The organism is Pseudarthrobacter sp. H2 (genome assembly GCF_050157045.1).
Classification (GTDB): Bacteria; Actinomycetota; Actinomycetes; order Actinomycetales; family Micrococcaceae; genus Arthrobacter.
In genome coordinates this window covers 2,721,963-2,777,438 of the sequence record NZ_CP189594.1, presented here as the reverse complement: position 1 = coordinate 2,777,438, position 55,476 = coordinate 2,721,963, and the positions used below count along the sequence as shown (strand labels likewise).

At 67.9% G+C, this 55,476-nt stretch carries 54 protein-coding genes, 1 pseudogene and 3 riboswitches (2 of these 58 running past the window's edge); of the genes and pseudogenes, 34 read left to right on the top strand and 21 right to left on the bottom strand.

Going from position 1 to position 55,476, the window contains the following annotated elements; genetic code table 11:
• The 6 genes from ACQCSZ_RS13165 to ACQCSZ_RS13140 form a co-directional block, all read left to right on the top strand.
• A protein-coding gene (locus tag ACQCSZ_RS13165) for a PP2C family protein-serine/threonine phosphatase (RefSeq protein WP_427004221.1) crosses the window boundary here: on the top strand, positions 1-216 show its 3' end. It extends 597 nt beyond the left edge of the window; 216 of the gene's 813 nt are visible here — the last part of the coding sequence; its start codon lies beyond the left edge, outside the window; it ends in the stop codon at positions 214-216.
• A 64-nt stretch (positions 217-280) separates the two neighbouring features.
• Positions 281-2,608 (top strand): NAD-dependent DNA ligase LigA, encoded by a 2,328-nt coding sequence (gene ligA / locus ACQCSZ_RS13160; protein ID WP_427004220.1) that lies wholly within the window; start codon positions 281-283, stop codon positions 2,606-2,608.
• Positions 2,605-3,435 carry an inositol monophosphatase family protein gene (locus ACQCSZ_RS13155; RefSeq protein ID WP_427004219.1) on the top strand — a complete coding sequence of 277 codons (831 nt, stop codon included), beginning with the start codon at positions 2,605-2,607 and terminating at the stop codon, positions 3,433-3,435. Before ligA ends, ACQCSZ_RS13155 begins: the two co-directional genes overlap by 4 nt.
• 58 nt (positions 3,436-3,493) lie before the next feature.
• Positions 3,494-3,997, top strand: a complete 504-nt coding sequence (locus ACQCSZ_RS13150; RefSeq protein WP_427004218.1) for a GNAT family N-acetyltransferase — start codon at positions 3,494-3,496, stop codon at positions 3,995-3,997.
• Positions 3,998-4,078: 81 nt separating this feature from the next.
• Positions 4,079-4,600 carry a hypothetical protein gene (locus tag ACQCSZ_RS13145; protein ID WP_427004217.1) on the top strand — a complete coding sequence of 174 codons (522 nt, stop codon included), beginning with the start codon at positions 4,079-4,081 and terminating at the stop codon, positions 4,598-4,600.
• 129 nt (positions 4,601-4,729) lie between these two features.
• Positions 4,730-5,113: a RidA family protein gene (locus tag ACQCSZ_RS13140; RefSeq protein ID WP_427004216.1), complete on the top strand. Its 384-nt coding sequence runs from the start codon at positions 4,730-4,732 to the stop codon at positions 5,111-5,113.
• A 79-nt stretch (positions 5,114-5,192) separates the two neighbouring features.
• On the opposite strand, the gene ACQCSZ_RS13135 is transcribed toward ACQCSZ_RS13140, so the two are convergent.
• Entirely contained in the window at positions 5,193-5,864 is a 672-nt protein-coding gene (locus ACQCSZ_RS13135) for a response regulator (protein WP_427004215.1), read from the bottom strand.
• Positions 5,857-7,551: an ATP-binding protein gene (locus tag ACQCSZ_RS13130; RefSeq protein WP_427008331.1), complete on the bottom strand. Its 1,695-nt coding sequence runs from the start codon at positions 7,549-7,551 to the stop codon at positions 5,857-5,859. The genes ACQCSZ_RS13135 and ACQCSZ_RS13130 overlap by 8 nt, the downstream gene beginning before the upstream one ends.
• A 210-nt stretch (positions 7,552-7,761) precedes the next feature.
• On the opposite strand from ACQCSZ_RS13130, the gene ACQCSZ_RS13125 reads away from it, so the two are divergent.
• The 4 genes from ACQCSZ_RS13125 (at position 7,762) to gatB (ending at position 12,749) form a co-directional block, all read left to right on the top strand.
• The gene (locus tag ACQCSZ_RS13125) at positions 7,762-9,222 is read left to right on the top strand and encodes a CitMHS family transporter (RefSeq protein WP_427004214.1); all 1,461 of its coding nucleotides are present in this window, start codon (positions 7,762-7,764) and stop codon (positions 9,220-9,222) included.
• 134 nt (positions 9,223-9,356) lie between these two features.
• Positions 9,357-9,653: an Asp-tRNA(Asn)/Glu-tRNA(Gln) amidotransferase subunit GatC gene (gene gatC, locus ACQCSZ_RS13120; RefSeq protein WP_211878051.1), complete on the top strand. Its 297-nt coding sequence runs from the start codon at positions 9,357-9,359 to the stop codon at positions 9,651-9,653.
• Positions 9,654-9,657: 4 nt separating this feature from the next.
• The gene (gene gatA / locus ACQCSZ_RS13115; RefSeq protein WP_427004213.1) at positions 9,658-11,241 is read left to right on the top strand and encodes an Asp-tRNA(Asn)/Glu-tRNA(Gln) amidotransferase subunit GatA; all 1,584 of its coding nucleotides are present in this window, start codon (positions 9,658-9,660) and stop codon (positions 11,239-11,241) included.
• Positions 11,241-12,749, top strand: coding sequence for an Asp-tRNA(Asn)/Glu-tRNA(Gln) amidotransferase subunit GatB (gene gatB, locus ACQCSZ_RS13110; protein WP_427004212.1), 1,509 nt, complete (start codon positions 11,241-11,243; stop codon positions 12,747-12,749). Before gatA ends, gatB begins: the two co-directional genes overlap by 1 nt.
• A gap of 94 nt (positions 12,750-12,843) precedes the next feature.
• Here the strand turns inward: gatB and ACQCSZ_RS13105 are convergent, their stop codons facing one another.
• A complete protein-coding gene (locus ACQCSZ_RS13105) occupies positions 12,844-14,136 on the bottom strand; it encodes an MFS transporter (RefSeq protein ID WP_427004211.1) in 1,293 nt (430 codons plus the stop codon).
• A 28-nt stretch (positions 14,137-14,164) separates the two neighbouring features.
• Positions 14,165-15,388 (bottom strand): M20 metallopeptidase family protein, encoded by a 1,224-nt coding sequence (locus ACQCSZ_RS13100; protein WP_427004210.1) that lies wholly within the window; start codon positions 15,386-15,388, stop codon positions 14,165-14,167.
• Between the two features lie 145 nt (positions 15,389-15,533).
• On the opposite strand from ACQCSZ_RS13100, the gene ACQCSZ_RS13095 reads away from it, so the two are divergent.
• Positions 15,534-16,568, top strand: coding sequence for an Lrp/AsnC family transcriptional regulator (locus tag ACQCSZ_RS13095; RefSeq protein ID WP_427004209.1), 1,035 nt, complete (start codon positions 15,534-15,536; stop codon positions 16,566-16,568).
• 86 nt (positions 16,569-16,654) lie between these two features.
• Here ACQCSZ_RS13095 and ACQCSZ_RS13090 read toward each other — a convergent pair whose 3' ends face one another.
• A complete protein-coding gene (locus ACQCSZ_RS13090) occupies positions 16,655-17,560 on the bottom strand; it encodes a LysR family transcriptional regulator (protein WP_427004208.1) in 906 nt (301 codons plus the stop codon).
• A 132-nt stretch (positions 17,561-17,692) separates the two neighbouring features.
• On the opposite strand from ACQCSZ_RS13090, the gene tdh reads away from it, so the two are divergent.
• A complete protein-coding gene (tdh, locus tag ACQCSZ_RS13085) occupies positions 17,693-18,739 on the top strand; it encodes an L-threonine 3-dehydrogenase (protein WP_427004207.1) in 1,047 nt (348 codons plus the stop codon).
• Positions 18,740-18,789: 50 nt separating this feature from the next.
• Positions 18,790-20,001 (top strand): glycine C-acetyltransferase, encoded by a 1,212-nt coding sequence (locus tag ACQCSZ_RS13080; RefSeq protein ID WP_427004206.1) that lies wholly within the window; start codon positions 18,790-18,792, stop codon positions 19,999-20,001.
• Here the strand turns inward: ACQCSZ_RS13080 and ACQCSZ_RS13075 are convergent.
• Together ACQCSZ_RS13075 and ACQCSZ_RS13070 are read right to left on the bottom strand one after the other, a co-directional pair.
• Positions 19,998-20,264 (bottom strand): hypothetical protein, encoded by a 267-nt coding sequence (locus tag ACQCSZ_RS13075; RefSeq protein ID WP_427004205.1) that lies wholly within the window; start codon positions 20,262-20,264, stop codon positions 19,998-20,000. The two genes, ACQCSZ_RS13080 and ACQCSZ_RS13075, sit on opposite strands and share 4 nt — an antisense overlap.
• 72 nt (positions 20,265-20,336) lie before the next feature.
• Positions 20,337-21,119 (bottom strand): DUF4386 domain-containing protein, encoded by a 783-nt coding sequence (locus ACQCSZ_RS13070; RefSeq protein ID WP_427004204.1) that lies wholly within the window; start codon positions 21,117-21,119, stop codon positions 20,337-20,339.
• Positions 21,120-21,247: 128 nt separating this feature from the next.
• Between ACQCSZ_RS13070 and ACQCSZ_RS13065 the strand changes: the two genes are divergently transcribed.
• Positions 21,248-21,922 (top strand): TetR/AcrR family transcriptional regulator, encoded by a 675-nt coding sequence (locus tag ACQCSZ_RS13065; RefSeq protein ID WP_427004203.1) that lies wholly within the window; start codon positions 21,248-21,250, stop codon positions 21,920-21,922.
• 5 nt (positions 21,923-21,927) lie between these two features.
• Here the strand turns inward: ACQCSZ_RS13065 and ACQCSZ_RS13060 are convergent, their stop codons facing one another.
• The 3 genes from ACQCSZ_RS13060 to ACQCSZ_RS13050 all read right to left on the bottom strand — a co-directional run bounded on the left by ACQCSZ_RS13060 (position 21,928) and on the right by ACQCSZ_RS13050 (position 24,241).
• Entirely contained in the window at positions 21,928-22,107 is a 180-nt protein-coding gene (locus ACQCSZ_RS13060) for a hypothetical protein (RefSeq protein WP_427004202.1), read from the bottom strand.
• A gap of 126 nt (positions 22,108-22,233) precedes the next feature.
• On the bottom strand, positions 22,234-22,674 hold the full coding sequence (locus tag ACQCSZ_RS13055; protein WP_427004201.1) for a VOC family protein: 441 nt from the start codon (positions 22,672-22,674) through the stop codon (positions 22,234-22,236).
• Between the two features lie 415 nt (positions 22,675-23,089).
• Positions 23,090-24,241 (bottom strand): ATP-binding protein, encoded by a 1,152-nt coding sequence (locus tag ACQCSZ_RS13050; protein WP_427004200.1) that lies wholly within the window; start codon positions 24,239-24,241, stop codon positions 23,090-23,092.
• A gap of 345 nt (positions 24,242-24,586) precedes the next feature.
• On the opposite strand from ACQCSZ_RS13050, the gene ACQCSZ_RS13045 reads away from it, so the two are divergent.
• Positions 24,587-24,919, top strand: coding sequence for a hypothetical protein (locus ACQCSZ_RS13045; protein ID WP_427004199.1), 333 nt, complete (start codon positions 24,587-24,589; stop codon positions 24,917-24,919).
• A gap of 94 nt (positions 24,920-25,013) precedes the next feature.
• Here ACQCSZ_RS13045 and ACQCSZ_RS13040 read toward each other — a convergent pair.
• Both ACQCSZ_RS13040 and ACQCSZ_RS13035 read right to left on the bottom strand, forming a co-directional pair.
• Positions 25,014-25,355: pseudogene (locus ACQCSZ_RS13040) on the bottom strand (recombinase family protein); the annotation flags it as partial.
• Positions 25,356-25,737: 382 nt separating this feature from the next.
• Complete coding sequence (locus tag ACQCSZ_RS13035; protein ID WP_427004198.1) at positions 25,738-26,334, bottom strand: CGNR zinc finger domain-containing protein; 597 nt, start codon at positions 26,332-26,334, stop codon at positions 25,738-25,740.
• Positions 26,335-26,414: 80 nt separating this feature from the next.
• On the opposite strand from ACQCSZ_RS13035, the gene ACQCSZ_RS13030 reads away from it, so the two are divergent.
• From ACQCSZ_RS13030 to ACQCSZ_RS12980, 11 genes are all read left to right on the top strand, one after another.
• The gene (locus tag ACQCSZ_RS13030; protein ID WP_427004197.1) at positions 26,415-27,509 is read left to right on the top strand and encodes an LLM class flavin-dependent oxidoreductase; all 1,095 of its coding nucleotides are present in this window, start codon (positions 26,415-26,417) and stop codon (positions 27,507-27,509) included.
• Between the two features lie 51 nt (positions 27,510-27,560).
• Positions 27,561-28,190: a cysteine hydrolase family protein gene (locus ACQCSZ_RS13025; RefSeq protein WP_427004196.1), complete on the top strand. Its 630-nt coding sequence runs from the start codon at positions 27,561-27,563 to the stop codon at positions 28,188-28,190.
• Between the two features lie 318 nt (positions 28,191-28,508).
• Positions 28,509-30,116 carry a hypothetical protein gene (locus tag ACQCSZ_RS13020; protein ID WP_427004195.1) on the top strand — a complete coding sequence of 536 codons (1,608 nt, stop codon included), beginning with the start codon at positions 28,509-28,511 and terminating at the stop codon, positions 30,114-30,116.
• Between the two features lie 215 nt (positions 30,117-30,331).
• On the top strand, positions 30,332-30,688 hold the full coding sequence (locus ACQCSZ_RS13015) for a DMT family transporter (protein ID WP_427004194.1): 357 nt from the start codon (positions 30,332-30,334) through the stop codon (positions 30,686-30,688).
• The gene (locus tag ACQCSZ_RS13010) at positions 30,688-31,005 is read left to right on the top strand and encodes a DMT family transporter (RefSeq protein ID WP_427004193.1); all 318 of its coding nucleotides are present in this window, start codon (positions 30,688-30,690) and stop codon (positions 31,003-31,005) included. The genes ACQCSZ_RS13015 and ACQCSZ_RS13010 overlap by 1 nt, the downstream gene beginning before the upstream one ends.
• A 188-nt stretch (positions 31,006-31,193) precedes the next feature.
• Complete coding sequence (locus ACQCSZ_RS13005; RefSeq protein ID WP_427004192.1) at positions 31,194-31,967, top strand: hypothetical protein; 774 nt, start codon at positions 31,194-31,196, stop codon at positions 31,965-31,967.
• Between the two features lie 572 nt (positions 31,968-32,539).
• Positions 32,540-33,712, top strand: coding sequence for an NAD(P)/FAD-dependent oxidoreductase (locus ACQCSZ_RS13000; protein WP_427004191.1), 1,173 nt, complete (start codon positions 32,540-32,542; stop codon positions 33,710-33,712).
• A gap of 11 nt (positions 33,713-33,723) precedes the next feature.
• The gene (locus tag ACQCSZ_RS12995) at positions 33,724-34,953 is read left to right on the top strand and encodes an imidazolonepropionase (RefSeq protein WP_427004190.1); all 1,230 of its coding nucleotides are present in this window, start codon (positions 33,724-33,726) and stop codon (positions 34,951-34,953) included.
• Between the two features lie 84 nt (positions 34,954-35,037).
• Positions 35,038-36,057: an LLM class flavin-dependent oxidoreductase gene (locus ACQCSZ_RS12990; RefSeq protein ID WP_427004189.1), complete on the top strand. Its 1,020-nt coding sequence runs from the start codon at positions 35,038-35,040 to the stop codon at positions 36,055-36,057.
• 79 nt (positions 36,058-36,136) lie between these two features.
• Entirely contained in the window at positions 36,137-37,462 is a 1,326-nt protein-coding gene (locus tag ACQCSZ_RS12985; RefSeq protein ID WP_427004188.1) for a hypothetical protein, read from the top strand.
• 105 nt (positions 37,463-37,567) lie between these two features.
• Positions 37,568-37,634: riboswitch (guanidine-III (ykkC-III) riboswitch) on the top strand.
• Positions 37,635-37,643: 9 nt separating this feature from the next.
• Positions 37,644-37,958 (top strand): DMT family transporter, encoded by a 315-nt coding sequence (locus ACQCSZ_RS12980; RefSeq protein ID WP_427004187.1) that lies wholly within the window; start codon positions 37,644-37,646, stop codon positions 37,956-37,958.
• Positions 37,959-38,026: 68 nt separating this feature from the next.
• On the opposite strand, the gene ACQCSZ_RS12975 is transcribed toward ACQCSZ_RS12980, so the two are convergent.
• Positions 38,027-39,427, bottom strand: coding sequence for a dihydrolipoyl dehydrogenase family protein (locus ACQCSZ_RS12975; protein WP_427004186.1), 1,401 nt, complete (start codon positions 39,425-39,427; stop codon positions 38,027-38,029).
• 89 nt (positions 39,428-39,516) lie between these two features.
• Positions 39,517-40,197 carry a histidine phosphatase family protein gene (locus ACQCSZ_RS12970; RefSeq protein WP_427004185.1) on the bottom strand — a complete coding sequence of 227 codons (681 nt, stop codon included), beginning with the start codon at positions 40,195-40,197 and terminating at the stop codon, positions 39,517-39,519.
• Between the two features lie 110 nt (positions 40,198-40,307).
• On the opposite strand from ACQCSZ_RS12970, the gene ACQCSZ_RS12965 reads away from it, so the two are divergent.
• A complete protein-coding gene (locus ACQCSZ_RS12965; protein WP_427004184.1) occupies positions 40,308-41,087 on the top strand; it encodes a CPBP family intramembrane glutamic endopeptidase in 780 nt (259 codons plus the stop codon).
• 127 nt (positions 41,088-41,214) lie between these two features.
• Here ACQCSZ_RS12965 and ACQCSZ_RS12960 read toward each other — a convergent pair whose 3' ends face one another.
• Complete coding sequence (locus ACQCSZ_RS12960) at positions 41,215-41,853, bottom strand: VOC family protein (RefSeq protein ID WP_211878004.1); 639 nt, start codon at positions 41,851-41,853, stop codon at positions 41,215-41,217.
• A 153-nt stretch (positions 41,854-42,006) separates the two neighbouring features.
• Positions 42,007-42,122, top strand: a riboswitch (SAM riboswitch).
• Positions 42,123-42,185: 63 nt separating this feature from the next.
• Here ACQCSZ_RS12960 and ACQCSZ_RS12955 point away from each other — a divergent pair.
• Entirely contained in the window at positions 42,186-43,502 is a 1,317-nt protein-coding gene (locus ACQCSZ_RS12955; RefSeq protein ID WP_427004183.1) for a bifunctional o-acetylhomoserine/o-acetylserine sulfhydrylase, read from the top strand.
• 101 nt (positions 43,503-43,603) lie between these two features.
• Positions 43,604-43,719, top strand: a riboswitch (SAM riboswitch).
• An 11-nt stretch (positions 43,720-43,730) separates the two neighbouring features.
• A complete protein-coding gene (gene metX, locus ACQCSZ_RS12950; RefSeq protein WP_427004182.1) occupies positions 43,731-44,996 on the top strand; it encodes a homoserine O-acetyltransferase MetX in 1,266 nt (421 codons plus the stop codon).
• A gap of 74 nt (positions 44,997-45,070) precedes the next feature.
• Here the strand turns inward: metX and ACQCSZ_RS12945 are convergent, their stop codons facing one another.
• Positions 45,071-45,646, bottom strand: coding sequence for a hypothetical protein (locus tag ACQCSZ_RS12945; RefSeq protein WP_427004181.1), 576 nt, complete (start codon positions 45,644-45,646; stop codon positions 45,071-45,073).
• A gap of 48 nt (positions 45,647-45,694) precedes the next feature.
• Positions 45,695-46,570 carry an SGNH/GDSL hydrolase family protein gene (locus ACQCSZ_RS12940; protein WP_427004180.1) on the bottom strand — a complete coding sequence of 292 codons (876 nt, stop codon included), beginning with the start codon at positions 46,568-46,570 and terminating at the stop codon, positions 45,695-45,697.
• A gap of 70 nt (positions 46,571-46,640) precedes the next feature.
• Between ACQCSZ_RS12940 and ACQCSZ_RS12935 the strand changes: the two genes are divergently transcribed.
• Positions 46,641-47,291 carry an alpha/beta hydrolase gene (locus tag ACQCSZ_RS12935; protein ID WP_427004179.1) on the top strand — a complete coding sequence of 217 codons (651 nt, stop codon included), beginning with the start codon at positions 46,641-46,643 and terminating at the stop codon, positions 47,289-47,291.
• A 198-nt stretch (positions 47,292-47,489) separates the two neighbouring features.
• Here the strand turns inward: ACQCSZ_RS12935 and ACQCSZ_RS12930 are convergent, their stop codons facing one another.
• Positions 47,490-47,726 (bottom strand): RNA-binding S4 domain-containing protein, encoded by a 237-nt coding sequence (locus ACQCSZ_RS12930; RefSeq protein WP_211877996.1) that lies wholly within the window; start codon positions 47,724-47,726, stop codon positions 47,490-47,492.
• Positions 47,727-47,758: 32 nt separating this feature from the next.
• On the opposite strand from ACQCSZ_RS12930, the gene ACQCSZ_RS12925 reads away from it, so the two are divergent.
• The 3 genes from ACQCSZ_RS12925 to ACQCSZ_RS12915 all read left to right on the top strand — a co-directional run bounded on the left by ACQCSZ_RS12925 (position 47,759) and on the right by ACQCSZ_RS12915 (position 51,309).
• A complete protein-coding gene (locus tag ACQCSZ_RS12925; RefSeq protein WP_427004178.1) occupies positions 47,759-48,754 on the top strand; it encodes a DMT family transporter in 996 nt (331 codons plus the stop codon).
• A gap of 171 nt (positions 48,755-48,925) precedes the next feature.
• Positions 48,926-50,311: a glycine--tRNA ligase gene (locus ACQCSZ_RS12920; RefSeq protein WP_427004177.1), complete on the top strand. Its 1,386-nt coding sequence runs from the start codon at positions 48,926-48,928 to the stop codon at positions 50,309-50,311.
• A 2-nt stretch (positions 50,312-50,313) separates the two neighbouring features.
• Positions 50,314-51,309, top strand: coding sequence for a GNAT family N-acetyltransferase (locus ACQCSZ_RS12915; protein ID WP_427004176.1), 996 nt, complete (start codon positions 50,314-50,316; stop codon positions 51,307-51,309).
• Positions 51,310-51,429: 120 nt separating this feature from the next.
• On the opposite strand, the gene ACQCSZ_RS12910 is transcribed toward ACQCSZ_RS12915, so the two are convergent.
• Genes ACQCSZ_RS12910 through ACQCSZ_RS12900 form a run of 3 tightly spaced genes read right to left on the bottom strand, consistent with a single transcriptional unit; the run spans position 51,430 to position 53,889 of the window.
• Positions 51,430-52,260: a lysophospholipid acyltransferase family protein gene (locus ACQCSZ_RS12910; protein ID WP_427004175.1), complete on the bottom strand. Its 831-nt coding sequence runs from the start codon at positions 52,258-52,260 to the stop codon at positions 51,430-51,432.
• A 56-nt stretch (positions 52,261-52,316) separates the two neighbouring features.
• Positions 52,317-53,117: a DUF1295 domain-containing protein gene (locus ACQCSZ_RS12905; protein WP_427008330.1), complete on the bottom strand. Its 801-nt coding sequence runs from the start codon at positions 53,115-53,117 to the stop codon at positions 52,317-52,319.
• 13 nt (positions 53,118-53,130) lie between these two features.
• Positions 53,131-53,889 (bottom strand): alpha/beta hydrolase, encoded by a 759-nt coding sequence (locus tag ACQCSZ_RS12900; protein ID WP_427004174.1) that lies wholly within the window; start codon positions 53,887-53,889, stop codon positions 53,131-53,133.
• A 311-nt stretch (positions 53,890-54,200) separates the two neighbouring features.
• On the opposite strand from ACQCSZ_RS12900, the gene ACQCSZ_RS12895 reads away from it, so the two are divergent.
• Positions 54,201-55,476: the 5' portion of a YibE/F family protein gene (locus ACQCSZ_RS12895; protein ID WP_427004173.1), read on the top strand. The gene runs 176 nt beyond the window's last position; the window shows 1,276 of its 1,452 coding nt (coding positions 1-1,276); the start codon lies at positions 54,201-54,203; its stop codon lies beyond the right edge, outside the window.

Sequence of the window (55,476 nt, the reverse complement as noted above, 5' to 3'; positions counted from 1 at the left end):
ATCCAGGACGGGGACCGGATCCTGGTCTGCTCCGACGGTCTCAACGGCGAACTGGACGATGACCAGATCGCCCGCATCCTGACGTCCGAGGCCGACCCGCAGGCCGCCGTCGACGAGCTGATCGAGGCCGCCCTGCGCAGCGGCGGCCGGGACAACGTCACCGCGATTGTGGTTGACGCGCAGACTCCCGGCGGCGAGGCGTCCGGCGTCGGCTGACCGGGCCCTGCTGACCGGACCCTGCTGACCGGACAACGCGCGCGATCTAGGGCAGGATAGGTCTGTGAGCATAGGGAAGACGTCAGCAGGCGCCGACACAGAGCGCGAAGCACAGCGCGAGGAACACAGCCCGGTCGGGGAAATGATCCCTTCCGGGGCCGTCCGCGAAGAGTACGAGGACCTCGTGGAGCAGGTCCGCAAGCACCGTTTCGCGTACTACCAGGAAGATGCGCCGACCATCTCCGACGCCGGGTTCGACGAACTCTTCCGGCGCCTCGAGACGCTCGAGGCCATGCACCCGGAACTGGTGTCCAACGATTCCCCCACCCAGGAGGTCGGCGGCGAGGTGTCCGCCGCGTTCGCCGCCGTCGAACACCTGCAGCGCATGTACAGCCTGGAGGATGTCTTCTCCCTCGAGGAGCTGGAGGCCTGGATCGCCAAGGCGGAAGCAAACGTCACCCGGCTCGGCAACGGGACGCCGTCGTGGCTGACCGAACTGAAGATCGACGGCCTGGCCGTCAACCTGCTCTACCGCGACGGCAAGCTGATCCGCGCCGCCACCCGCGGGGACGGCACCACGGGTGAGGACATCACCCACAACGTCCTGACCATCAAGGAAATCCCGCAGCAGCTCACCGGCGGCAACTTCCCGGCCGAGATGGAGGTCCGGGGCGAGGTTTTCATCCCGTCCCAGGCCTTCGCCGACTTCAACGAGGCCCTGATCGAGGCCGGCAAGGCGCCGCTGGCCAACCCCCGCAACGCCGCCGCCGGCTCGCTGCGGCAGAAGGATCCCGCGGAAACCGCCAAGCGGCCGCTGCGGATGTACGTGCACGGCATCGGCGCCCGCGAGGGACTGGAAACGGTCAGCCAGTCGGACACTTACCGCCAGCTTGCCGAGTGGGGGCTGCCCACCAGCCCGTACTTCGAGGTCCTTCCCGGGCTGAAGGAGGTGCTGGAATTCATCACCCGTTACGGGGACAAGCGGCACAGCCTGGCGCATGAAATCGACGGCATCGTGGTCAAGGTGGACGATTTCGCCACGCAGCGGGCGCTCGGCTACACCACCCGCGTGCCGCGCTGGGCCGTGGCCTACAAGTACCCGCCCGAGGAAGTGCACACCAAGCTGCTGGACATCGCGGTCAATGTGGGCCGCACCGGCCGCGTCACCCCTTACGGCGTGATGGAACCGGTCAAGGTGGCCGGGTCCACCGTGGAAATGGCCACCCTTCACAACCAGGAGGTCGTCAAGGCCAAGGGCGTGAAGATCGGCGACATCGTGGTGCTCCGCAAGGCCGGGGACGTCATCCCGGAGATCGTCGGGCCGGTCCTGGCCCTGAGGGACCAGCAGGTTCCGCCGGTGCGGGACTTCGTCATGCCCACCGAATGCCCTGCCTGCGGCACCCCCCTGGCGCCGGCCAAGGAGGGGGACGTGGACATCCGCTGCCCCAATTCCCGCTCCTGCCCTGCGCAGCTGCGCGAACGCGTCTTCCACCTGGCAGGGCGCGGCGCCTTCGACATCGAGGCCCTCGGCTGGGAGGCAGCCATCGCCCTGACCCAGCCGGCCGAGCCGGAAACTCCGCCGCTCACCACCGAGGCCACGCTCTTCCGGCTCAAATCCGAAGACCTCGCCAACGTCCGGATCCGGCGCGAAAAGCGGTCCAAGGGCGTGGCCACGGGCGAGTTTGAGCTTGTGCCGTACTTCTACAGCAAGGGCACGGCCAAGGCGCCGTCCAAGCCGACGGCGACCACGGACAAGCTGTTCCGTGAACTGGACAAGGCCAAGACCCAGCCCCTCTGGCGGGTCCTGGTGGCACTCTCCATCCGGCACGTCGGGCCGCGGGCTTCCCGTGCGCTGGCGACGGCGTTCGGCAGCATGGACGCCATCCGGCAGGCCTCCGAGGAGGAACTGGCCCATGTCGACGGCGTGGGCCCGGTGATCGCCGCCGCGCTGACGGAATGGTTTGCCGAGGACTGGCACCGCGAGATCGTGGACAGCTGGGCCGCCGACGGCGTGCGGATGGCCGACGAACGCGACGAGTCGATGCCGCGGACCCTGGCGGGGCTGACCATCGTGGTCACCGGCAGCCTCGAGGGCTTCAGCCGGGACGAGGCCAAGGAAGCCATCCTGATCCGCGGCGGCAAGGCGGCCGGGTCGGTCTCGAAGAACACGAGCTACGTGGTGGCGGGCGACAACGCCGGCACCAAGCTGGATAAGGCCGCGCAGCTGGGCGTCCCGGTCCTGGACGAGGACGGTTTCCGCGCCCTGCTCGCCGACGGCCCGGCCCCGGTGGCGTCCGCCGGCGGCGGGTCCGACGGCGGCCCGGCCGAGGATGACGCCGGCGCCGCCGGTCACGACGGCGGGGAAGGTCACCGCGAGGGGGTGGGCGAATGAGCGCCGATTCCGGCATCCGGCCCGATCCCGCGGTTTTCCTGGAACTGGCCAAGGCGGCTGCGGCGGCGGGGGCGGCGGTCCTGGCCACCCGCACCCCGGGCGCCCTGGACGTCAGCAACAAAGGCGATTCCGGGGACTGGGTGACCGCGTTCGACCTCGCCGCGGAAGCCGCCGTGCGGGACGTCATCACCGCCGCCCGGCCGCTGGACACCATCACGGGGGAGGAAGGCGGCACCGTCCTTCCGGCCACGCCGAGCGGCTACCGCTGGTCGATCGACCCGCTCGACGGCACCACGAACTTCATCCGGAACATCGTCTACTACGGCACCTCGGTGGCCGTGGCGGACCCCGACGGCGTCTGGCTGGCCGGCGTCGTCAACGCCCCGGCGCTGGGCCGGACCTACTACGCGACCCGCGGCCGCGGCGCGTGGCTCGAGGAGAACGGGCGGCGGACCCGGCTCAACGGTCCCGTCCCCGGACGCACCGGACAGATCCTGGCCACCGGGTTCAGCTACGATCCGGCCGTCCGGGCGGAACAGGCGGCCAGCCTCGCCGGCATCATGGAGGGCTTCGCCGACGTGCGCCGGCTCGGCTCCGCGGCGCTGGACCTGTGCCTCGTGGCCGACGGCACCCACGACGCGTACGGCGAACTCGGCCTCAACGAACACGACTTCGCCGCAGGCGCCCTGATCGCCGAAGAGGCGGGCTGCTGGGTGCGGCGCCCACGGCTGACGAGCCCGCTGGCCGGCGGGCCCTCGGACGAGGAACGGCTGGCCTCCTGGACCTGCGCGGGGACGCTGGAGCTCTCCGGCACATTCCCGCTCTGACCGGGTCCCCTCAGGCCCTGTCCGCTCAGGCCCTGGCGGCGGCCCGTACCATGGACAGGTGCATCCCCCGATCCTCATCCGTCCCGCTGTTCCGGGAGATTGCGCCGCCATTGCCCGCATCACCCGGGACGCCTACCTGGCCGCGGGCTACTTTGCCAGCGCCGACCACCCCTACATGCGGCAGATCCAGGACGTCGAGGCGCGGGCTGCGAGGGCCACCATCTGGGTGGCGGAACGCGCCGGCCAGATTGTAGCGTCCGTGACGCTCGCCGTGGCGGGGGAGCCCTACGCCGACATTGCGCAAAGCGACGAGCTGGAGTTCCGCATGCTCGTCATCGATCCGGCCGTCCAGCGCAGCGGTGCCGGCCAGGCCATGATCCATGCCATCCTCGAGCATGCCAGGTCGCTGCCCGGGATCACGGCCGTGGCACTGACCACCGGCGAGGGCTGGGACAGCGCCCACGGACTGTACCGGAAGACAGGCTTCCACCGTGTCCCGGAACGGGACTGGCTCGTGCCGGGCACCGCCATCAGGCTGCTCGTGTACCGGCAGGACGTTTAGCCGGGCTTCCGGGCACCGGGGCGCCCCTGTAGGGTTTTTCCCAACCGCAGCGCCCGGGCATCACGCACCTTGGAGGGTTTCATGGCACCGCACATCCCCGACTCGATCGACGCGAAGCTGCTGGGCCTCTACCTCTCGGACCACCTGACCGGCGCCACCGCCGGCGTCTCCCGGATCGGGCGCATGGCGGAGGCCTTCGCCGACACCCCGGTCGCCGCCGAGCTCGCACAGCTCAGCGCGGCACTCCGCCGTGAACGGGAGCTGCTCCGCGGCCTGATCCACGACCTCGGCGTGCGGCAGCGGCCGCACCGCCAGGCGGCCGCCTGGCTGGCCGAACGGGTCGGCCGGCTCAAACTGAACGGACGGATTGTGCGGCGTTCGCCGCTGACCATGGTCCTGGAGGCTGAACTGATGCGGTCCGCGGTGATGGGCAAACTCGGCGGCTGGGAGACCCTGCAGGAACTGGCGCCCGGGCTCGGGCTCGATCCGGCCACCTTCGCCACCCTCGCCGCGGACGCCCGGTCCCAGATCGAAACCCTCGGCCGGGTCCACGGGCACGCCCGCCGCAACGCCTTCAGGAAGCACGGGGACATCAGCACCTGACCTGGGTGCGCCTTGCCGGGTGCACCTGGCCGAGTGCGTCTGGCCGACACAAAGCCGGTGGTTTTACCGGCCGGACGTCCGGCCGACCTAAAGTGGTGCCGACTCCAAACGAACCGCGAAAGGCACACCATGCGCAAGACATTCGGCACCGGCTCCACCTGGGAAGAGACAGTCGGCTACTCCCGGGCCGTCCAGGTTGACAACACCCTCTACATCTCCGCCACCGCGGCCAGCGGCGAGGACGGCGTCGTCGGCGGGGACTTCTACACGCAGACCCGCTACATCCTGGAAAAGCTGGGCACCGTGCTGGCGGACGCCGGGTTCGACTTCGCCGACGTCGTGCAGTCCAAGCTGTACCTGACGGATATCAGCCAGTGGGAGGAAGCCGGACGCGCCCACGGCGAGGTCTTCGGCGCGATCCGCCCCGCGCTCGCCCTGGTCCACGTGCTGCCGTTCCTGGACCCCAAGATGCTGGTCGAGATCGAACTCGTCGCCCAGAAGAGCGTCAGCTAGCCACCAACGCGGGGTCACTTACGGCCCATCCCGCCGCGCCGGATGGGCCGTAAGTGACCCCGCGTTGCTTGGTGGGGGCTCAGCGGCCGGTCCGTGCCGGCAGCCCGTAGCGGTGTTCCGGCCGCCCGGTGGTGCCGTAGCGCAGCTGGATGTCGACGGCGCCGTCGTCCGCCAGCGAGGACAGGTACCGCTGCGCGGTGGCCCGGGAGACCCCGACCCGCGCGGCGACCTCCGCTGCCGAATACTGCTCGCCCGGCACGAGGGACTCCAGCACCGCGGCCTCGGTGGCGGACCGGGGCTTGGCCGACGCCGTGACGTCACCGGGGATCAGGGCACGCTTCGCGCGCTCCACCGTGTCCTGGTCCGCCGCCCCCGGCTGGGCGAGGATGCGTCGGTACCGGGCATAGGAGCGCAGCTGCTGGGAGAGGGCCTCCGCCGTGAAGGGCTTGAGCAGGTAGCCCAGCGCCCCGCGCCGGAACGCGGACCGGAGGGACGCCGTGTCCGAGGCCGCGCTGAGGATCACGGTGTCCACGTCCAGCTGGCCGAGCAGATCCAGCCCCGAGGCATCCGGCAGGTAGACATCCAGCAGCACCAGGTCCGGGCGGAGACTGTGGATGGCCTGCAGCGCCTGCGACGCCGAGCCGGCCGGCGGAAGGGCCAGGAATCCCGCCACCGAATCCACATAGGCCGCATGCAGCTTGGCGACGTGGAAGTCGTCATCCACAATCAGCACCCTGAAATCCTCAGGCATTGTCGTCCCTCCGCATTGAATCCGACGTCGTCCCCGGCAGTGTGGCGACGAACACCGCGCCCGGCCCGCCGGGGGAGCCCGGGTCCAGCAGCCGCACGTCGCCGCCGCGGCGGCGCGCGAGCTGGCGCGCGAGGGCGAGGCCCAGCCCCTGGCCGGCGCCGGCACGGACGGGCCGTTCCGACGTCGTGAATCCCTCCGCGAACACGGCGTCCTCTGCGGTCGCTGCGGCGGCGGGCAGCCCGTCGCCGGAATCGCCGACGACGATGTGCAAGGTTCCCTTTACAGTGCCAGTGCCGGCGTCGTCACCCGGTTCGTCGAGGATCTCGACCTCCACCCAGCGTTCTGCTGCCGAGCCGGCGACGGCGGCATTGACGGCATTGTCGATCAGGTTGCCCAGGACGGTGGTGACCTCCTGGGGTTCGGTAACGCGGCCGCGGACCAGGGTTTCGGGCCCGAGCCGCAGCGTGACACCGCGCTCGTCGGCTTCCACGCCCTTGGCCCCGAGGAAGGCCTGGAGGTAGGGGTCCTGGAGCAGCTCGGCCTGGTCCACGGGGAACTTCAGCGGGCCGGTGGCCACCAGCCCTGCCAGATAGTCCCGGGCCTGCTGGTGCTGCCCCATGCTCATGAAGCCGGCGATCGTGTGCAGCTGGTTGGCGAACTCGTGCCGCTGGGCGCGGAGGGCCGTGGACATGGTGCCGACGGCGTCGAGCTGGCGGGTCAGCTGCTGGAGCTCGGTGCGGTCCCGCAGCATGACCACCCAGCCCAGGTCCTCCCTGCCGTGCAGGGCCTTGCGGGCACTCGCCACCAGCACCCTGCCGCCGGCAACGAGCTCCACCGCGTCGCCCTCCGCCGCGTCAGCCCTGGTCAGCGCCAACAGCCGGGCGGGCACGGGAGCCTCGGCCCACGGTTTTCCGGCCAGGTCGGGGCCGCCGAGGAGCCGCCGGGCCGCGGCGTTGAAGACGCTGATCCGGCCGTCCGCGGAGACGCCGATCACGCCGTCGTCCACACCCTGGAGCACGGCAACCTGGTCGTGGACCAGGGTGCTGATTTCCTCCGGTTCCAGCCCCAGGGTCAGCCGTTGCAGCCGCCGTCGCAGCAGGAAGGACGCCAGGATCCCGACGAGCAGGGCCCCGGCGGCCGTCAGGGCGATCGGATCGATGTCCCGGGCAAGGCTCTGCCCGATCGTTTCCGTGGAGTAGCCCACGCTCACCTCGCCCACCACGGTGGCGGAGCCCGGGGCGAACACGGGAACCTTGGCGCCGGCGGACGGGCCCAGCGTGCCGGTGTTGCGGGTGGTGACTTCCCGGCCGGACAGCGCCTCGGAGGGGTCGGTGCTCACCTTCTCGCCCAGCCGCTCGGCGTCCGGGTGCGCCAGCCGCAGGCCCGCCTCATCCGTGATCACGACGAACAGGGCGCCGGTGCGGGCCCGGGCGCCCTCGGCGACGGCCATCAGCGGTCCGGCCAGCAGCTCGGAGGCCGGGGGAGTGCCGGGCAGCGCACTGATGGACTCCACCGCCGCCCGCACCGACGGATCCGAGGCCACGGTCCGGGCCAGGGTGAGGGCCTGGTTTTCCGCCTCGCGTCCCAGCCGGTCGTAGGTCAGCCAGGCATGGACGGCGCCGCTGAGGAGCGCCACGAGCGCCACGACCGCCAACTGCAGCAAAAGTGTCTGGGTGGAAAAGCGCAGGGCCGTGCGGCCTTTGAGCGGCTTGATGGCGGCCCTCCTTCTCAGGGTCTAAAACGCAGTCGAAAAAACCAGTGAGCAAAATGAGCTAAATGCGTCCAATAAGCAGTATGCCAATCAATTGAGGCAAAGACCCGGCCGTGACAGGCGCCACTCTAATGTCTGTAGTGCGCATCACAGCGGTGTGGTGCCGTTCACTATAAGGAGCCGGCCGTGCTGGTATTACTTGGATTCGCCATGATCGCGGTATTCATGGTGCTGATCATGACGAAGAAGTTGACGCCGGTGCTGGCGCTCATCATCGTCCCCACAATTTTCGGACTTTTCGCCGGCGCAGGCCTGGGCATCGGCCCCATGGTCATGGACTCGATGAAGTCCATGACCTCCACCGCCGCGCTGCTGATGTTCGCCATCATCTACTTCGGCCTGATGATCGACGTCGGGCTCTTCGACCCGCTGGTCCGGTTCATCCTGCGCAAGCTCGGCAACGACCCCGCCAAGGTGGTCCTCGGCACCGCGGTCCTCGCGGCCGCCGTTTCACTCGACGGCGACGGCTCCACCACCTTCATCCTGACCACCGCCGCGATGCTGCCGGTCTACCTGCGGCTGAAGATGAGCCCCGTGGTCCTGACCTGTGTCGCCGGCCTGGCCAACGGCACCATGAACATCCTGCCCTGGGGCGGCCCCACCGCCCGCGCCGCAACCGCGCTGAAGCTCGACGTCAACGATGTCTTCGTTCCGATGATCCCGTCCCTCATCGCCGGCCTTGTAGTGGTGTTCGTCTTCTCCTGGCTGCTGGGCCTGCAGGAGCGCAACCGCCTCCGCGCCCTCGCACCGGAGATCTGGGGCGAGGGTGTCGAGTTCGACGGCGGCACCGGCCGCGGCGGTTCCGGCAAGGGCGGCTCGGGCTCGACCCGCGCCGCACGTAAGCCGGGCACCGGCGGAGGCACCGGCGTCGCAGTCCTGGAGCGCACTGAAGTCCTCGTTGCAGACAGTGAGACCGACAACGACACCGCCATGGCGGACACCGCACTGGACCCCAACCGCACCACCCTGCGTCCCAAGCTGTTCTGGTTCAACCTCGGCCTGACGGTCGCAGTCATGGTGACCCTTGTCGCCAACGTCATTCCGCTCCCGTTCGTCTTCATGGTGGGTTCCGCCATCGCCCTGCTGGTCAACTTCCCCAAGGTCAAGGAGCAGGGCGCCCAGCTCATCGCCCACGCCCCCTCGATCGTCGCCGTGGTCAGCATGGTCATGGCGGCCGCAGTCCTCACCGGTGTCCTCAACGGCACGGGCATGGTCAAGGCAATGTCGGAATGGCTCGTCCAGATCATCCCGTCCGACATGGGCCCCTTCATGGCTGTCATCACCGGCGTCCTGAGTATCCCGATGACGTTCTTCATGAGCAATGACGCGTTCTACTTCGGTGTCCTGCCGGTGCTCAGCGAAACCGCGGCCCACTACGGCATCAGCGCCGCCGACATGGCCCGCGCCTCCATCACCGGCCAGCCCTTCCACCTGCAGAGCCCCCTGGTCCCCGCGATCCTGCTGCTCGTCTCCCTCGCCAAGGTGGAGCTGGGCGACCACCACAAGAAGGTCCTCTGGCGCACCGCGGTCATCTCCCTGGTCATGCTCGGAGTAGGAGTAGCAACCGGAGCCATCGGCATCGGCTGACACCCCAAACAACAGCACAAGCAACGCGGGGTCACTTACGGCCCATTCCGGTCCTCCGGATGGGCCGTAAGTGACCCCGCGTTGCTTGTTAGTAGACTGGGACGGAAAATAATCCGAACTTGCAGGGGAGATCCATGGCTGCGATCAACCGCGACGACGTCGCGCATCTTGCGCAACTCGCGCACATCGAGATGAGTGCTGAAGAGCTGGACAGGATGGCCGGCGAACTCGCCGTCATCGTCGAATCGGTGAAATCCGTCAGCGAAGCCGCCGGTGATGATGTCCCGGCCACGTCCCACCCGCTCCCGCTGACCAACGTCTTCCGCGAGGACGTCGTGGGCCACACTTTCACCGCCGAGCAGGCACTCTCCGGCGCCCCGGACGCGTACGAAGGCCGCTTCAAGGTCCCGGCAATCCTGGATGAGGGCTAAGAACATGACTGACAGCACCGAACTGATCCGCTCCTCCGCCGCCGCGCTCGCCGACAGGCTCGCCGCCCGCGAAGTGTCCGCCGTCGAGGTCACCCAGGCGCACCTGGACCGCATCGCCGCCGTCGACGGCAAGATCCACGCCTTCCTGCACGTCAACACGGACGAGGCGCTCGCCGTCGCCGCCGAGGTGGACGCCATCCGCGCCGCCGGCGGTGCCGCCGCCGCGGAGCTCCACGCCCTGGCCGGCGTGCCGATCGCGGTCAAGGACCTCATTGTCACCATCGGCCAGCCCACCACGGCCGGCTCGAAGATCCTCGAGGGCTGGCACAGCCCCTACGACGCCACCGTCGTCGAGCGCCTGCGCGCCGCCCGGATGCCGATCCTGGGCAAGACCAACCTGGACGAGTTCGCGATGGGCTCCTCCACGGAGCACTCCGCGTTCGGGCCCACCCACAACCCGTGGGACCTGGACCGCATCCCCGGCGGCTCCGGCGGCGGTTCCGCTGCCGCCGTCGCGGCCTTCGAGGCCCCGCTGGCCCTCGGCACCGACACCGGCGGCTCGATCCGCCAGCCCGGCGCCGTCACCGGCACCGTCGGCGTGAAGCCCACCTACGGCGGGGTCTCCCGCTACGGCGCGATCGCGATGGCGTCCTCGCTGGACCAGATCGGCCCGGTCTCCCGCACCGTGCTGGACTCGGCCCTGCTGCACCAGGTCATCGGTGGGCACGATCCGCGCGACTCCACCTCGCTGCCGGACCCGCTGGAGGACCTCGTCGCCGCCGCCCGGACCGGCAACGTGGACGGCATGAAGATCGGCATCATCAAGGAACTCCACGGCGAGGGCTACCAGGCCGGCGTCGAGACCCGTTTCAACGAGTCGCTCGAGCTGCTGAAGGCCGCGGGCGCCGAGATCGTCGAGGTCTCCTGCCCCAACTTCAAGTACGCGCTGGGCGCCTACTACCTGATCATGCCGTCCGAGGCCTCCTCGAACCTGGCAAAGTTCGACGGCGTCCGGTACGGCCTGCGGGTCCTGCCCGAAGACGGACCGATGACGATCGAACGGGTCATGGCTGCCACCCGCGCCGCCGGCTTCGGCGACGAGGTCAAGCGCCGCATCATCCTGGGCACGTACGCGCTGAGCGCCGGCTACTACGACGCCTACTACGGCTCGGCCCAGAAGGTGCGCACCCTCATCCAGCGCGACTTCGCCGCCGCGTTCACCAAGGCCGACGTGCTGATCTCCCCGACGGCCCCCACCACGGCCTTCAAGCTCGGCGAGAAGCTCAACGACCCGCTGGCCATGTACCTCAACGACGTCGCCACCATCCCGGCCAACATGGCCGGGATCCCGGGGCTGTCCCTGCCCGGCGGCCTGGCCGACGAGGACGGGCTGCCGGTCGGCATCCAGCTGCTGGCGCCGGCCCGGAAGGACGCCCGGCTGTACCGCGTCGGCGCGGTCCTCGAATCCCTGCTCGAGGCGCAGTGGGGCGGCCCGCTGCTGGACCGTGCCCCTTCGCTGGTTGAGCTTGTCGAAACCCCGGTGGTCGAGCCTGTCGAGACCCTTGTCGGAACCAAGGAGGCAAAATAATGAGCGCTGACGCAACCATCAGCTTCGACGAGGCCATGGAGAAGTACGATCCCGTCCTGGGGTTCGAGGTCCACGTGGAGCTCAACACCAAGACCAAGATGTTCTCCTCCGCGCCGAACGTCTTCGGCGACGAGCCGAACACCAACGTCAACGAGGTGGACCTCGGGATGCCCGGCGTGCTGCCCGTGGTGAACAGGACCGCGATCGAGTCCTCGATCAAGATCGGCCTGGCCCTGAACTGCAAGATTGCTGAATCCTGCACGTTTGCCCGGAAGCAGTACTTCTATCCGGACACTCCCAAAAACTTCCAGACGTCACAGTACGAGGACCCGATCGCCTACGACGGCTACCTGGACATCGAGCTCTCGGACGGGACCATCTTCCGCGTCGAGATCGAACGCGCGCACATGGAGGAGGACGCCGGCAAGCTGACCCACATGGGCGGCGCCACCGGCCGGATCCAGGGCGCGGACTACTCCCTCGTGGACTACAACCGCTCCGGCGTGCCGCTCGTCGAGATCGTCACCAAGCCGATCGAGGGCGCCGGCAGCCGTGCGCCGGAACTGGCGAAGGCCTACGTGGCCGCCGTCCGTGAGATCGTCAAGAACCTCGGCGTCTCGGACGCGAGGATGGAACGCGGCAACGTCCGCTGCGACGCCAACGTCTCGCTGCGCCCGCACGGCCGCGAACGCTTCGGCATCCGCTCCGAGACGAAGAACGTGAACTCCCTGCGCGCCGTCGAACACGCCGTCCGCTACGAGATCCAGCGCCACGGCGCGGTCCTGGACTCCGGTGAGCCGGTCATCCAGGAAACCCGGCACTGGCACGAGGACACCCGCACCACGACGTCCGGCCGGGCCAAGTCCGACGCCGACGACTACCGCTACTTCCCGGAACCCGACCTGGTGCCCATCGTGGCGTCCCGGGAATGGGTCGAGGAACTGCGCGCCACGCTGCCCGAGCCGCCGGCCGCCCGCCGCAAGCGGCTCCAGGCCGACTGGGGCTACTCCGACCTGGAGTTCCGCGACGTCGTCAACGCCGGCGTGATGGACGAGATCGAGGAGACCATCGCCGCTGGCGCCACCCCCGTGGTGGCCCGCAAGTGGTGGATGGGCGAGATCGTCGGACGCGCCAAGAACGCCGACGTCGACCCGGGCCAGCTCGGCGTCGACCCCGCCACCATCGTCGAGCTGAACAGGATGGTCGAGGACGGCAGGATCAACAACAAGATGGCCACCGAGGTCCTCGACGGCGTGCTCGCCGGCGAGGGCACCCCGGCGGACATCGTGGAAAAGCGCGGCCTCGCCGTGGTCTCCGACGACGGCCCCCTGCTCGAAGCCATCGACGCGGCTCTGGCCGCGCAGCCCGGCATCGCGGACAAGATCCGCGGCGGCAAGGTCCAGGCCGTCGGCGCGATCGTCGGCGCCGTCATGAAGGCCACCCGCGGGCAGGCCGACGCCGGCCGCGTGCGCGAGCTGATCCTGGAGCGGCTCGGCGTCGAAGGCTGACGCGCCCCACCCAAGTAACTCGCATTCGTTGTCGTTTTGAGCCCTCAAAACGACAACGAATGCGAGCCAGTTGGGCGGGGCCGGGGCGAAGGGCTTAGTGCGTCAGGTCCTTGCCCTTGGTCTCCGGGATGGTGAAGACAAACCCGATGCTGATGAGCAGCAGGACCACCGCGTAGACGTTGAACAGGGTGGCCTGGCCGATGGTGCCGAGCCAGCTTTGCAGGTACGGGGCCGTGCCGCCGAAGACCGCCACGCAGATGGAGTACGGGATGCCGACGCCGATGGTGCGGATCTTGGTGGGGAAGAGCTCGGCGTAGACGGCCGGGACGATGGCTGCACTGCCCGCGATGAAGAACAGCATCACGGACATGCTCACGGCCAGCTGCCAGGGGGAGTCCTTCAGGAGCCAGGTCATCGGGAAAAACAGCAGCGCGGCGCCGGCGGCGCTCATGATCATGACTGGCTTGCGGCCGATGCGGTCGGACAGCTTGCCCCAGAACGGCAGGGCGGCGATGAAGAGGATGTTGGCGATCACACTGGCCCACAGGGCCTCTCCGCGGTCCATCTTGAGCGTGCTGGCGGCGTAGCTCGGAGTCACAACACCCCAGATGTAGTAGGACACCGTGAGGCCGACGGTCAGGCCGATGACCTGCAGGGCCTGCTTGCGGTGCCTGAAGATCTGCGGCCACATGGGCTCGTGCTTCTCGTCCGGCGCCTCAGCCTCGAAGGCCTCGGTTTCCTTCATGCGGGCACGCATGACCAGGGCGTAGACGCCCATGACCCCGCCGATGAGGAACGGGATGCGCCAGCCCCAGGCGTTCATGTCCGTCTTGCTGAGGACCCCGGTCAGGATGGCGCCCAGCAGCGTGCCGGCGAGGATGCCTACGGTGCCGGAAGTGTAGATGAGCGTCGCCCAGAAGCCGCGCTTTTCCTTGGGGGCCATCTCGGACAGGTACGTCTGCGAAGACGGCAGTTCGCCGCCGTGGGCCAGGCCCTGGATGAGGCGGGCCACCAGCAGCATCACGGAGGCGAAGGCGCCGACGGCCGCGAAGGTCGGCGCGATCCCGATGAGCAGGCTGCCGAGGGCCGCGAGGCCGACGGCGAAGGTCATGGACGTCTTGCGGCCGATCCGGTCGCCGATCCAGCCGAAGACGAAGCCGCCGAAGGGGCGGGCGACGAAGCCGACGGCGAAGATCGCCAGCGTGGAGAGGACGGCCGACGTCGGGTCCGCGTTGCTGAACAGGGCGCCGGCAATGAAGGGCGAGAACGTGGCGTAGATGGCCCAGTCGTACCATTCGACGGCGTTGCCGATGCCGGTGCCGATGAGTGTGCGCAGGTGGGACTTGTGAACCTGGACTGTGGCTGAAGGGCCTACGGTGGCGGTCATGTCGTGCTCCAAGTGGTGGTGGGGATGGTCAGTTGCCGGCGGCGGCAAGGGCCGCGATGCGGGAGACGGCGAGCTCTGCGTAGAGCGCCGCGCCGTCGGACAGGACGCCGTCGTCAAAGGTGGCGTAGGGGGAGTGGTTGAACGGTGTGGCTGTGTGGTCCGCGCCGGGGGCGACGGCACTGAGCCCGATAAAGGTGCCGGGCACCTCCGCCATCACCCGGGAGAAGTCCTCCGAGCCGCTGAGCGGGGTGGCCCAGCGGGTGAGGCGGGATTCGCCGAACAGGTTCGCGATGGTCTTCTCGGCCGTGCGCGTCTCGTCTTCATCCGTGACGCTGAGCGGGTATTCGCCCCGGTAGTCGACGTCCACCTCCAGGCCGTGGGCGGCGGCGATGCCCTTAAGGAGGACCGGAATGGCGGTCATCATCCGTTCCCGGGATGCGTCCGAGAAGGTGCGGATGGTGGCTTCGAAGCGCGCGGATTCGGGGATGACGTTGCGCTTGGTGCCGGCCTGCAGGAGGCCGACGGTGAGGACCACGGGATCGAACATGTTGAACTGGCGGGTGATCATCACCTGCAGGGCCGTCACCATTTCGGCGACGGCCGTGACGGGGTCCTTGGCGGAGTGCGGGGCGGAGCCGTGGCCGCCGGCGCCCAGGACCGTGACGAAGAGCCCGTCCGAGGCGCTCATGATGACGCCCGGCTTGGTGCAGAACTGGGCGTATGGTTCCAGCGCGGAGAACACATGCATGCCGTAGGCGGCGTCGGCCCGGCGGCCGGCTGCGTCCAGGACGCCTTCGCGGATCATGTGGCCGGCGCCGTCGAAACCCTCCTCGCCCGGCTGGAACATCAGGACGACGTCGCCGGCCAGCCGCTCCCGGCGTTCGGCCAGCAGGGTGGCGGCTCCGGCCAGCATCGAGGTGTGGAGGTCGTGGCCGCAGGCGTGCATGGCGCCGTCGATCCTGGAGGAGAACCCGACGCCGGTGCGTTCCTGGACGGGGAGGCCGTCCATGTCCGCGCGCAGCAGGACAACGGGCTTAGCAGCCGTTGCGTGCGGCGCGCCGCCGCGCAGGACCGCGGTGACCGACGTCGTGCTCTTCCCGAGGGTGATCTCAAACGGCAGGCCCTCGAGCGCCTTGAGGACTTTTTCCTGGGTCCGGGGGAGGTCCAGGCCGATCTCCGGCTCCTGATGCAGCTCGTGGCGGAACCGGGCGATATCGCCCTGCAGTTCCTTGGCGTCGGCGGTAATCGACATAAGCTCTCCTGTTTCCTGAACGATCGGTATGTGACCTACTACCTATTGTGGAGTGACTTGATTCACAGGGGCGGAAATGGCTGGAAAAAATCAAAAGTATGATGGTTCTTGCAGGATTCACGCATTGGATTGGGGGTGTTGCCAGATGGAACTCAGCGAGGACGATCTTGACCTGATTAATGCGCTGCAGATCGCACCGCGGATCAGCTGGTCCGACGCCGCGGGCATCCTCGGCGTCCACGCCACCACCCTGGCCGCACGCTGGGAGCGGCTGCGGGCCTCCGGCGCAGCCTGGACCACGGCGCACCTGATGGGCGATCCCAAGCAGATGTGCCTGGCGCTGGTGGACGTCGACTGCGAGATGCGGCTGCGGGACGAGGTCACCGCAGCGCTTGCCGCCATCCCGGAAGTGGTCACGGTGGAGGAGGCCGCCAGCAACCGTGACCTCATGCTGACCGTCATCACGCCCACCCTCGCCCGGTTCAGTGAAATAGTGGTGCCGCGCTTCAAGGAGATCCCCGGCCTCCTGAAGTACCGCACGTCCCTGTGCACCCGGCTGCACTCCGGCGGCTATGCGTGGCGGCTCAACGTCCTGGACAAGGCGCAGCAGAGCGCCTTCAAAGCCCTGGCCGGGCCCGAGGCGTCCGGCTCGGCACCTCCCTCCACCCCGGGCGCCCCGCTCCCGCAGAGCCATCTGGACCTGGTTCCCTTCCTGGCGCAGGACGGGAGGGCCACAGCTGCGGACATCGCCCGCGGGCTGAACCGCAACCCGGCCACCGTCCAGCGGCAGCTGAACCGGGTGCTGTCCAGCCAGATGCTCTCCTTCCGCTGCGAAATCGCGCAGAAATACTCGGGCTATCCGGTCACGTGCCAGTGGTTCGCCAACGTGCCGCCCGGCCAGCACGAGGCCGCAGCGGCCGAGCTGCGCAGCTTCCGCAACATCAGGCTCAGCGCCTCCACCACGGGACGCACCAACTTTGTCATCCTCATGTGGCTGCATTCCCTGGCCGATGTGATGAACGCCGAACTCGCACTCCAGCAGCGGATCCCGGGCATCGAGCTCGTGGAGAGCGTCGTGGTGCTCAGCGCCGCCAAGCGCGTCGGCTGGATGCTGAACCCGGACACGACGGCGAGCGGCGCCGTCGTCGTCCCCGCTGCCGAGCTGACGCCGACGGCGTGACGGGCCCCCGCCCAAGTAGCTCGCAGTTGTTGTCGTTTTGAGCCCTCAAAACGACAACAACTGCGAGCTACTTGGGTCAGGAGGGGTCAGGAGACAAGATCGGTCATGATGGCCTGCAGCGCGTCGCAGACCATCATGACCGACTTGCGTTTCAGGTTTTCCGGCCGGGCCAGGAGGTCGATCCGCCGCCGGGTGCTGATGCCCTCCAGCGGCCGCAGCACGATCCCCGGGTCCAGCACCGGCCGGGCCGTATGCCGCGGGAGCAGGCCGATCACGCTCCCGGTCGCCACGAGCGCCGCGACCGTGGAGTAGTCGTTGATCCGGTGGACAATATTCAGTTCCCGGCTGGAGACGGCCGCGACGGCGGCGAGCACGTCCGCGGGGGAGTAGCCGGTGCGGCTGCTCACCCAGGGTTCGCCGACGACGTCGTCCGCCGTCACCGCGCGCTGGCCCGCCAGCCGGTGCCCGGCCGGCAGCGCCACATCCAGCGGCTCGTGCGCGAGCGGGATCACCGCGACGCGTTCCTCCGGCCAGCCCGGGCTGTGGTCCATCCGGTGCGCCAGCACCAGGTCGTAGCGGGCCGTCAGGGCCGGGAAGTCCTGCTGCGCCACGTCCTCGTCCGAGAGCAGGATCCGCGGCTGCCCGGGGGCGGCCAGCAGCCGGGCGAGCGGCGCGAACAGCGCCTGCCCCACGCTGTGGAAACCGCAGAGCGTCACCGGCGCCACCGGGGAACCGTGGTACGCGCCGATCGCCAGCTTGGCGTCCGCCATGGCACTGACGACGGCGGCCCCGGCGTCCGCGAGCACCTGCCCGGCCCCGGTGAGGACCAGGTTGCGGCCCTCCTTGCGCGTCAGCGGGACCTCCACGGACTTCTGCAGGGCGGCCAGCTGCTGGGAGACCGCCGACGGCGTGACGCGCAGGGTCTCGGCGACGGCTTTCACGCTGCCCAGCGCCCCGAGTTCCCGGAGCATTTCCAGCTGGTGGATTTCCATGCCCCCATTCTATGCGGAAGCAAAAGCTACACCGTCGATTGAGAAAAATCCTGTTGTGCTAATGCTTTTGAGCCGGTCTAATGAGGTGGGTTGAACCACCCACGTCTTTCACAAGAACAGATAGGAAGGCCCATGAAGGCTCTCTACAAGTCCGGCGCCCACGCGGGATTTGAGCTGGTCGACCGCCCGGAGCCGCAGGCCGGCCCGGCGGACGTCAAGATCCGCGTACTGACCACCGGGATCTGCGGCACCGACCTGCACATCCAGTCCTGGGACGCCTGGGCGCAGGGCATCATCAACGCCCCGCTGATCGCCGGCCACGAGTTCTACGGCGAGGTCGTGGAGATCGGCGAGGACGTCCGGGACGCCAAGGTCGGGGACCGCGTCTCCGGCGAAGGCCACATCGTGTGCGGCATCTGCCGGAACTGCCGCGCGGGCCGCCGGCAGATGTGCATCAACACCGTCAGCGTCGGCGTCCAGCGCGACGGCGCCTTCGCCGAGTACGTCGTGATCCCCGAGACCAACGTCTGGGTGCACCAGGACCCGTCTGTGACGCCTGAGCTCGGCGCCATCTTCGACCCCTTCGGCAACGCCGTGCACACCGCCCTGAGCTTCCCCCTCGTCGGCGAGGACGTGCTGATCACCGGCGCCGGGCCGATCGGGCTGATGGCCATCGCCGTCGCCCGCCACGCCGGCGCCCGCAAGATCGCCATCACCGACGTCTCCGCGCCGCGGCTGGAGCTGGCCCGGAAGCTCGGCGTCGACCTCGCAATCGATGTCTCCCGGATGCGCGTCCGGGAAGCCCAGCGCGAACTGGGCATGCGCGAGGGCTTCGACATCGGCCTGGAAATGTCCGGGCACCCGACGGCGCTGCCTGAGATGATCGAGAACATGAACCACGGCGGCCGGATCGCGATGCTGGGGCTGCCCAGCCAGTCCATCGACATCGACTGGGGCAAGGTGGTCACGCATATGCTGACCCTGAAGGGCATCTACGGCCGCGAAATGTTCGAGACCTGGTACGCCATGAGCGCCATGCTGTCCTCCAACCCGGTGCTGCACGCCAACATCTCCGCCGTCGTCACGGACACGCTGCCCGCCACGGACTGGGAGAAGGGCTTCGAGATCGCCCGCGCCGGCGTGGGCGGCAAGGTGGTCCTGGACTGGACCGGATTCTAGGCCCGCACCGTTTCGGAACACACTTTCCAACCAGCCGAGGAGCACAACAAATGTATTCAGCCATCAAGGACCAGTTGCAGCACGAGCTGGACGGGATCCGCAGCGCCGGCCTGTTCAAGACCGAGCGGCCCATCGATTCGCCCCAGGCCAGCCACATCAGGGCAGGGCAGATCGGCGGGTCCAGCACGGACGTCCTGAACTTCTGCGCCAACAACTACCTGGGCCTCGCGGACCACCCGGAGATCATCGCCGCCGCCAAGGCCGCGATGGACGAGCGCGGCTTCGGCATGGCCAGCGTGCGGTTTATCTGCGGCACCCAGGACCTGCACCTGGCCCTGGAAGCCCGCGTCTCGAAGTTCCTCGGCACCGAGGACACCATCCTGTTCTCCAGCTGCTTCGACGCCAACGGGGGCGTGTTCGAGTCCCTCTTCGGCCCGGAGGACGCCGTCATCTCCGATGCGCTCAACCACGCCTCCATCATCGACGGCATCCGGCTCTGCAAGGCCCAGCGCTTCCGCTACGCCAACCAGGACATGGCGGACCTGGAATCGAAGCTGATCCAGGCCACCACCCAGGAGAACCCCGCGCGCCGCAAGATCATCGTCACCGACGGCGTCTTCTCGATGGACGGCTTCCTCGCGCCGCTCGAAGCGATCTGCGACCTCGCCGAAAAGTATGACGCCCTGGTCATGGTGGACGACTCCCACGCCGTGGGCTTCATGGGCGCCACGGGCGCGGGGACCCCGGAACACGCCGGCGTCTCGGACCGGGTGGACATCTACACCGGCACCTTCGGCAAGGCCCTCGGCGGAGCCTCCGGCGGGTACGCCTCGGGCCGGCGCGAGGTCGTGGCCATGCTGCGGCAGAAGGCGCGCCCGTACCTGTTCTCCAACTCGCTGGCCCCGGCGATCGTGGCGGCCACGCTGAAGGCCCTGGATCTCGTCGAGAACTCCGGCGAGCTGCGCGGCAGGCTCTTCGCCAACGCCGAGCTCTTCCGCAACCGCATGACGGAGGAGGGCTTCGAGCTGCTCCCCGGCGAACACGCCATTGTCCCGGTCATGTTCGGCGACGCTGTCCTGGCGGCCAGGGTGGCGGACGCGATGCTGCACGAGGGCGTCTTCGTGACCGCGTTCAGCTACCCAGTGGTGCCCAAGGGTGCCGCGCGGATCCGCGTCCAGCTCTCCGCCGCCCACAGCGCGGCGGACGTGGAAACCTGCGTCCAGGCCTTCGTCCGCAGCCGCGCGGCGGTGGCCGCTGACTAGGGGCAAGGGTCCGTACCATCAACGGACGTGTCAAAATCGACCGATATCGCTACAACCCGGCCGGCTCGTTCAAAGGTGTGAATCGCAACGGTAAATGGCCGGGCGAAGAGGTCCTCGCCGCTGCGTGCGGTGGATTCCGCCCCTGAGACGACCGTTGCATGGTTGCGGATCAGCAGTTCGCCGCTTTTCGGGACGGGGGCGGGGAGTTCTTCGATGTGTATGACCGATGGTTCGCCGTAGGTGCGGCTGGTGATTGCCTGCATGCTGTTCTCCTGGGTTTTGGGGTGTGACGGTCGATTCCCGGCTGAAGTTGCGGGAGTGACTCGGGCTCTTGATCAACTCGAGACGGGGACCGGCGCTGCTTCCACGGCAGGCGTCCGATCTGTGGGGCGCGGAGAGCGTACGCCCACGATGAGCAGGTACAGGACCATCCAGATCTCTGCGATGGCGGGCACGATGCCCAGGTAGACGTGGATCTGCTCAGCGAGTCCGGGGAGCAGGAACGCCACGACGACGTCAACCAGGTAGCTGGCCGTGGCGAGTATCAGGATGATGCCGAGTGCCTTGGGAAACAGCCGTGACTTGTACGCGAGATACCCCAACGGCGCCAGCCAGAGGCCGAAAAAGACCTGGGCGGCAAGAACGGTGAAGTGCTTGATTTCCAGTAGGAGCAGCACGAGCGCGCTGGACCCTAAGGGCCCGAAAGCGGTCTCGTAGGAACTGTCCGCCGCGACCTGCATCGCCACGAACGTGAAGACGGCGCTGATGGAGATGATGCCGGCGGCGAGTATCACTGCCACCACCATGAGGCGGGCCGCGTGCTTGCCAACGTGCTTGAGCAACAGGTAGAGCGTCACCGCGGTGAGCAGGAAGAAGACGGCATCCGTGAGGTGGGCGATAACGGCAAAGCGCATGAGCCCCTCGTTGGCCACTACGTTCGCGGATGTGGCGGCCGCGTCACCGGCGACATACAGGGAGGGATCGACGAAACCCTCGGAGAAGCCTCCTGTAATACCCACGACGAGGTAGAAGATACCCGCGATCCTTGCCAGGCGCTTGGGTGAGGCCGGCGCCATCCCGGGGGGCTGCTCGGCGAATATTCCGTTCGGAGACTTCATGACGTTCCTTTCGAATGAAATACGTGGACGTCGCCACGTCTTGCGTACAATGTATATGCTGGAGCGTACAAAGTACACAGGCCGGGGTTAAAGGTATTTTTGACTGTCGACAGAACAGAGGAGTGCCAATGTCCACAACGGCGATGAAGCGTGAAGATCCGCGCCCAGCCCTAAGCCGGCAGCGCGTAGTGCATGCGGCGATTCAGCATGCAGACTCAGCCGGGCTGGACGCGCTGACCATGCGCCAGGTTGCCGGAATGCTGCAGGTCGGTCCCATGTCCCTGTACCGCCACGTCGCAAACAGGGACGACCTTATCGATGCGATGATCGATGTTCTGTTCAGCGAGATTGCTCTTCCCTTAGGCGGTGCGCACTGGAAGTCAGCTATGCGGGACCGGGCACTGTCGCTCCGCGATGTCCTCGCGCGCCACCGCTGGGCCATCGGCCTGATGGAGTCCCGGAGACGTCCCGGGCCGGCGAACCTGCGCCATCATGATGCGGTCATCGGCAAGCTACGCTCGGCCGGTTTCGACATCGCGATGGTGGCCCACGCCTATTCACTCCTCGACGGGTACATCTACGGATACGCCTTGACGAAGATGAACATCCCGTTCGAGACCACAGGCGAAATGGCGGCGATGGCCCAGGACATGTTCGAGCCGTTCCCCGCCAACGACTATCCGAACCTGGCAGAGTTCGTCACGGACCACGTCATGAAGCCCGGCTACGACTACGGAGAGGAATTCGAGTACGGACTCGACCTGATCCTGAACGGACTGGAAGAGGCCCTCGCCGCCCAGTGACCGGGTCATGCACTCTCGCGGACGTCGCGACTGGAGGCGCACTGCACGACGATGGCGGGCTGCAAATGCCGGCGGCGGCCGTTGAAGGTTCGGGTCGCGTGGGCGTAGCCGGGAGAGTCTTTCACCAGCGACTCACCGTCGAGGCGGGGGCGGAGTTCGCGCAGTGCGTGCGCTGTGCCGACCACGTTCTTGCTGTTGGTGCTCGAGGCTTCGGCTCGTTGAGGTTGAGCGCGGGGCAGATCATGACGGCAGTTCACAACTGGGTACGACGACGTCGCCTTTGCAGGCTCCATTCCCGCGGCGGGCTCGCGTCAGCCGATCTGTTCGGCCAGGGCGACGATGATGCCCGCGGGGCCGCGGAGGTAGCAGAGCCGGAAGATGGTCTCGTACTGTGCCACCTCGCCGAGGAGTTCGGCGCCGTGGGCGCGCAGGCGGGCGATGGTGTCATCGATGTCGTCGACGGCGAACATGACGCGATGCAGACCCAGCGTGTTGGGCGGCAGGTTCTCCGGCTCGGCGCCGGACGCCGCGGGGGTGTGGTACTTGGTCAGCTCCAACTTGCTGTGGCCGTCCGGGGTCCGCATCATCGCGATGTCGCTCCGGACGCCGTCGAGTCCGACGGTGCGGTCCGCCCAGAGGCCTTCGATCGGCCCCCTGCCTTCCAGCTCCATGCCGAGCTCGGTGAAGAACGCGACAGCGGCGTCCAGGTCGTCGACGACGATGCCGACGTTGTCAATCCGCTGAACTGCCATGTCTCCGACCATATAGCACGCCGCGGTCGTCTGTCGCTGCTATCTGGCGGCTCGGGGTCCCGGCGGGGGGATCGGCTGACGGGGACGAGTCAGGTCCGTATGGTCGGTGCCGCCGGCGCTGTTGAGGACCGCCGGATGCACGTCCGCTTGCCGCGGTGTCCTCACCCAAGTCACCGGCTGGCAGTAGTGGAATTCGCCGGCTCAGGTGTCGCACTACACCCGCCGGGAAACCGCCCGCTCGGGGTTCCGCAAACGGAACGGCAAAACCGCCATTTCAAGCTGCGATTTACCGCCAAACGAAGTAGCAGTCACAAGCACCCGCGGAATTCCAGGGCGCCCAACCGCTCAAAACTCGTTGCTTAAATCAAACCTGCCCAAACGGGTCAGGGAGGTGTGAGCGTAGGTCTACTTCCAGTCAGTCGTCGAGAGTGCGGATGAAGGCCGCGAATCCGGGAATCGTGAACTCCAACTCTCCGCGTTCCGCAGCTTGAATGAATCCTTTATCGATTAGTCGTGCTCGGGGCATCGAGAGGCTGGCAGTTGTGACGTTCATCTGGTGTGCGACGTCGGATCGCTTAACGGCGGCGTCGCCGAGTGCGGCCATTGCCGACATCAGCTCGCGCTCCTGTGGAGTGGCGTTCGCCCATCGCGCGCGGAATAGAGCCTCAAGGTCGACTTTCATGGCCTCGCCTCCGTGCCGAACGTGGTCGAGGGTGATCGTGGCGCCGGGATCCGGCCTGCCGGCGGCGGACCAGGAAGCGTCAGCAATGAGTTGAACCGAATATGGGTATCCACGGGCAATCTCCAGAGCTTCGTGCAGTGCATCGGGCTGCCAAGTCACACCGATTTTCCGTGCGGGTACGCTGATGGCGATCTCCTCGGCGTCGGGGGTGAGGATTTGCAGGGGTCGGTAGGCGATGCGCTCAGTGAAGGTGACCACGGAGGCGATTTTCCCGGGTGCGTCCGGCAGGCCGGCAGCAAACACCGCGGCCGGCACGTCGGCACCTTCGGCTTGGAGGTGCTGCCAGGCGTAGGCGAGGGTGCGCAGGCCGGCTGGGTCGGCTGCTTGGATCTCGTCGATGAGGAGGATCAGCCCGGTGTTCTCATCGGATCCGGCTGCTGTCCGGATGACATTTTCGAATTCACGGACCCCGACGGGTGCCGTCTCGACCGGCTGGCGGCGGATCGTCGCGTCCACCTTGGCGATTCCGGGGATCCCGACGCTAACGGTCAGGGCTTCGAGCATCTTGTGGAGTTTGGTGCGGGTTTCACCGCGCCAGGTCTGCGTGTCTTGGCGAATTGCTGAGGCAATCTGTGCGACGAGGCCGACGTCCTCACCCGCTGTCACCCACACGGCGAGCACACCGCGTTCCTTGGCTCGGATTTGGTACTGGCGTAACAAGGAGGTCTTGCCGAGCCCTCGCGGAGCGCGGTCAACTCGGATTCGACCGATGAAACGGTGCAGGTCAACCAGCAAGGAGAGGCGTTCATCGAACTCGGCGATTTGGGGCGCCCGGCCCGGTACTGTGTTGGCGACTTCGCCTGGCGTGTAGGGACTCGGCTGCATGTTCTCTCCACTTTATCGATTGTTATTTTTGGAATTTTTTATAACAAACGATAACAGCGGGTCGGTTCGCGTATAGCGTTCGGCATTCGGGATGCCCAGGGCGTTTATCCTGCGGTCGACGCGGGCTTGTCGAACCATCAGCCGGGGTGTTGTCATTGGGGCAGGCTATTTGGACCTGTGCTCGTCGGGGAGGGTTAACACTGTGCGGTCAACCCGAGTTAGTGCGGAAATGTGGCCGGCATTCCTGATGCGCCGAAAGCCTATGGGGTCTCGTCATTGAACTGGCTAGGCAGTCCTCCGAACTACTCGTGGCCAATAGCAGACGCCACGGATGGGTACGCCTACATGGCGAATGGCGGTAAGAACTATGGGGCGTGGAAGACCCTCATCTCAGTTGACGCCGGAACGGGCGAGAGGGTCATCAGCATCGACAGTCCCGCGGAGGCCGCCATCATCGTCGCCTCCGCGAAGGACTGGGAATCCAGCCAGGCTCTGCGTGAGGGCCGGCTCGAACTGCCGGTTTCCTACACCGTCACGGCCTGCACCGACCGTCCAACCCAGTTTCCGGGAATGACTCTCGTCCGAGGGCCAGCCTGCGTAGTCATCAGAGTCACGGATCCTGCTACGGGGAAGGCGTCCACCGTTTCTGTGCCTATGTACGGGGCGGCCTGCCTCTAATGAGCGCGGCTGCCCGCACAGGGTTCCCCATACGGGACACCGAAACCGCCATTCCCAACTGTGAATTAACCGCCATTCCCAACCAACAGTCACGGGCCATGATCGTGAACAGCATCGACCCCATGGGTGTTGCGGTGTCGACGTCGCCACCGCCGAGGTTCAAGACGCGCAGGCCCGCGCCTCGGTCGCGGAGTTCGTCGGCGAAGGCGAGCATGTTCTGGGTGGATCGTCCGAGCCGGTCCAGCGTCGTGATGACGAGGGTGTCGCCATCGATCAGCGCGTCGAGTGCCCGATCGAACTGGGGTCGTGAAGCTCGCGCCCCGGACACACCGTGATCCACGTTGAGGTCATCGCGTCGGACGCCGGCGGCCAGAAGATCCGCCTGCTGCCGGTCGGTGGACTGCTGCCGCGTCGAAACGCGTGCATAACCGATCAGTTTCGTCGTGGGCTGCTCCGATGTGTCTCGTAACTAACGGTGGATGCAGCGATTCAAACAGAAGGTTGTGAGACATAGTTACGAGAATCGCTGGCCGCGGACGAACTTGCAGGATTCCGCGAAAATTAGAGCAATACCGTCGCAGCAGTCGCTCGATCGGTGAGACGTCTCATATCTCAAGGGATATGAGACTAACTGGCACCGTCCTCGAAGTCCCTCCGGCAGGCCCTTTTATTTTTTATACCCCCCGGCCATTGGAGCCGGAACCAATCGTGGCGGCCTGCTACGAAGATGTGTGGGCCGGACTTCGCTCACAAAATTACTTTGAAGCGGTGCGTGCTTGTCCCATCGGGCCGAAGGTTGGCTTCGGCAGCACATGATTTCATGCGCTGTGTAGCGCGCGTTTGCGCGCGTAGGCCCGTGCGGCGCGGACTCGGTCGCCGCAGCGGGTTGAGCACCATTGCCGTCGCGCGTGGGTGCGGAGGAAGAATCGCTGGCACCCGTCCGCTTCGCAGGACGCGAGCACCGATGCTTGGTCGCCGGTTAGCAGCGAGGCAGCGTCGTCGGCGATGACGGCCATGACGTGCTCGACGACTTGTGTCACGGGGTGGTTGGCGCTGCGGGTAAACCCTGACTCCGGGTCGAACTGAAGCAGGAGCGCCCCGGGTGCACAAGTCAGCGCACGATTTAGAGCTTGCACGGCCGCTGTCGTGGGGACGTCCCCTGTGGTGTGCGCGGTGAATAGATCGCGCAGGTCTGCGCGCAGGTCTGCGAGCCTGCCCCGGCAGTGCTCGTGCAGCACAGTGTCCGGTGCGATGAGATCGTGTGCTCTCAGCCAAGCCGCGGCGTCGTCAGGACCGTCCAATTCGTCGTAGCGTTTGCCTCCGGGCAGTTCGCTTGCGCTGTTGACCAGTGCGAGGCTGGGATGCTCTTCGGCGCCTGGTACGGCTGCTAGCAGTGTTTCCGGCATGATTCTCATGGTATCAGTTTCATTTAAGCGTGAGGCAACTGCTACGCTTCAATCACGCCAAAAAACACGTTTTTCCATGAGGAGTTCTTGTGACGTTCGGTCAAGCAGCCGGCACGGCCCCATTCACACTGTCCGTGCTTTCCGCGGGCGGTACAGGAGTGGGGATGACCGCTGGGGAGGGGCTCGCGGCCACGATCTCGCTGGCGCGGACGGCGGACCAGCGCGGTTATCACCGGTTCTGGATGTCTGAGCATCATGCGATGGGAGCGACCTCGGTATCTTCACCTCCGTTGATGGTCGCCCGCCTCATCGCTGAGACGACGAGCATCCGCCTTGGCGCCGGAGGGGTAATGCTGCCCAACCACGCACCGTTGCTGATCGCCGAGCAGTTCGGGATGCTGGAGACTCTCGCCCCGGGCCGGATCGATCTTGGGCTGGGACGCGCCCCTGGCACTGATGGGGCGACTGCTGCGGCTCTGCGTCGGGGCGCGGATGCCAACGACGGATTCCCACAGCAGGTGCTCGAGTTGCTCGGGTTCCTGGGTGACGAGTTCCCTCCTGGACACCCCTACCGGGACGTCCACGCGGTTCCCGGCCCTTGGCAGGCAAGGGAAAACCGGGTGCCTGCGCCCTCGACCTTCTCGGAGGTGTGGGTGCTGGGTTCCTCTCCGTACTCAGCACAACTGGCCGGGCAGCTCGGCCGGCCGTATGCGTTCGCGTTGCAGTTCGGCGACGCTGACATCGACACGGCCATGCGTCTCTACCGTGAGAGCTTCCAGCCCTCCGACGTGCTTGCCGAGCCGCACACCCTCGTCAGCGTACCCGCCGCGATCAGCGACGACCCGGCTGAGGCAAAACGGCAGGCGGCAACGTCGGCGATGGCGATGCTGCGCATGTTCAAGAGCGAGGGCTACCTGCTCCTGCCCCCGGACGAGGTCGAGGCGTACGCTGCCACGCTTCAGGAGCGGCAGATCCTCGACGCCTACACCAGCCGCAGTTTCCATGGCACCGCCGCGACTGTCGCCGACCGTCTCGAAGCCCTGCACGAGCGCACCGGGGTCGATGAGGTGATGCTCGTCGTCGGCGGGCACTCGACAAACCTCGACCAGCACGGGATCACCCTGATCGCCGATCACTACGACCTCCCGCACCTGAACGCACCTCTACCGGCGACCGCGCAATAGAGCCATTTCAACACTCCGACGTTCACAACACACCCCTTGAAGGAGAACCCCATGACCGCCCCCCACCGAGCCCTGATCGTCATTGACGCCCAACAGGAATACTTCGACGGACTGCTTCCGATCCAGTACCCGGACCGTGACCAATCCATCACCAGCATCCAGACCGCGATCAAGGCCGCAGAGCAGACCGGAACGCCGGTCGTGCTCGTCCAGCACGAGCTTCCCGCAGAAGCCCCGGTGTTCGGGTCCGGGTCGGCGACCTGGCAAAACCACCCCGAAGTAGTTGCCCACGAGGACGCGGCAGCCAAGCGAGTTGGCAAGCAGTTCTCCAGCATCTTCGCTGACACCGATCTCGAAGTCTGGTTGCGTGAACAGGGCATCGACACGATCACGCTCGTTGGCTACATGACAAACAACTGCGTGATCGCCTCCGCCGCGGCCGCCGAGCCCCTTGGATTCACCGTCGAAGTTCTCGCAGACGCGACGGGAGCAATCGACCTCGCCAACGACGTCGGCACCGCGTCCGCACGCCAGGTCCACGAGACCCTCATGGCGCTGCTGCACTCGAACTGGGCCGCCGTCACCGACACCGCGACCTGGACCGAAGCACTGCGTACGAGCGCGGCGCTGACCAGGAGTGACCTCATCACCTCCGCCGCACGGGGCCGCAGTACCCGGTAGAAAGTACCGCGACGGTGGTCATCATGCACTCAGCATGCCCGGACTATGCATCTTGAGCTAGGACCGGCCGCACACCGATCGCTCAGTGGGCACTGAGCCCGCCGGCGTACCACCGTCGGCGGGCAGACGAATCAGGCGTGTGGGCATACCTCAACGATGCATTTTGAAAGGAAACGCATCACTTAAAGAACCTCCCTCCAGGGAGGCTTCGCCTCTGACCGCCGAGGTGGGTGGTTGGCTGTCGCTGATGACGGCCGGTCCGCTGCGGTGCATTCTGGTGGTGTATCGGAGGCTCGTAGAGGGGACGCGGTGATTGTGGTGGCTAATGTCAATGATCTCCTCGAAGGCCACGTGGCCCTGGATATTCAGTGCCTGGACCGGATCTATCTCAACGGCTACGTCCCGACCCTGCAGGTCAGCGGTCAGGTCGTTTCGTTCATGACCAGGCATCTGGGCTATCGGATCCCTTCCCCGGCAATCCTGGAAAAGATCGGTACGAGCTTTCGCCGATCGGTGAATTCCTTCTCCGAGATCAACCACGTCCCTCTGATCCGCTTCGGCAAGGAGGACCGGAAGATCGACGTCATGCGCCGGTACCTGGCCGCCCAAGCGAAGACCGGCCGGTCCGGGGTCGCAGCGATCGGAGTTGCCCAGGAATACCAGAATGTCTTCGCCTCCACCCAGCGCCAGGGCACCAATGGAATCCCGTGTTTTGGCTTCCATAAGGCAGACCGGCGGGTGACGTGCTTCTATTTCTATCTCTGGGATACCGACTTCGGCCCGGCGTTCGTCAAGGTCTGCGCGTACTTCCCGTATCCGGCCAAGGTCTGGATCAATGGCCACGAGTGGGCCAAGCGCCAGGCCGTGAAGGCCGGGATCGCCTTCACTGAACTCTCCAACGGATTCGCAGCCTGCGAGGATCCGCAGGCGCTGCAGGAGATCTGTGACCGGCTCGGCCCGGGCACCATCGAGGTTTTCTTCCAACGCTGGCTCGCCGTGCTCCCGTTGCCGCTGACCGATCACGACGCGGACGCCGGGTACTGGTGGGAGCTGTCCATGCGCCAGGTCGAGATCTCGAGGACCCTGGTCTTTGACGCTCCCCGCCGGGCCCGGGGCTTCTTTGAGGCACTCGTCGCGGACAACCTCGATATCGGCCGGCCCGACAGCGTCGAACTCATCTTCACCGGTCATGCGCCCCACAGCCGTCCCGGACGCCCGCCCGTCCCCGGACTCTGCAAGACCAAGATTGTCACCCGGGATACCGACGTCACCGTCAACGCGTTCTACAAGCACTCCCGCGTGAAGCAGTACCTCAAAGACGGCCGTGCACTGCGTATCGAAACCGTCGTGAACTCGCCCGATGACCTGCGTTGCCACCGCCGTCTGGAACATCTGCCCGAGCTGCAGACCAAAGCCCGTGACATCAACCGCAGGCTGCTCGATACTGAACGTGTCGGGCAGGGCTGTGTCCTTGCGAGCCCAGCCTTTGAGCGGGTCGCGCTCCCCACGCTTACCGCGGACGGGAAGAGGGCTCCGGCCTTGCGGTTCGGCGACCCCCGGGTCATGGCCCTGCTCGGCGCCTTATGTGTCAGCCTTACCGCCCTCGGATTCACCCATCGGAGCCTGCGTGCCCGGGTGAACCATCTGCTGGGCACCGGCTACAGCAGCAACCAAATGAGCTACGACCTCGCACGCCTTCGCCGCAATGGACTCATCGAACGCCGGCCTCACAGCAACACCTACACCCTGACCGCCGACGGCCAACGAGTCGCCCTGTTCTACACCAAGGTCCACAACCGGCTCCTGCGACCCCTCCTGGCAGCCGACAACGTCCCCGCGCCAACACCACTACGCCAAGCCCTGGCAACCATCGACCGCCACGTCAACAACTACATCGACGATGCCCGAATCCAAAAGGCTGCCTAAAACTCAAGACAAACATCAAAGTTCTGACCCCCAAGGAACGCTAGGCCAAAATCATCTTGAATAAGCATCTACGCAACCGATAGCTTCCTGCTGCAGCGTGAAGGACGGGATCATCGCCTGACTTTTGCAGACATACTCTTTCCCTCGTTCGTGGCTACGAGAGCCACTTCGTCCTCCAGATCACCCAGTAGCTCATCATGCAAGGAACCAACCCCATGACCAACACCACTAAGGCCTGGCTACTCCTAATTCCCGCCATCCTGGTCGAAGTGACGGCCTCACTCGCCCTCAAGGGCGCACTCGAGCACCCTGCCCTCTACGTCGTCGTTATCATCGGCTACCTCAGCGGATTCGTCTTGCTCGCCGAGATACTCCGCACGGGTATGGCCCTCGGGGTTGCCTACGGTATCTGGGGAGCCACCGGTGTCGCCCTCACTGCCGTTGGCTCCCTCCTGTTCTTCGGAGAACCGATCACCGCCCTCATGGGCATCGGAATCATCGTCATCATCGCCGGCGTCCTGTGTGTGGAGCTCGGAGCCCAGGCCGCCCACAAGAAGGCAGAGATTGCCTGATGTCCTATCTTCTCCTCACCGGCGCCATCCTGTTTGAGGTCTCCGGCACGATCAGCCTCCGCCTAGCCATCGACAACACACGCTGGTACGCAGCAGTTGCGGTCGGATACGTGGTGTCCTTTAGCATGCTCGGCCTCACCCTCGCTCATGGGATGCCCATTGGCATCGCCTACGGAATCTGGGCCGCAACAGGCGTCGCCCTTACCGCCGTCCTTTCCAAGTTCCTCTTCAAAGATCCCCTCACGTGCCTAACGAGCTTTGGCATCATCCTCATCATCGGCGGCGTCCTCCTCATCGAACTCGGCGCGACCCACTAGCCAGAACCACAGTCACCCCCTACGGGCAGTCACTGCTGCGCTTGGTACGCCCAGCGCTACAGGGATCGCCCGTAAGGGGGTTCCCATCTCAAGACGGTGTCTCGAAACCTCAGTGCCTCAAAACGCTAGGGATGCGAGACAACCGAATAACGACGGCGCGGTGGCCAGACCACCAGTACTATCGAAACATGCCCTATCAGCCCATCATTCCCGAAGGCCAGCACCTCGGGACTTCACACAAAGTTGATGGTGCCGTCACTGGCCACCTCTTCGAAGATGGCACGAACGAACTCAAAGGACACGCCGCCTGGCGGTGGGTCGACGAGCCGGAACAGGACTACTCGCCGAGCTACGAATACGAACCTTCGCGTGAACCGCCGCCAGAAGAGTCGCATGAACTGACGCCAGAACAGCGGGAGCTGGCTGAGAAAATCGCTGAAATGATCGTGGCAGGCACCGTTTGGGCCGTCGTAGCGGCGACGCCGCACGTCAAGCGCTGGTGGAACGAGAAGGCCGTTCCACCCGTGAAATCTGTGTGGAAGCGCGTTACCGCGCCGCGCAAGGCGAACAACCGGGCCGCGTCCGCCCCTTCTTCCCCTGTGAGCCCGGCCACCTTCGTAGCCTCTGCGACGGCAGTGGAGGTTGCGGTTGCGGAATCCAAGATCAGTATGAGGAGTGCTGAATGGGAGCAGCGTTTTCGGGCGATGCTTGCAGCTGGGGCCTTCAAAGAAGAGCAGCTGCGAATTCTCTCCAGCGCCCGAATCGAGGATGGCGACGCCCACTTGGAAACGCAGAGCACAATGGAGCAGTTGACGCCTCAGCAGTTTACCGATCGCATCAAGCTGATGCTTGAGGCCAATCCGTCGTTGCTTGACGAAGAGACCTCAGCTGAGTTGATGAGAGTCTTTAGCGCGCAGTCAAAGCCGTCTAATAACCCTGGTATGCCGGAAATAGTGCAGTGACGACGCGGCCGGTCGCTCATCCAACGAACTTGACGACCCGCAAGACGGACTGTGTCTCATAACCCGAGGGCCTCGTAACCCCATGCCATGCAAGACAACTCAAAGCCCGGTTGAGCGACACCCATCGATCACAGAACGCCGCCACCAAGCGTTGAAGTCCACATGAGAGTGCGCAGTTTCCTCCGCGGCCCCGGTGCTTGCCTTCCGCAGAGGATTCCGGAAGCCATTGCTGCCTGTCCTGCGTCTGCCCATACGCACGTCGTCGCTGACCGGGACGGTGAAAGTTGCGGAGCCGTGCCGGGTGACGACGATGCCGTGATTTCCACTGTGCCTCGCCTGTTCACACACGCCATGTCCACTGCGGCGTTCAGGTCCTTTTCCGGCGTGTCCGGGTCGTCAGCGGGACTTCCAGGACCAGTTCGGAATGCTTGTTAATCATGATGATCCTTTGTATCGACGTTATTCGATGATCTTTTGAGAACTGCTTCCGCCAGCGGCCGCGGCGTAGGAACCGCACCACAAACGGCGCCCCAAACGGCGCCGCCGGCGCCTGCGTCTGCAAGGATGGAATCATGTCAGCTACTTACGATGTCGTGATTGTCGGCGGCGGTATTGCCGGCCTGTCCCTCGCCTCGGCCCTGGCCGGACAATGCAGCGTCGCACTGGTGGAAGCCGAGCAGACGCTCGGGTACCACAGCTCCGGGCGCTCGGCCCGGCAGCTGATTCCCAGCTACGGGCCTCCCCTGGTGCAGGAGCTGACGCTGCGCACGCTCGAACTGATCGCCGCCCGGGACGGCACCCGGCCGGAACCGGTGCTCTCCCCGCGCAGCTTCATGCTGATCGGCGACGACGCCTCCGTCCGCGAGCGGGCCAGCGGCCACATGCACCCGATCACCCACGCCCGGGCCATGGAGCTGTGCCCGGTGCTGAATCCGGACGCCTTCAGCGCCGCCGGCCTGGACACCGGCTCCTATGCCTGCGACGCGCCCCAGCTGCTGGAGGACCACCGCGAGCGCGCCGAGGCCGGCGGCGTGGACATCATCACCGGCGCCGGGGTCCACTCGGCCCAGCGCCTCGGCTCCGGCTGGGAGCTCGGTGCCGGGCAGGAAGGCTTCCAGGCCGCCGTCGTGGTCAATGCGGCCGGCGCCTGGGCTGACCAGCTGGCCGTCCTCAGCGGCGTGGAGAAGCTCGGGCTCCAGCCGTACCGGCGGACGGCGGCCACCGCCGACGTCGACCGTCCCCTCCCGGCGGCCACCCCCATGGTGGCGGCCGCCGACGACAGTTTCTATTTCCGGCGCGACGGCGCACGGGTCCTGATCTCGCCCTCGGAGTCCGTGCCCAGCGGCCCCGAAGACGCCCAGCCGTACCCGGGCGACGTCGAGGCGCTGATCGCGCGGCTCAACACCCTGACCACGCTCGGGATCCGCGGCGTCCACAAGGCGTGGACGGGCCTGCGGACCCAAGCCGCCGACGGCCTGCCCGTCGTGGGGTTCGACGCCGAAGCCACCGGGTTCTTCTGGCTCGCCGGCCAGGGCGGCTACGGGTTCCAGACTTCCTCCGCCCTCGCCGAGCTCGCCGCCGGGATGATCCTCGCCGGGCAAGGCCGTGGGCAAGGCCGTGGGCAAGGCCGTGGGCAAGGCCGTGGGCAGGACACCGTGCCCCCGGCGGGAGCCGCCCGGGCTCCCGGTCCGGCATCCCGGACGGCGGAGGCGCTGGCCGCGACCCGGTGGTCCATCCGGCGCTGAAGAATGGACCCATGAGCACCCTGATCACCAACATCGCCGAACTGATGACCCAGGACGCGGACCGCCGCGTCCTCCATGACGCGGCGGTGGTGATCGAGGGCGAGCGGATTTCCTGGCTCGGGGCGGCGGCCGATGCGCCCGCCGCCGATGAGGCCGTGGACGCGGGCGGCCGGGCCCTCCTGCCGGGCTGGGTCGATTCGCACACCCACCTGATCTTCGCCGGGGACCGCACGGCCGAGTTCGAGGCCCGGATGGCGGGGGAGAGCTACAGCGCCGGCGGCATCGCCGTGACCACCGGCGCCACCCGCAGCACCGGGGATTTCGACCTCACCCGGCTCGCCATGGGCCGCGTGGCCGAGGCCGTCTCGCAGGGCACCACCTACCTGGAGACCAAGACCGGGTACGGCCTCGACGTCGAGAACGAGGCCCGCAGCGCCCGCATCGCCTCCACCGTGGTGGACGAGGTGACCTATCTGGGCGCGCACCTGGTGCCCGCCGGGATGGACGCCGAGGACTACACGTCGCTGGTGTGCGGGCCCATGCTCGCCGCCGTCCGACCCTACGTCCAATGGGCGGACGTCTTCTGCGAACGGGGCGCCTTCAACGAGGACCAGTCCCGCCGCGTGCTCCAGGCCTGCACGGACGCCGGGCTCGGGCTGCGCGTGCACGGCAACCAGCTCGGCGAGGGTCCCGGCGTGCAGCTCGCGGTCGAATTCGGCGCCGCGAGCGTGGACCACGTGAACTACCTCTCCGCCGCCGACATCGACGCCCTGGCGGGCAGCTGGTCCGGCTGGGACGAAGGCGGGAGCCCCGGCGGCCCCGCGGCCCCCGGCGGGCGGGGAACCGTCGCCACGTGCCTGCCGGCCTGTGACCTCTCCACCCGCCAGCCGCTGGCTCCCGGCCGGGCGCTGCTCGACGCCGGCGTGCAGCTGGCACTGGCGTCCAACTGCAACCCCGGCACCTCCTACACGAGCTCGATGGCATTCTGCGTCACCACCGCCGTGCTCCAGATGCGCCTCAGCGTCCACGAGGCCGTCCGCGCCGCGACGTACGGGGGCGCGCTGGCGCTGCGCCGGGAGTCCGGGAACGACGTCGACGGGGAACGCGCCGTGGGCTCGATCGCCGTCGGGCACCGCGCGGACCTGCACCTGCTCAACGCACCCTCCGCCACCCATCTGGCCTATCGGCCCGGCATCCCGCTGACCCACGCCGTCTGGCGGGCAGGGGCCCGCGCCCGCTGACCCCTTCCACCCGCCACGGCGGGACCGGCCCCGCCGCCGCCCCATTTCCGGAAGCACAGGTCCTTGTGAAAGGGTGTGAGTTTTATGAAACGGATCGGTTTTCTGTCCTTCGGCCACTGGCGCGACGTCCCTGGGTCGCACGTGCGTTCCGCCCGGGACTCCCTCCTGCAGGCGATCGAGCTGGCCGTGGCCGCGGAGGAGGTCGGCATCGACGGAGCGTACTTCCGCGTCCATCACTTCGCCGAGCAGCAGGCCTCGCCGTTCCCCCTGCTCGCCGCGATTGCCGCCCGCACCTCCCGGATCGAGATCGGCACCGCCGTCATTGACATGCGCTACGAGAACCCGCTCTACCTGGCGGAGGAGGCGGCCGCCGTCGACCTCATCAGCGGAGGCCGCCTGCAGCTGGGGGTCAGCCGCGGTTCCCCCGAGTCGGTGGTGGCCGGGTACGAGGCCTTCGGGCACCTCCCGGCCGAGGGCGAGTCCGACGCCGACATGGCACGCCGGCACACCGCGCGCTTCCGGAGCGCCATCGCCGGCGCAGGCATGGCCCACGCCAGCCCGCAGGGCGGCGGGCACCTCGGGCTGGTCCCGGTCCAGCCGCTGTCACCGACGCTCCCCGAGCGGATCTGGTGGGGTGCCGGAAACCGGGCCAGCGCCCGCTGGGCGGGGCGGCAGGGCATGAACCTCATGTCCTCGACCCTGCTGACGGAGGACACCGGGGTTCCCTTCGACCAGTTGCAGGCCGAGCAGATCGCCGGCTTCCGGGAGGCCTGGGCGGTCGCCGGCCACCGGCACACGCCCCGGGTGTCCGTATCGCGAAGCATCATTCCGCTGATCGACGACGAATCGCGGCGGTACTTCGGGCTGCGTGCACAGGCAGACGCCCGCGACCAGGTGGGCTACCTCGACGGCGGGCTGGCCCGCTTCGGGCGCAGCTACCTCGGTGAACCCGGCCGCCTGGTGGAGGAGCTTTCCCGGGACGCGGCCGTGGCCGCGGCGGACACGGTGCTGGTCACCGTCCCGAACCAGCTTGGCGTGGACTTCAACGTCCGGATGCTCGAGTCGATTTCCCGCGACCTCCGTCCCGCCCTGGGATGGGACTGACGCGGGAGTATCATGCGAGGGGCGGCGCCAACGGCGGTTGCCGCCCTATGATTCCGATCCGCAGAACGGTGGTGGTGTTGTGTCCTGGACCCAGGTATCAGACGTTGCACAGCTCAATGAGGCCCTGGCATCGGGGGCCAGGGAGGTTGAAATCTCCGGCACGCTGAAGGGAATGCCCTCGGTGACCCTGCCGCCCGGGGTGGCCCTGCGCGGCGGGGAGCTGGTCTTCGGGGCCAAGGGCCTGCGGCTGACCAGCGACAACACGGTCGAGAACATCACGGTGCGCACCTCGGCGCACGAGCTCGCCGTCTACAACGACCACACCGTGGCGGACCTGGGCACGCTGCGGCTTGCGGACGTCACCAGCTACGGGCAGGTTTACCTCAGCGCGGAGGGCAGCGTCCGGTCCGGCCGCATCGAGGCCGACGGCGTGCACGTGGCCGAGGCGGACACCCGGGGCCGGGCGGACCGGCCCGCCGGGTTCGGCGTCGAGGCGCTGCAGGGCGCCTTCACCCTCTGGAACCGGCAGCCGGACGCCGCCGTCGTGCTCACCGCACGGCTGGAGAACATCTCCGCGGGCAGCGCCGGGGCCCCGGTGCGCGGCGGCGGCGTGTTTGTCGGCGGGCACGGCGATACGGCGGGCAAGGCCGACGGCGGCGCCGTCACGCTGGAGCTGCTCTCCACCGGGGACGTCTTCTCCGACGGCGGCATCGCCCCGGGCACCCCGGACCTGATCAGCGGCGGCGTCTTCATCATCAGCGGCGCCCATGCCGCGGACGTCGTGAACCTGGGCACCACCACCACGTTCGGCCAGAACGACATGGTGCTGGACAACTGGGGTGCGGTGGAGAACTGGACGGCCAAGGCAAAGGTCACCTCGCACGGCCCCAGCGGCATCGGCTTCGTCAACTTCGGCGACATCGGCGTGCTCACGGTTCAGGCGCCCATCGAAACCACCGGCCTGGGCGCCCGCGGCTTCAACGTCTACGACGGCTCCCTGCGCGAGGCCGTGTTCGACTCGATCACCACCCGCGGCGACGGGTCCGTGGGCGTGCAGGTCAGCCGCGAGCTGCCCAGGCTGACCATCAAGGGCAGCCTGTCCACCTCCGGCGGCACCGGCGAAAGCCTGGTCAAGGGCGTCCTGATGCCCCTGGCGGCCATCGCCCTGAGCGTGAAACCGACCGGCCGGATCGGCTCCGTGGACATCGGGGCGGACATCTCCACCGACGGCGACAGCCTGGCCACGGTGGACCTGGAGGGCCCCGTCGGATCGCTGGCGGTGGGCGGAAAGATCATCGCCAACGGCGCCGGCGCCTCGGCCGTGCGGATCGCCGGCGTGGCGGGGCCCAGTCTCGACGGCCTGGTGCTGGAGGCCCCCAACGGCCAACCCGTGGCCGCCGGATAGACCCCGGAATTAAACGACGGCGGCCCGGCACCCTTCGCGCGAAGGGTGCCGGGCCGCGACGCAATTCAGAAGTTGCCAGGCCGCAGGCGGACGTGCGAACTTGGAGGGGAACCCCGGACAGGGTTTCCCGGACGATGGGTGCCGTACCCGGTGTGCGACGAGACGGCCCGTAGGAGACGTAATGTCATGGCTTGTTTTGGTGCTTTCCGGCGTTCTCGAAGCGGTGTGGGCTACAGCCCTGGGTAAATCCGAAGGATTCAGCCGCCCTGTTCCCTCTGCGGTTTTCATCGTGGCCCTGACGGCAAGCATGCTGGGTCTGGCGTATGCCATGCGGGAGCTTCCCCTGGGGACGTCGTACGCCGTGTGGGTGGGAATCGGCGCGGTGCTGACCGTCGTGTATGCGATGGTGACCGGTGCGGAGCCAGTCTCGGCCCTGAAGGTCCTGTTCCTGGCGATGATCGTCGGCGGCGTCGTGGGGCTCAAGGCCATTCATTAGGTCTGAAGGGCCGGGAATGTCCCGGAAACCGCGGGCCTGGTGCCGGGCCGTCCCGGCGGCCGCCGCCCTCAGTCCTCGAGGTAGGCGGGCGTGAACAGCAGGGTCAGGCCCTCGGCCATGGTCGGGTGGGTGAGGATGGCATCGCGCACGGCGGTGTATTCCAGCCCGGCCAGCATCGCCATCTGCACCACGGCAATGGTTTCGCTGGCTTCGGTGCCCAGCAGGGCCGCGCCGAGGATCTTGTTGGTGTCCCGGTCGATGACCGCCTTCCAGGCCCCTTCCAGATGCCCCACGGTCCGGGCCCGGGGAATGGCCGTGACCGGCATTTTTGCGATGCGGACGTTGTGGCCGGCGTCCCGGGCCTGCTGCTCGCCCAGGCCCACGCGGCCGAGTTCCGGGGTGGTGAACACACTGTACGGAATCAGCCGGCCGGCGGTGCTGCGCGGCTGCCCGGTGCCGGCCTTCGCCGCCAGGTTGGTCTGCAGCACGCGGTAGTCGTCGTAGGACGCGTGGGTGAACTGGGCGGTGCCGGCGGCGTCCCCGGCGGCCCACACGCCGTCGGCGGTGGTGTGAAGGTATTGGTCGACCCTGATGAAGCCCCGGTCGTCACGTTCCACGCCGGCAGCTTCGAGGTTTATGCCCTCGGTCATGGGCTTGCGGCCCACCGCCACCAGGATGTCATCGGCGGTCACGGTGTCACCGGAGGAGAGCGTGAGCGTGACGGTTCCGTCGGCGGCGCGGGCGATCGATTGTGCCCTGGCCCCCAGCCGCAGGGTGATGCCGGCGTCCGTGAAGTTCTGCTCGATGGCGGCGGCGATGTCCTTGTCCTCCCGGGCGAGCAGCTGGCCGCCGCCCTGGACGATGGTGACTTTTACGCCGATGGTGTTGAGCAGGTCCGCGAATTCGCAGCCGACGTACCCGCCGCCGAGGATGATGATGCTCTCCGGCAGGGATTCCAGCTCCAGCAGGGTGTTGCTGGTCTGCGCGCCGGACTCCGCCAGGCCGTCGATGGGCGGCAGCAGCGGTTCGGTGCCCAGGTTCAGCACGACGTCGGTGCCGCGCAGGGTGCGCACGCCGCCGTCGTTCAGGGTCACCTCCACCGTCCGGGGTCCGGTGAACTTCGCCTCGCCCTGGATGAAGTCCATGCCGGAGCCGGTGAAGGCGGAGAACTGGCCCTTCACCATGGTCTCCACGACGTCCTCCTTGCGGTGGCGCAGCAGTGTGAGGTCCATCCGCGGGTCCTCGGCCCCGGAAATGCCGAATTCTCCGGCCCGGCGGATCGTGTCCAGGACCCGGCCGCTGTTGATGAGGGTCTTGGTGGGGATGCACGCCACGTTGATGCAGGTGCCGCCGATCATCGAGCGTTCGATCATCGCGACGGTCCTGCCGGCCCTGGCCAGGTCCATCGCCAGGGTTTTCCCGGCCTTCCCTCCGCCGACGACGAGCAGGTCAACGTCCTCAATCTCCATGCGTTCCTCCTGTGGGCGATGCCTCCAATGTAACCGTCGGAGCCAGCGTACCCGCCGGGGCTGCGGGCCCGGTCGCGGCCGCCAACCTTTTAGAAGAACATCGGCGGGGCGTCCAGGACGGTCTCGTCCACGCGGCGGTCCTCCCACTGGCTGAAGGGCTTGTCGAGCTCGTACTTGCCGCGGGCGGTGCGCAGCAGGGTCCGGACCTCGGCGTTGTCGGGGTTGTTCAGGGACTCGAAATACTCCACGGACCAGTGGAACCAGCGCATGCAGAACAGCCGCATGGTCAGTCCGTGCGTCACAAACAGCGCGTTCGGGGCATAGCCGGGTTTGGACCAGTGCCGGTGCAGGGTCTCCATGAACGAGGAAATCCTGTCGTAGACATCGGAGCCGGACTCACCTTCGCGGAAGCGGTAGAAGAAGTGGCCGTAGGCGTTGCGGAGCTCCTTCTGGTCCTCGATGTCGTCGGCGATCTGGAAGTTGGCCCAGTCCTGTTCCCGCAGCCGCGGCTCTTCGATGACGCGCTCGACCAGGGGCCCCAGGTTGAGGGCCTCGAGGGTCTGGTAGGCCCGGAGGTACGGGGAGACATAGACGCACACCTGTCGCCCGTCCAGCTGCCGGCGGACCTGCTCGCCGGCCGCCGTGGCCTGTTCGACGCCGAGCGGAGTCAGGGGGATCCGGTAATCGGGCACCCGGTTGTAGATCGAGGTGTCGGCGTTGGCGGCGGACTGGCCATGCCGGATCATGATGATTTTCCCGGGCGCACTCATAAGCTCCAAGCATAGGGCCGGCCGGGGCGCCGGCCATGGAAGAGCCCGGGCGCCGGCCCCGGAAAAGCCGGGATCAGGCAACTACCGGCAAGTGCGGGCAAGATGGGAACATGTTGGTTCCCTCCCGCCGTCGGCTGCGGCTAGAAGTATGGATTGTGCTGGGGCTGTCGCTGGGGCAGTCGGCGGTGTACTCGGTGGTCCAGTTGCTGGACAAGCTGACCAAGGCGCCGCTGGCGCAGGGGACGTCCACGCTGAACCGCTCGCAGAGCAGCCGTGAGTACTTCGACCTCACGTACCAGCTGCTGGACATCATCTTCGCCCTGGTCCCGGTGGTCCTGGTGATTTATTTCCTCACCGAACACCGGGCGGGCCTGTCCGGAAGCAGCCGTCGCGGCGCCTCGGCGTTCCGGAAGCTGGGCCTGGATTTCGCCAGGCCCGGCAAGGACGTGCTGCAGGGGCTGGGGCTGGCCGCCCTGATCGGGATTCCGTCCCTGGGCCTGTACGCCGCCGGCCGCGCCCTCGGCATCACGACGGCGATCATCCCCAGCGCGCTGGACTCCTATTGGTGGACTGTCCCGGTGCTGGTCCTGTCCGCGGTGCGGCACGGGATCGTGGAGGAGGTGATCGTCGTGGGCTACCTGCTGGACCGGCTCGGCAAATTCGGCTGGAGCATGCCGGCGGCGATCTTCGTCAGTTCCATGCTGCGCGGCAGCTACCACCTGTACCAGGGCTTCGGGCCCTTCATCGGCAACGCGGTGATGGGAGTGGTCTTTGCCCTGGTCTACACGCGGACCCGGCGGGTGATGCCGCTGGTCATCGCGCACGCCGTCCTGGACACCGTGGCCTTCGTCGGATTCAGCCTCTTCGGGAAGGCGATCGGCCTGGGCTGAGGCGGCGGCCGGGGCGGCGGCTGGGAAGCGGGCCGCGAAGGAGGCATTAAAAAGAATTCGGCCGCCATCGGTGGGTGGCGTCAGTGGCACCCGCTGATGGCGGCCGAAGAGTTGGGCGGCGGGAGCGTCAGATGGTGACGGCTCCGGTTGCCGTTTCGAAGGTGACGGACAGGATGCCCGGCGTGCCGCGGGGGGCCAGCCAGTTCACGGCAACGTCTTCCAGCGGCTTCTCCACCGGCACGCCGAGCCACTCGGTGACGCGCTCTGCTGAGCCGGCGATCGTGAGGGCGGACATCTTGACGTTGCTCGGGTAGGCGTTGGACGGGTGAAGTTCCGGATCGCCCTCCCACTTGAGCATGTAGGGGACCTGCGGATCCGCAATGAGGCCCAGGATGCCGATCTGCTTCCAGACGAGCTCACGGCCGTCCGGGAACTTCCGGTTGCCGTTGACCGCGGCGCGGCCAAGGCGTTCCTCGAAGGGTGCCAGGTCGTCGACCTCGACACACCAGCCCATCCAGCCGCCGCCCGCTTCCGAGCGGGCGCGGACTGCCTGGCCAAAGGGGGCCTTGTCGGAAGCCGGATGGTTCAGGGCCTCCACGACCTCCAGATACTTGTGTCCCGCGAGCGGGATAATCATGTTGCGGGTCCCGAACCGGGGATGTACTCCGCCCTTCACGGCTTCGACGCCGAGGGCGGACGCAATTCGTTCGGTGGTGGCTGCCAAGCCATCGTGTTCACAGGCGTAAGAGACATGATCCATGCGCATGCCATCATCTTGGCACTTTGTGATGGGGCTCTCAGCTTAGGCGGTCCTAACCGTGGTGGGATGTCCTGCCGGGATTTGCTGGGGGAACCGCTGCGCCTTCATCTTCGTCATAAAGCTATCCAGCGCGGCTGGGGCGTTCCTAGACTGAAGCCAGGTCATGAGTGCCAGCGCACAGCCCCGGCTTGCTGGCCGGCAACCCTCGTATCGCGGTGGGGTGCCCCGGGTGAAGACCTGGCCGTCCGGCGCCCGCCGGAGGGCAAGCGCGGCGCCGCTGCCGTCCCGGGCGATGAGCCCAGGGCGGCCTGTGCCCGGTCCCCTGAGGAGCTGTTCCGATGTCCAACGCCTGGTCCTTCGAAACCCGCCAGATCCACGCCGGCCAGGAGCCGGACAGCGCCACCGGCGCGCGGTCACTGCCCATCTACCAGACGACGTCGTTCGTCTTCCCCAGCGCCGAGAGCGCCGCCAACCGCTTCGCGCTGGCCGAGCTTGCCCCCATCTACACCCGGATCGGGAACCCGACCCAGGACGCGGTGGAGCAGCGCGTGGCCAGCCTCGAAGGCGGCCTCGCCGCCCTGCTGCTCAGTTCCGGCCAGGCCGCGGAGACCTTCGCGATCCTCAACGTTGCCGAAGCCGGCGACCACATCGTGGCCAGCCCCAGCCTCTACGGCGGAACCTACAACCTGCTGGCCCACACGCTGAAGAAGTTCGGCATCTCGGTCACCTTCGTGGCGGACCCGGACAACCTGGAGCAGTGGCGCGACGCCGTCAAGCCCAACACCAAGCTGTTCTTCGGCGAGGTGGTGTCCAACCCGCGCCAGGATGTGCTGGACATCGAAGGCGTCTCGAAGGTGGCGCACGAGGCCGGCGTGCCGCTGATCGTGGACAACACGCTGTCCACCCCGTACCTGATCCGTCCGATCGAGTGGGGCGCGGACATCGTGGTGCACTCCGCCACCAAGTACCTCGGCGGCCACGGCGCCGCGATTGCCGGCGTGATCGTGGACTCCGGCAACTTCGACTTCGGCAAGGACCCGGAGCGGTTCCCCGGTTTCAACACCCCGGACCCCACCTACAACGGCCTGGTCTACGCCCGGGACCTCGGGGCGGACGGCGCCCTGGGCGCCAACCTCTCCTACATCCTCAAGGCCCGCGTCCAGCTGCTGCGCGACCTCGGCTCGGCCGTCTCCCCGTTCAACGCCTTCCTCATCGCCCAGGGCATCGAGACCCTGAGCCTGCGCGTGGAACGCCACGTCGCCAACGCCACCAGGGTGGCTGAGTGGCTGGAGGCGAGGGACGACGTCGAATCCGTCGCCTACGCGGGGCTGCCGTCCAGCCCCTGGTACGAGCGTGGCCGCAAGTACGGGCCCAAGGGCACCGGCGCGGTCGTGTCGTTCAACCTCGCCGGCGGAGCGGAGGCTGGCAAGCGCTTCGTTGATGCGCTCGAGCTGCACTCGCACGTGGCGAACATCGGCGACGTGCGCTCCCTGGTCATCCACCCGGCGTCGACCACCCACAGCCAGCTCACGGCGGAACAGCAGGCAGTGGCGGGCGTGACGCCGGGGCTCGTGCGGCTCTCGGTGGGACTGGAACACATCGACGACATCCTTGCGGACCTCGACGCCGGATTCCGGGCGGCCAAGAGCGCCTGAGATCCGTTGGGTCCCGGCGTCCCTGACGTGTGGGACGCCGGGAGTCACATGGGCGTCACAATCTTCGTCATTCCGGCGGCTTCTTTCGTAAACTCGTTGAAGGTCATGAGTGCCAGCGACAGCCCCGGCTTGCTGGCCGGCAACCCTCCTTTTGCGGCGGGGTGCCCCGGGTGAAGACCTGGCCTGCCGGTCAGCTGCCGGCGGGCAAGCGCGAAGTTAGGTCCTCACATGACAATTGCCATCACCCGCAGCGGGGCGTCCGGAGTTCAGCCATCGGACCACGCAGCCGAAAGAACTGCCCCCGTGCCACCTGAAACGCTCAGCCCCCAGACAACGGATTCCCAGACAACCCATCCCGGGACGGCGGATCCCCGGACGGTGGAATCTGAGGCCGTGGAATCCGGGGCGGTGCCCGACGGGACCGTCCGGTTCCTGCCGATCGGTGACCTCGAGCTTGAATCCGGAGCCCGCCTGCCGGATGTCGTCCTCGGCTACGAGACGTGGGGGACGCTCAACGCGGACGGCTCGAACGCGGTGCTGATCGAACACGCGCTGACCGGGGACACGCACGTCACCAGGGGAGCCAGCGAGGAACCGGGCTGGTGGGAGCAGCTCGCCGGACCCGGCGCCCCCGTGGACACGGACAAGTACTTCGTCGTTTCCGTCAACATGCTGGGCGGCTGCTACGGCTCCACCGGGCCCTCGACGCCGGCGCCGGACGGTCAACCCTGGGGGTCGCGGTTCCCGCTGGTCACCCTCCGGGACACCACCGCGGCCGAGGCCAGGCTTGCCGACGCCCTGGGGATCCGCAGCTGGTTCGCCGTGGTCGGCGGTTCCCTTGGCGGCGCACGGGCCCTGGAGTGGGCTGTCAGCTACCCGGGCCGGGTCCGGCGCTGCGCCGTGATTTCCGTCGGCGCGAGCAGCACGGCCGAACAGATCGCCTTCGCCCAGGCCCAGACCCTGGCCATCCGCCAGGACCCCCACTTCAACGGCGGCGACTACTACGGCGGCCCGGAACCGGAAGCAGGCCTGGCCCTGGCGCGCCGCATCGCGCACATCACCTACCGTTCCGCGGCCGAGCTGGACGGCCGGTTCGGCCGTAATGCCCAGGCCGCCGAGGCCCCGCTGGAAGCCGGGTCGCTGGCCGGGCGCGGACGCTACCAGGTGGAAAGCTACCTCGACCACCAGGGCAACAAACTGGTCCGACGCTTCGACGCCAACAGCTACATCGCCATCACCGAGGCCCTCATGAGCCACGACGTCTGCCGGGGACGCGGCACCCTCGCGGCATCCCTGGCGCCGGCCACGGCCGACTTCCTGGTTGCCGCGGTGGACTCGGACCGGCTGTACTTCCCCGCGCAGTCCCGTGAACTCGCCAACGCGCTGCCGGGCGAGGTCCCGCTGCACATGATCGAGGCGCCGATCGGCCACGACGGCTTCCTGACCGAAATCGGCCAGCTCAGCGAACAGTTCCGGCAGACCTTCTTCGGCTGACATGCGGCGTCCTGCTGACATGCGGCCGGCTGGATGACGCCTTCGGCCCGGACGCCGCGGCCTGCACGGGCGGCTCAGCCCTTCATGATCTCCGCGCGCTGGGCCATGTAATCCTCCATGGCGATCTCGCCGTCGCTGTACCGCTGGTCCAGTTCGGCGAGCTTGCGCGCCCTGTACCCCTGCGGGCCCGACGGCGGCGGAGGAACCGCGGGCCCCGACGGCTGTCCCGCTGGGCGCTGCCCTGGCACGGGAGGACTGTTCAGGTACCCGGGGCTGTCCTCATAGGGGACCGGGGCGCCGTAGCCCTGCCCGCCCGGATACTGCTGGTCCGGGTAGGGGGAGTTTGGGTAGGGGGAGCCCGGGTACGGCTGGTCCGGGGTCGCGGGCCGGCCGGCGCCGCCGGCCTGCCGGAAGCCCCCGCTGAAGTAGTCCTGCTGGGTGTAGCCGTCCCGCGGCTGCTTGTCCTGGCCCGGGAACTGGCCGGGATACCCGCCCGGATACTGGCCCGGGTACCCGCCGCCCAGCTCGTTCGGAAACCCGCCGGGCATGCCCCGGTCCTGGTTGCGGCGGCGGACCGATTTCCGGTAGAGGCGCAGCGCCGTGGGTACCACGAAGGACAGGACGATGATCCAAAAAAACAGACTGTTCACGGTGCCGCGCCTCTCAAGTGTTTCCCTCCAGCTTATGCCCGGACCCGCTCAGGACCGCACGGGCACCTCGGCACCAGGGGGGCCCTCGCCGGAGCCCAGGGGGACACCTGGGCCGAACACCGGACCCGGCAGGGGGCGCTTGGCGGTGATGCCGTCCCCGGTGGAGCGGTGCCGCAGCCGGCGGACCACCCAGGGGACGAAGTATTCCTTTGCCCAGACGAGGTCCTCGGACCGGGCTTCGCGCCAACTGCGCTGCGGCAGGGGCTTGGGCGAGAGCGGCTCCAGGGTGTGCTGGACGTTGAGCGAATCCAGCACCATGGCCGCGATCGTGTGGTGGCCCAGCGGGGAAAAGTGCAGCCGGTCCGCATCCCACATCTGCGGGTCGTTCAGTTGCCGCAGGGACCACATGTCCGCAATGACGGCGTCGTGGCGGGCGGCGATGGTGCGGAGGTTCTCGTTGTAGATGGCCACCTTGCTGCGGATCCGGCCCAGCACCGTGGAACCGGTGTCGGGGCCGTTGAAGAGGACCACCGTGGCACCGCCCAGGCCCAGGATCTGCACCACCGAGTCCAGCTTCTCCGCCAGCGCATCCGGGTCGCCGCCGGGACGGATCAGGTCATTCCCGCCGGCCGAGAGCGTGATGAGGTCCGGTTTGAGGGACAGGCAATGGGCCAGCTGCTGGTCAACGACCTGCTGCAGGAGCCGGCCCCGGACCGCCAGGTTGGCGTAGGCGAAGTCATTGTGGCCGCGGCTGAGTTCCTCAGCCACCCGGTCCGCCCAGCCCCGGTGCCCGCCCGGGCTGGCCGGCTCAGGGTCCCCGATGCCTTCCGTGAAGGAATCCCCGAGGGCCACATAGCGGGTCCAGGGGTGGGTTACGACGCTCCCGGGGGAATTCTCCATGGCTTCGGTCTCGCTTACCTTCATGTCCTGCACTCTTCAGGCAAAGCTACGCCAACGCAACTTGTTACCGGTGGGTAACTGTAAGAATGGTTCCATGACTCTTGCAGATGCCTTCCCTGCCCCCGTTGTCCTGTGGTCCAAGCCCGAGGAAGCCAGGGCCGGCAAACCGCTCCTGGTCCTGCTGCACGGCTACGGCGCCAACGAGCTGGACCTGCTCAGCCTGGCGGACATGCTGCCCGGGGAGTTCGCGGTGGCCTCCGTCCGTGCGCCCCTGGTCTCCGGGGCGGGCTTCACCTGGTTCCCGCTGACCGGCACCGTTGACTACTCGCTCGACGCCGTCAAGGCAGCAGCCGGGTACGCCCAGTCCTGGATCGACTCCGTCAAGGCCAACCACCCCTCGGTGACGCTGCTCGGCTTCTCCATGGGCATGGCCATGGCCACGACGCTGCTGCGGCAGCGCCCGGCGGACTTCACCGCCGTCGTCGGGCTGTCAGGATTTGCCGTCGACGCCGGGGACGACCCGAGCTTCCGCGACCACGAACTGGAGGGGACGGTGCCGCTGTTCTGGGGCCGGGACCAGCAGGACCCGGTGATCACGCCGGACAAGATCGAGTACACAATGGGCTGGGTCCGCAAGCATGTGAAGCTCACCAAGGTGCTGTATTCCGGCATGTGGCACGGCATCAACCAGCAGGAACTGGGCCATGTGTCCGAGTTCCTCACCCACGAGGTCCTCAACAAGTAGCCCGCCGGCCCGCGGCCCCGCCCGGCGGCTCCGCCCGCCCGGCGGCTCCGCCCGCCCGGCGGCTCCGCCCGCCCGGCGGCTCCGCCCGCCCGGCGGCTCCGCCCGCCCGGCGGCTCCGCCCGCCCGGCGGCTCCGCCCGCCCGGCGGCTCCGCCCGCCCGGCGGCTCCGCCCGCCCGGCGGCTCCGCCCGCCCGGGCGCTAGGAACCGGCTGGCGTGCTGATCCGCACGGTCCGGCCGCTGACCGTGACGGTGTCGCCGTCGTGGAGCTGGCGACCGCGGCGGTCATCGATCTCGCCGTTGACCTTCACGAGGCCGTTCCTGATCAGCTCCGCCGCCTCCACACCGTCCTCCACGAGGCCGGCAAGCTTCAGCAGCTGGCCCAGGCGGATCATGTCGTCGCGGATGGGGACCTCTTCAATTTCCGGGTTGCTCATAGAGCAATAATGCCTGACGTAAGGTGCCACGAATGACCCATCCCGCCCGCCTCCCGCTGCTCGCGGGCCTGCCCCTGGCCGTGGCCGCCGGCCTGTTTATCCCCGTCCAGGGGCGCATCAACGGCGCGCTCGGGGCGGTGCTGGGGGACGGCATCGGAGCCGCAGTGGTCAGCTTCACCACCGGGCTGGTCCTGATGATCGTCATTTCCCTGCTCCTGCCGAAGGGCCGGGCGGGGCTGGCCCGGATCCTGCCGGCCGTCCGGGAACGCCGGTTCCCGCCCTACTATGTGCTGGCCGGCTGCATCGGGGCGTTCTTCGTCTTCGCGCAGTCCTTCACGGTGGGGCTGTTGGGAGTGGCCCTGTTTACCGTGGCCGCGGTGACCGGCCAGACCGTCAGCGGCCTGCTGGTGGACCGGCTGGGGATCGGGCCCGCCGGCAAGAAACGCATCACCGGCATCCGGGTGCTCGGGTGCCTCCTGACCATCGCCGCCGTCGCCTGGGCCGTGTCCCCGCGCCTCGCCGGATCGGCGGCGGCGGGCGGCGGGCACGACGGCGGATCCGGCACCGGAGCGCTGCTGGCCACCATCCTCCTGCCCGTGCTGGCCGGCTTCCTGATGAGCTTCCAGCAGGCCATGAACGGCACCGCCACGGTCCACTACGGCACGCCTATCGCCGCCACGCTGGTGAACTTCATCACCGGCACCGCCCTGCTGTGGATCGCCTGGCTGATCAAGCTCGCCGTCGCCGGTGCGGGCAACGGCCTCCCGGGCCAGTGGTGGTACTACCTCGGCGGCCCGATGGGCGCCGTTTTCATCGGCGTCGGCGCCCTGCTGGTCCGCAGCCTCGGGGTGCTGGTCACGGGCCTGGGGATGATCGCCGGCCAGCTGCTGGGGTCCCTGGCGCTCGACGTCGTCCTGCCCGTGCCCGGGACCGTGGTGGCGCTGCCCACGGTCCTCGGCACCATCCTGACGCTCGCCGCCATAGTCCTCGCCACCCTGCCCTGGCCCAAGGGGGCCCTGAAGCGGTAGCAGGCCGGTAGGCTAGGAGGCGCAGCTTCCTGCACCGCACCGTTCGCACCGCACCGTTCGCACCGCACCGTTCGCACCGCACCGTTCGCACTGCTCCGTCCGGCACCAGCCGGGGATCCGGGGCGCAGACCGCGGACCGCACCCAGCGGCCCTGTAGAAATTGGAGTTCCCATGGCAGCAAAATCCGTCCTCGACCAGATCATTTCCCTCGCCAAGCGCCGGGGTTTCGTTTTCCAGGCCGGTGAAATCTATGGTGGCTCACGTTCTGCCTGGGATTACGGACCCCTCGGCGCGGAGCTCAAGGAAAACATCAAGCGCCAGTGGTGGCAGTCGGTGGTCCGCGGCCGCGAGGACGTCGTCGGCCTGGACTCCTCGGTCATCCTGCCCCGCCAGGTCTGGGAGGCCTCCGGCCACGTCGACGTCTTCTCCGACCCCCTGGTGGAGTGCCTCTCCTGCCACAAGCGTTACCGCGCGGACCACCTCGAGGAGGAATACGAGGAAAAGAAGGGCCGCCCCGCCGAGAACGGCCTGAAGGACATCGCGTGCGCCAACTGCGGCACCCGCGGCGAATGGACCGAACCCCAGGAGTTCTCCGGCCTGCTCAAGACCTACCTCGGACCGGTGGCCAGCGAAGAGGGCCTGCACTACCTGCGCCCCGAGACCGCCCAGGGCATCTTCGTCAACTTCAACAATGTCCTCACCGCCTCCCGCAGGAAGCCGCCGTTCGGCATCGGCCAGATCGGCAAGTCCTTCCGCAACGAGATCACGCCGGGCAACTTCATCTTCCGCACGCGCGAGTTCGAGCAGATGGAAATGGAATTCTTCGTCGAGCCCGGCACGGACGAGCAGTGGCACCAGTACTGGATGAAGGAGCGCATGTCCTGGTACACCGGCCTGGGCATCCGGGAGGAAAACCTGCGCTTCTTCGAGCACCCGCTGGACAAGCTCAGCCACTACTCCAAGGGCACCACCGACATCGAGTACCGCTTCGGTTTCCAGGGCTCGGAGTGGGGCGAGCTGGAGGGCATCGCCAACCGCACCGACTTTGACCTCTCCACGCACTCCAAGGCCTCCGGCACGGACCTGAGCTACTTCAACCAGGCCACCAACGAGCGCTACACCCCGTACGTGATCGAACCCGCCGCCGGCCTCACCCGCTCCTTCATGGCGTTCCTGGTCGACGCCTACACCGAGGACGAGGCACCCAACGCCAAGGGCGGCGTCGACGTCCGCACCGTGCTCAGGCTCGACCCGCGCCTGGCCCCGGTCAAGGCCGCCGTGCTGCCGCTGAGCCGCAACGAGGACCTGTCCCCGAAGGCCAAGGACCTCGCCGCCCAGTTGCGCAGGAACTGGAACATCGAGTTCGACGACGCCGGCGCCATCGGCCGCCGCTACCGCCGCCAGGACGAGATCGGCACCCCGTTCTGCATCACCGTGGACTTCGAAACCCTCGATGACCAGGCCGTGACGATCCGCGAACGCGACACCATGAGCCAGGACCGCGTCTCCCTGGATAAGGTGGAGGGTTACCTGGCCGCACGCCTGATCGGCGCCTGACCATGGCGATCGCATACCGTGAATGGCGTGAGGGCGACGACCTCGCGCTGCTGGAAATCTGGGGCGGCCCGGAAACGGTCCAGGCCGGGCAGTTCCGCGGCACGCTGGCGCCCTCGGGGAATGCCCCGTGGCGGCGCTGCATCGTGGCGGAGGACGTCGTCGACGGCGTGGCCATCCCGGTCGCCGCCGGGGTCGTCCACGAGGCCACCCTGCACCCGGAACGGCTCTGGGCCTACATCGAGGTCGACCGGCAGCACCGCCGTGCCGGCGTCGGCTCCACGCTGCTGACCATGCTCCGGCACGAGGCCCAGCGGGCGCCGTCGGGCGTCGCCAGGCTCCGCTGCAAGGTGGAGCCGGGCACCCCGGGGGCGGCGTTCGCCGAGGCGGCGGGCCTGGCCCCGATCCAGCGTTCGCGCCTCGTCGTCGTGGAGCCGGGGGTGCTCAAGCTGCCGGTCTTCGGTGACGGGTCGGAGTCCGCGGCCTCGGACCAGGTGGAGGATCTGGCCACCGGTTCGGTGGAACTCAGCGACGTCGTGGGCCGCTACTACACGGCCGTGCACGGCTGGGACAGCCCCGGGGAGCTGGGCATCGGCACCGTGCAGCGGCTGTTCCTGGACGAGCTGAGCGGGGCCCACGGCGCGATCGTGCTCCGGGCGCCCAAGGCCAGCGCCTTCGGCCAGGGCGTCCCGGCGAGCCGGAAGGGCCGGCTGGAGGCCTTCGCCATCAGCTACGCGGAGCTTGCCCCGGCCGAGGGGGAGGGTGCGGCGCAGGCCAAATCCGGCCAGCCGACGGACGTGTTCCTGGGCCACGACCCGCAGCTCGGCCCGGAGCAGGCCCAGGCCGCGGTCCGGGACCTGCTGGCCCTGATCGCGTACCAGTACCCGGTCCTGCTGGAAGTGGACGACTCCATGACCGCGCTCCGTGCCGTCGTCGAGCCGCTGCTGGAAAGCGGCAAGGCGCACGTCCAGGGCGCCGAAACGCTGGTCGTCTCCGACTGAGCTTCCCCAACTGACTCGCAGTAGTTGTCGTTCCCACGCCTGAAAACGACAACTACTGCGGGTCAGTTGGGTTTAACGGGCACGCACTGCCGGGACGACGACGGCGGCGCCGGCAGGGGTTTACAGGCGCCAGCCGCCCGGGCGCCGCGGACCCTCTGCATCGTCCAGCTTGCGCCGCTGCTCCTCGGTGGGTGCCCCGCCGCCGAGGTCCGCCGGCATCCACCAGGCGCCGGGGGCCGGGCTCAGGGGGAAGTCCGCGATCCCGGTGTCGATGCCGGCCTGGAGCACCTCGCGCAGCCTTGCCGTGGCGGCCGGCACATCCACCGCCGGGTCCGGGAGCAGGGGTTCGCCGACGTGGATCCGGACCGGGGCACGCCAGGCCCGGCGGGGCGAGAAGCCGTGGTGGCGGGTCAACAGCCGGTGGGCGCCCCAGACGGAGACCGGGATGATCGGCACGCCGGCCTCGGCGGCCATCCGCACGGCGCCGGTCTTGCATTCGCGGACCCGGAAGCTGCGGCTGACGCCTGCCTCCGGAAGGACGGCGATGTACTCGCCGGCACGGAGTCTGGCGACGGCCTCGTCGTACGCGTGCGATCCCGACCCGTACCCCACCACCACCTGTCCCGCGGCGCTGATGGCCGGCCCCGCGAGCCAATGGTCCGCGGCGCCCTGGGTGATCAGGAACCGCAGCTGGGCCCGGTTGTTCCGCCAGAGCAGCAGCTCGCCGAAGGCGAAGTCGAGGTAGCCGAAGTGGGTGATCGCCACGACCGCCCCCGTTCCCGGGGTGACGTGCCGGGAGGATCCGCCGGGGGAACCACGGCGCGGTTCCGGCGTCGGGAGATGCTCCCGGCCGGTGATGGTGACGCGGATGCGGAACAGCCAGCGCAGCAGCAGGCCGGTGCGGACGATGAAGCGGTAGAAGCGGTCGCTGGGCTCGGGCCGCCAGGCCATGGTGTGCCTCCTGTTGGATGAACCTGGAAATGGGGAGCACCCGCGGGTGCCGGCCCTCAGATGCGGCGGGGCGGCCACGGGATGAAGCCCGAGGTGGCCGCGATGTACTCCTTGTACCCGGGGCGGGCGGACATGGCCTGCTCCGCCAGGGGTTTCCCGGTCTTGCCGGCGAGGGTCCAGATCATCAGCGCGGGGGAGAGGACGGTCAGGACGCCGGGCCAGGAATCGGCGGCCACGAGGAACAGGCCCGCCCAGACGACGGCGTCGCCGAAGTAGTTGGGGTGGCGGGTGTAGCGCCAGAGCCCGGTGTCGAGCACGGTCCCGCGCCTGGACGGGTCGGCCTTGAACCGTGTCAGCTGCCAGTCGCCGACCGCCTCGAAGACGAAGCCCAGGATCCACAGCAGGGCCCCGGCCAGCGCCAGCCAGCCGGACGTCCCGGTGCTGAACATGCCCACCTGCACGGTGAGCGAGACGAAGAACAGCACCAGGCCCTGCGGCAGGTACACCCGGCGCAGCGCATAGACGTTCCGGGAGCCGGGCGCGGCGGAGAGCATGTCCACGTACCGCGGATCCTCGTGCCCGCCGCGGGCCCGGACCCCGATGTGCGCGGCCAGCCGGAGGCCCCACACCGCCACCAGGGCCAGGAGCAGCAGGCGGCGTCCGCCGTCGCCGTGGCCTGCCGAGAGCAGCCACGAGAGCGCGGCCACCAGCACGAAACCGGGCCCCCACACCGTGTCCATCACCGAATGGCGGCCCTGCCGTACGGCGACAGCGAAGGTCAGCGCCAGCAGGACCGCGAGCGCCGCGGCCACCCAGGGAAGGCTGGCGATAAAGGCACCGAGCGGAAATTGCGGCATCACAGCGCCACCATCACAGCACCACCGGAAGGCCGGCTCCGGCCGCGGGAAGGAGCCGGCGGAGGGCGTCCGTGCTGCGCTCCATCCGGGTTCCGGTGCCGGCCGCGAAAGCATCGAGGATGAATCCGTCCGCGAGCGCGTTCCACAGCCCCAGGCGGCGGAGCATGAAGTGACCGGCACCCTTCAGCGCGACATAGTCCACGGATTCAGCGACGCCTTCAGCCCGCCGGGCGTAGGCCAGCGAATTGGCCGGGCTGGTCCAGTGGTCCTCGGTGCCGTGCACGATCAGGATCCGCCGCCCGGCGACCGGGTCCACCGGGGTGGCCCCGTTCAGCCAGGGGGCAAGGGCCACGACGGCCTCCACCTGCGGGTGGTCCGCGACGCACAGGGCCGTCAGCCCGCCCATCGAGTGGCCGAGGAGATAGACGGGCACGCCCGGATGCTCGCGGCTGATGTGCGTGAGTGCCCACCGGGCGTCCTGGACAGGGGACATGTCCTCCCCGTTCCACCCCCGGTACCGGTTCCGGAGGTTCCATACTGCCAGGCCGTGGGGCCCGCCCTGATCCCGGAGGGCCTGTACGAACGGCAGCATCCGGGCCGGACTCAGGCTCCGGGCGCGGACCGCATCGTAGCTGTCCGCCCGCCCGCCGTGCAGGACCAGGGCGACGCCGCGGGTGTCCCCGGCTGCATCGGCGATTGTCAGCACGGCCTTCGCCGCCGGCCCCGCCCCGGGCACAACATGTTCGCGGTCGTCGAGTTTGCGTATGGCCACGCCGGTGTCCTCCCATCCGTCAATTACCAAGCCTAGGTTGCCGCGCCGACAGTTCAAGGTCCGGACTGGTTCCAGGAACCGGCGGCAGGAAAAATCCCCGGGTTCCCAGGGACCTTTCCATTGGCCATTCGGAGCCGATGGCCGTACCGATGGGCCCGGGGCACGCCGGGCCCGGGATGCCGGGCCCGGGATGCAGGGCTTCACCCGTCCGCCAGGACTCCGCGCACGCCGGGCCCCGGGTGCAGGGCTTCACCCGTCCGCCGGGACTCCGCGCACGCCGTAAAGTTGCATGGCATGAGGTTGAACTGCTGATGGGCGCCGGACATTCGCATGCCCCCACGGAGCATGCTGAGCCGACGCCCCAGGCGCGCGCCGCACGGAAGAAGGCCAACTGGATCCTGGCCGCCGTCCTGATCCCGCTGACGCTCCTGACGCTCGCAGCCATGGTCATGATGTGGCCCTCGGGCAGCAAAGAGGGCGTCACGCTGGCCAGCCCGTACGCGGCCGCGCCCGGGGTCACCTTCGACACCGGCAAGATCCAGCGGGTCGTGGCGGGCAGCTGCACGGACGGCTCCCAGCCAGGCTCCCAGCCAGGCGCAGGGCAAGGCTCAGGCCAAGGCGCCCCGGAGGGCCAGTCCGCGCCGCAGGGCTCGCAATGCACCTTCGCCTACACACAGCCGGACAAGGGCGGCAACCCGGTCAAGGTGGTCATCAACCCCGACGTCGCCAAATCCCACGGGGTCAAGCCCGGCGACAACATCCGCTACCTGAACCTCTCCGGGGTCCAGGGCGCCTCCGCCCAGGGTTCACCCGCCTACGTCTTCGTCGATTTCGTCCGCACGCTGCCCATCATCTTCCTGGCGGTGCTCTACGCCGTCGTCGTGATCGCGGTGGCCCGCTGGCGGGGGCTGCGGGCCCTGATCGGCCTGGCGGGGGCCTACGCCGTGCTGGTCTCCTTCATGCTGCCCGGCCTGGTCGAAGGGAAACCGCCGCTGCTCCTGGCGCTCGTGGGATCCACGGTGATCATGATCGGGGTGCTGTACTTCGCTCACGGCTTCTCCGCCAGGACGTCGACGGCGCTGCTGGGGACGATGTTCGGGCTGGGCATCACCTCACTGCTGGCGGCCTGGGCCACCGACGCCGCGAACCTCGCCGGGGTGGGCAACCACGACGCCGCCACGCTCGCGAACATTTCGGACCACATCTCCATCTCCGGCATCATCCTGTGCGGGCTCATTATTTCCGGGCTGGGTGTCCTCAACGACGTCACCATCACGCAGTCCTCCGCCGTCTGGGAACTGTGGGAGCTCGCCCCGGAGACGTCAGCCCGCAAGCTCTTCACCTCAGCCATGCGGATCGGCCGGGACCACATCGCCTCCACCGTCTACACCATCGCCTTCGCCTACGCCGGCGCGGCCCTGCCCATCCTGATCATCGTGATGCTGTACGAGCGGCCCCTGGGCGACGCCCTCACCAGCGCCGAACTGTCCGAGGAAGTGATCCGCACGCTCGTCGGCTCCATCGGACTGGTCCTGGCGATCCCCGTGACCACCCTGATCGCCGTGCTCGTGGTCAAGGCCACCGGGA

Coding starts and splice junctions, on each gene's coding strand:
- ACQCSZ_RS13155 (WP_427004219.1), top strand. CDS start 2,605: ATGAGCGCCGATTCCGGCATCCGGCCCGATCCCGCGGTTTTCCTGGAA.
- ACQCSZ_RS13145 (WP_427004217.1), top strand. CDS start 4,079: ATGGCACCGCACATCCCCGACTCGATCGACGCGAAGCTGCTGGGCCTC.
- ACQCSZ_RS13140 (WP_427004216.1), top strand. CDS start 4,730: ATGCGCAAGACATTCGGCACCGGCTCCACCTGGGAAGAGACAGTCGGC.
- ACQCSZ_RS13135 (WP_427004215.1), bottom strand. CDS start 5,864: ATGCCTGAGGATTTCAGGGTGCTGATTGTGGATGACGACTTCCACGTC.
- gatC (WP_211878051.1), top strand. CDS start 9,357: ATGGCTGCGATCAACCGCGACGACGTCGCGCATCTTGCGCAACTCGCG.
- gatA (WP_427004213.1), top strand. CDS start 9,658: ATGACTGACAGCACCGAACTGATCCGCTCCTCCGCCGCCGCGCTCGCC.
- gatB (WP_427004212.1), top strand. CDS start 11,241: ATGAGCGCTGACGCAACCATCAGCTTCGACGAGGCCATGGAGAAGTAC.
- ACQCSZ_RS13105 (WP_427004211.1), bottom strand. CDS start 14,136: ATGACCGCCACCGTAGGCCCTTCAGCCACAGTCCAGGTTCACAAGTCC.
- ACQCSZ_RS13100 (WP_427004210.1), bottom strand. CDS start 15,388: ATGTCGATTACCGCCGACGCCAAGGAACTGCAGGGCGATATCGCCCGG.
- ACQCSZ_RS13095 (WP_427004209.1), top strand. CDS start 15,534: ATGGAACTCAGCGAGGACGATCTTGACCTGATTAATGCGCTGCAGATC.
- ACQCSZ_RS13090 (WP_427004208.1), bottom strand. CDS start 17,560: ATGGAAATCCACCAGCTGGAAATGCTCCGGGAACTCGGGGCGCTGGGC.
- tdh (WP_427004207.1), top strand. CDS start 17,693: ATGAAGGCTCTCTACAAGTCCGGCGCCCACGCGGGATTTGAGCTGGTC.
- ACQCSZ_RS13080 (WP_427004206.1), top strand. CDS start 18,790: ATGTATTCAGCCATCAAGGACCAGTTGCAGCACGAGCTGGACGGGATC.
- ACQCSZ_RS13075 (WP_427004205.1), bottom strand. CDS start 20,264: ATGCAGGCAATCACCAGCCGCACCTACGGCGAACCATCGGTCATACAC.
- ACQCSZ_RS13070 (WP_427004204.1), bottom strand. CDS start 21,119: ATGAAGTCTCCGAACGGAATATTCGCCGAGCAGCCCCCCGGGATGGCG.
- ACQCSZ_RS13065 (WP_427004203.1), top strand. CDS start 21,248: ATGTCCACAACGGCGATGAAGCGTGAAGATCCGCGCCCAGCCCTAAGC.
- ACQCSZ_RS13055 (WP_427004201.1), bottom strand. CDS start 22,674: ATGGCAGTTCAGCGGATTGACAACGTCGGCATCGTCGTCGACGACCTG.
- ACQCSZ_RS13050 (WP_427004200.1), bottom strand. CDS start 24,241: ATGCAGCCGAGTCCCTACACGCCAGGCGAAGTCGCCAACACAGTACCG.
- ACQCSZ_RS13045 (WP_427004199.1), top strand. CDS start 24,587: ATGGCGAATGGCGGTAAGAACTATGGGGCGTGGAAGACCCTCATCTCA.
- ACQCSZ_RS13035 (WP_427004198.1), bottom strand. CDS start 26,334: ATGAGAATCATGCCGGAAACACTGCTAGCAGCCGTACCAGGCGCCGAA.
- ACQCSZ_RS13025 (WP_427004196.1), top strand. CDS start 27,561: ATGACCGCCCCCCACCGAGCCCTGATCGTCATTGACGCCCAACAGGAA.
- ACQCSZ_RS13015 (WP_427004194.1), top strand. CDS start 30,332: ATGACCAACACCACTAAGGCCTGGCTACTCCTAATTCCCGCCATCCTG.
- ACQCSZ_RS13010 (WP_427004193.1), top strand. CDS start 30,688: ATGTCCTATCTTCTCCTCACCGGCGCCATCCTGTTTGAGGTCTCCGGC.
- ACQCSZ_RS13005 (WP_427004192.1), top strand. CDS start 31,194: ATGCCCTATCAGCCCATCATTCCCGAAGGCCAGCACCTCGGGACTTCA.
- ACQCSZ_RS13000 (WP_427004191.1), top strand. CDS start 32,540: ATGTCAGCTACTTACGATGTCGTGATTGTCGGCGGCGGTATTGCCGGC.
- ACQCSZ_RS12995 (WP_427004190.1), top strand. CDS start 33,724: ATGAGCACCCTGATCACCAACATCGCCGAACTGATGACCCAGGACGCG.
- ACQCSZ_RS12990 (WP_427004189.1), top strand. CDS start 35,038: ATGAAACGGATCGGTTTTCTGTCCTTCGGCCACTGGCGCGACGTCCCT.
- ACQCSZ_RS12980 (WP_427004187.1), top strand. CDS start 37,644: ATGTCATGGCTTGTTTTGGTGCTTTCCGGCGTTCTCGAAGCGGTGTGG.
- ACQCSZ_RS12975 (WP_427004186.1), bottom strand. CDS start 39,427: ATGGAGATTGAGGACGTTGACCTGCTCGTCGTCGGCGGAGGGAAGGCC.
- ACQCSZ_RS12970 (WP_427004185.1), bottom strand. CDS start 40,197: ATGAGTGCGCCCGGGAAAATCATCATGATCCGGCATGGCCAGTCCGCC.
- ACQCSZ_RS12965 (WP_427004184.1), top strand. CDS start 40,308: ATGTTGGTTCCCTCCCGCCGTCGGCTGCGGCTAGAAGTATGGATTGTG.
- ACQCSZ_RS12960 (WP_211878004.1), bottom strand. CDS start 41,853: ATGCGCATGGATCATGTCTCTTACGCCTGTGAACACGATGGCTTGGCA.
- ACQCSZ_RS12955 (WP_427004183.1), top strand. CDS start 42,186: ATGTCCAACGCCTGGTCCTTCGAAACCCGCCAGATCCACGCCGGCCAG.
- metX (WP_427004182.1), top strand. CDS start 43,731: ATGACAATTGCCATCACCCGCAGCGGGGCGTCCGGAGTTCAGCCATCG.
- ACQCSZ_RS12940 (WP_427004180.1), bottom strand. CDS start 46,570: ATGAAGGTAAGCGAGACCGAAGCCATGGAGAATTCCCCCGGGAGCGTC.
- ACQCSZ_RS12935 (WP_427004179.1), top strand. CDS start 46,641: ATGACTCTTGCAGATGCCTTCCCTGCCCCCGTTGTCCTGTGGTCCAAG.
- ACQCSZ_RS12930 (WP_211877996.1), bottom strand. CDS start 47,726: ATGAGCAACCCGGAAATTGAAGAGGTCCCCATCCGCGACGACATGATC.
- ACQCSZ_RS12925 (WP_427004178.1), top strand. CDS start 47,759: ATGACCCATCCCGCCCGCCTCCCGCTGCTCGCGGGCCTGCCCCTGGCC.
- ACQCSZ_RS12920 (WP_427004177.1), top strand. CDS start 48,926: ATGGCAGCAAAATCCGTCCTCGACCAGATCATTTCCCTCGCCAAGCGC.
- ACQCSZ_RS12915 (WP_427004176.1), top strand. CDS start 50,314: ATGGCGATCGCATACCGTGAATGGCGTGAGGGCGACGACCTCGCGCTG.
- ACQCSZ_RS12910 (WP_427004175.1), bottom strand. CDS start 52,260: ATGGCCTGGCGGCCCGAGCCCAGCGACCGCTTCTACCGCTTCATCGTC.
- ACQCSZ_RS12905 (WP_427008330.1), bottom strand. CDS start 53,117: ATGCCGCAATTTCCGCTCGGTGCCTTTATCGCCAGCCTTCCCTGGGTG.